Below are 49,935 nucleotides of genomic sequence, written 5' to 3' on the forward strand. Positions count from 1 at the left end.
TGTGAAGACGCCTGGTTTGAAGAACCTGCCAGACTGACCCAGGAAGCCGGTGCCGAGCTGCTAGCGGTCATTAACGCATCGCCATTTCACGTTGGCAAGGGTCTGGAGCGCGAGCAAATGATGCGCGAACGGGTGAAAACCTGTGGTTTGCCGCTGGTTTATGCCCATTTGGTGGGCGGTCAGGATGAAGTGGTTTTTGAAGGACATTCGTTTGCTTTGAATGCAGATGGCTCCGTGGCTGGCCGTGCGCCCAGCTTTGTAGAAAATTGCCTTCTAGTCCAGGTACAGCGTGCACCAGCAGCTATTTATTTAATAGCAGATGTATCGCCTGAGCGATCTCCCGAAGCCGACTTGTGGGACGCACTGGTGCTGGGGGTTCGCGACTACATCGGAAAAAACGGGTTTCCCAGCGTGATTTTGGGCCTGTCGGGCGGCATAGATTCAGCGCTGGTGCTGGCAGTGGCAGTCGATGCGCTCGGAAAAGACCGGGTGCGTACCGTCATGATGCCCTCGCCTTACACGGCAGACATCAGCTGGATCGACGCGCGTGACATGGCCCAGCGTTTAGGCGTGCGTTACGACGAGATTTCAATCGTGCCGCAGTTTGAGGCTTTCAAAACTTCTTTGGCGGAGGAGTTTGCAGGGCTGGCCGAGGATGCGACGGAAGAAAATTTGCAAGCCCGCATTCGGGGCACGCTACTGATGGCGCTTTCCAATAAATTCGGTAGCATTGTGCTTACAACTGGCAATAAGTCTGAAATGGCCACCGGATACTGCACGCTTTACGGTGACATGGCAGGTGGTTTTGCCGTGATCAAGGACCTGGCCAAAACGACTGTATTCAAGCTGAGTCATTGGCGTAACGCCAATGACCCCTATGGCACAGGGCAGGCGCCGATTCCGGATCGCATCATCACTCGCCCCCCCAGCGCCGAGCTTCGCCCAGATCAGAAAGACCAGGACAGCTTGCCAGCTTACGAAGTACTGGACGCCATCTTGGAGCGCTATATGGAAAACGACCAGAGCATTGAAGACATTATTGCGGCTGGGTTCGATCATGCCGATGTTGAAAAGGTTACCCGCCTCATCAAAATCAATGAATACAAGCGCCGACAAGCGCCTATTGGTATTCGTGTCACGCACCGTAGCTTTGGCAAAGATTGGCGTTATCCTATAACCAATCGCTTTCGCGCTTAAATTGAAACTTTGCAGGGCAGTCTGAGCTCAATTCAGTCACGGCACCTTTACTAATTAGGAAAAAAGCATGAAACAGATCACCGCAATTGTTAAACCGTTCAAACTGGAAGAGGTTCGTGAGGCACTGGCTGAATGCGGGGTCACAGGACTCACCGTGACTGAAGTCAAGGGTTTTGGACGCCAGAAAGGCCATACCGAGCTCTACCGTGGTGCCGAGTACGTGGTCGATTTTTTACCCAAGGTCAAGGTCGAAGTGGTGGTAAAGACTGATGACGTCGATCGTTGTGTCGATGCGATCGTGAAGGCCGCTCATACGGGGAAAATTGGTGATGGCAAGATTTTTGTCACCAGTGTGGAGCGTGTGGTGCGCATTCGGACAGGAGAACTGGATGAATCAGCCGTCTAAAAGGCCGCCAATTTGAACAGTTTATTGACCAAGCCGGGGCTTGGTCACCAACTGAGTTCCGGCTAAAGCATCATGCCAAAACTGCTGTTGTGGGTGGAATCGACTCAGAATAGCCCAAACTGCGATCCAGCCAATGACGATAACAACAGACTCTGCCCCGGATAAATTGAAGGGAGCAACAGCAGCAAGAGCGGGCAGAAACCAAAGCCAACTCAAAACGTAGCGAAGCAGTGCACGGGATTGCGAAATGCTTTTGCCCGAACGATCCACAACGGTTATATCCCAGGTTTTCATGGCCAATGTCTGCCCTTTTGACCATAACCAAACAAAATAAATTCCAAAGACAACAAAGAGAAATGCTTGCAAGGCATGGCGGTTGTCCATGGCGTTTCGTGTTTGACTCAGGGTTCCAAATAAATAACCTGAAATAAACACCACACCGAACATCAGCATGCCTTCGTAAAGCCAACAGGCCATACGACGGGCAAGACTAGGTGTTTGCAGCAGGTTTCCCATTGACTGAACTTGTTGCTTTAATTATTCGGTTTACTGGCTGACTCAGTCGCAGGCTTTGCTTGTGGCAACAATGTATTTTGGTGCACAGCATGACTTGAACTGGCTGACTTGAGAGGCTGCATTACGGTTTGGCGAGTCACGGGAACAGTCGTTAGCTTTTGAGCCGTAACAGGTTTGGCGGCAATGGCCGCTCCACCTAATTTTGGAGGTGCCAAAGTAGCTAACTTTTTCTTCTCTTCTGGGCTAAGCGCTTGATAAGCCTGCCAAGTAGCCGTTTTTTCTGTAGGTGTCAATTGCTTGGCTTGAGCAAAATTCAACCTGGCCTGGGCCCGCTGTTGATAACTGAGTGACACCCATTCGGTCATGCGGGTATGCAGTTTGACTTGTTCTGCCGGCGGCAGCGTAGGATAGTTGGCAGCAATCGCGATCCATTTGCGCTTTTGAGCTTCTTCTAAGGAATTCCAGTTGGCCGCCAAGGGTTGCAGTGAAAGTTGCTGTGTGGGCGTCAAATCTTGCCACTCCGGTTTGGAGGAAACCTTCAAACCAGATGAACTTTTGGTGGTGGCGATCAAATTTGGTGGCTTAAGGGGTGAAGACGCACTGGGAGCTATTGAAGGTAAACCTTGAGAGAGAACTGGCAACGTCAATGCGAATAAAAAGGCCGCGACGCAACCATTAATAACGCCACATGACCTGCCTAAACTGAAGACGTGCCCTTTTTGAACATCAGCCAAAATAACCATCTTCCTTTACTGCTGCAAGTGCTGCACAGTGCTGAGCTTTAAAAACTGAACAAAACCAGCGTCGGTATAAGCAGAAGGCGGCAAGTCATCCGTGAGTAAAGCGGCATCAATTTCCGCAATTTCATTGGCCCGATTGTCATTTTGAATAACATTAATCGCTATCAAACCGACTACAAGAGCCAGAAGAGGAATGGCAGCAGCAATTCGATCCCAAGCACTAAAGTTCTCACTTCCAAAAGTCAGAGTTGCTGCGCCGCCAGATGCTGAAATGCTTTTTGCAGTTTGAGTCATCACGATCTTTCGCTTGGCCAGAGACTGAACCCTTGCAGCACGCAACCGCTCGGAAATGTCATAAGGCAGATCATCAGTCGCATCGGACAAGCGAGAGGCAATACGCAACCCGAAGCGGTCTTGCGCGACCTGATTTTGGTGCTGGTTCAAATTAATCATAGTGTTATTCCCTTCGCTCTCAATGCTTTTCCAAGTGCCTGAACCGCCCTTGAACAGTGCGTTTTAACACTGCCTTCTGAACAACCCATTGCAGACGCAGTCTCTGCAACATCAAGCTCTTCCCAGTAACGCATCAGGAATGCTTCTCGTTGACGAGCTGGTAATTCCTGAATTTCTGCCTCAATACCAAGCAAGGTTTGTGCCCGTTGAGTTGCACTTTCTGCGCTTTCTGTTTGCTCTGAGTGACTCAGGACGTTTAAAGTTTCAAGAAGATCAAATTCTCCATCTTCGCCAGACGACTCAAAATCACTCATGTTCGAGAAAAGAGCATTTCGCGTTTTTTGTCTTCGAAACCAGTCTAAAGTGCAATTGGAGAGAATACGTTGAAACAGCATGGGTAATTCAGCTGTTGGCTTGTGACCATAGTGTTCAGCAAGCTTCATCATGCTATCTTGCACAATATCCAAAGCTGATTCTTCGTTCCTCACGTGATAGACCGAGCGCTTGAAAGCGCGTCTTTCTACACTTTTCAAAAAATCAGATAATTCTTGTTCGGTAGCCAAGAGAATTAAGCCATAGTGACTTTGTGGTTTTATTGATGCCTCTCAACTCTCTCAAGAGGCACGAATTGAGGTTTTTGAATGCTAATTATGGCATTTGATGGCGCTTTTTTTGATTTCCATTCCAGCTTCAATTAGTGCAGTGCGATAATCTTGCTTGCAAATCAAAACGCAAACGGGTTATGGTCCGGCGCAACAATCAATGCGCCCATGGCTTAAGCCTTAAGTTCCGACGCGACATCACAAGTGTTTTCGAAGGAGCACCCAAGGTTTTTCGTTAGAGAAATTCACAAAGGTTCATCATGGATATTTCAAAAGCTGAAATCGCTTCAGCCAATGCGGTAACGTCCGCAATAAAAAGTCAACCAATCATGCAAGCAGATAAAGTTCTCTCTTCTGTAACTGATGTTCAAGAACTCAGGGGTGCCGAGATTCTCATCAAGGCGTTACAAGCTGAAAATGTAAAGTACGTGTGGGGATACCCTGGCGGCGCTGTTCTTCATATTTATGACGCCATCTTCAAGCAAGACACAATTCAACATATTCTTGTACGACACGAGCAGGCGGCAGTGCACGCAGCTGATGGCTACGCTCGTGCAACGGGAGACGTCGGTGTCGCATTAGTCACATCCGGTCCTGGTGTGACGAATGCAGTAACCGGTATTGCAACTGCCTACATGGACAGTATCCCCATGGTGATCGTGACAGGACAGGTTCCCACGCACGCCATTGGGCTTGATGCATTCCAAGAGTGCGATGCTGTCGGTATCACTCGCCCCATTGTGAAACACAATTTTCTCGTTAAAGACGCACGTGATCTGGCTGCAACGATGAAAAAAGCATTCCACATTGCGCGAACAGGACGGCCTGGTCCCGTTGTAGTTGATATTCCCAAAGACGTTTCGTTTAAAAAAGTCCCGTATTCTGGCTATCCTGAGACTGTCGAAATGCGCTCGTACAATCCGGTGCGTAAGGGTCATGGGGGGCAAATCAGGAAAGCCTTGCAACTGTTATTGACCGCTAAACGTCCCTATATTTATACAGGCGGCGGCGTTATTTTGAGTAACGCATCCACTGAGCTGAGAACGCTGGTCGATATGTTGGGTTATCCCTGCACCAACACCCTGATGGGCCTTGGTGCTTACCCAGCGAGCGACCGTAAGTTTCTAGGCATGCTGGGCATGCATGGAACTGTAGAGGCCAACAATGCCATGCAAAATTGTGATGTGCTTTTGGCCGTTGGTGCTCGATTTGATGACCGAGTTATCGGAAACCCCAAACATTTCGCTCAAAACGAACGGAAGATTATTCACATTGACATTGACCCATCGAGCATTTCAAAGCGCGTCAAGGTTGACATCCCCATTGTGGGTGACGTCAAAGAGGTGCTTACTGAAATGATCGCAATGATCAAAGAAGGCGTGATCAAGCCTGATAGCAACGCTCTTGGCGCTTGGTGGGACACCATCGAGACTTGGCGCAAGCGCGACTGTCTTAAATATGACCACGGTAAAAATGACGTCATCAAACCTCAATACGTTGTTGAGACGCTTTGGAACATGACCAAAGATGCTGACACATACATCACATCAGATGTTGGCCAGCATCAAATGTGGGCTGCGCAATACTATCGGTTTGATGAACCTCGTCGTTGGATCAATTCAGGCGGATTGGGAACAATGGGCGTAGGAATTCCATACGCTATGGGCATCAAACTGGCAAAACCCGACAGTGAGGTTTATTGCGTGACAGGCGAGGGGTCTGTGCAAATGTGTATTCAAGAGCTTTCAACTTGCTTGCAGTACAACACCCCGATCAAGATCGTTGCACTTAACAATCGGTACCTTGGTATGGTTCGCCAGTGGCAGGAAGTCGAGTATGAGGGTCGTTACAGCCATAGTTATATGGATGCGCTGCCCAATTTCGTCAAGCTCGCAGAAGCGTATGGCCATGTCGGCATGTTGATTGAGCGAGCACAGGACGTTGAACCCGCATTGCGCGAAGCTCGTAAGCTTAAAGATCGCACGGTTTTCATGGATTTCCGCACTGACCCAACTGAAAATGTATTTCCGATGGTGCGTGCAGGAAGCGGCATTACTGAAATGCTGCTTGGCTCTGAAGATCTTTAATCAACTTTTGACGAATCTATTGTTTGCCAAGCTGGGTGGTTACCGCCATCAGGGGAGGGCAGCGAAATGAGGAATCCCATGAAACATATCATTGCAGTTTTACTTGAAAACGAACCGGGCGCTTTGTCACGGGTTGTTGGCCTTTTTTCAGCGCGAGGCTATAACATCGAGTCGCTTACCGTGGCGCCAACCGAGGATCCCAGCTTGTCTCGTATGACAATACAGACCTCTGGTCCTGAAGATGTCATTGAGCAGATCACCAAACACTTGAATCGTTTGATTGAAGTCGTGAAAGTGGTCGATCTCACCGAAGGTGCTTATACCGAACGTGAACTCATGATGGTCAAGGTACGCGCCGTGGGTAAAGAGCGCGAAGAAATGAAACGCATGGCTGATATTTTTCGAGGTCGCATTATTGATGTGACCGAGAAGAGTTACACCATTGAGCTGACCGGCGATCAGTCCAAAAATGATGCGTTTCTGGAAGCTATTGAGCGCGGTGCCATTCTGGAAACAGTTCGAACTGGATCTAGTGGGATTGGCCGCGGCGAACGAATTTTAAGAGTTTAATTTTTTACAACGGAGATATAAATGAAGGTTTTTTACGACAAAGACTGCGACCTCAGTCTCATCAAGGGCAAGACGGTTGCGATTATTGGTTACGGTAGTCAAGGACATGCCCACGCCCAGAATCTGAATGACAGCGGCGTAAAAGTTGTCGTTGGATTGCGCAAGGGTGGTGCTTCGTGGCCGAAGGTTGAAAAAGCCGGCCTCCAGGTTGCTGAAGTTGCTGACGCAGTCAAGGCCGCCGATGTGGTCATGATCTTGTTGCCGGATGAGCAAATTGCCGCGGTTTATACCAACGACATTGAACCCAATATCAAGCAAGGTGCTTCCCTGGTTTTTGCACATGGATTCAATGTGCATTACGGCTTGGTGACTCCCCGTGCCGACCTGGATGTTTGGATGGTGGCGCCAAAAGCACCTGGCCATACCGTGCGCGGCACCTATGCCCAAGGTGGTGGTGTTCCTCATTTGATCGCTATTCATCAAGACAAGTCGGGTCGTACTCGCGACATGGCATTGAGCTATGCGATGGCCAACGGTGGTGGCAAGGCCGGCATTATTGAAACCAATTTCCGCGAAGAAACTGAAACCGACTTGTTCGGTGAACAAGCTGTTTTGTGCGGCGGTACAGTTGAGTTGATCAAAGCTGGTTTCGAAACTTTGGTTGAAGCTGGCTACGCCCCAGAAATGGCCTATTTCGAGTGCTTACATGAACTCAAACTGATTGTGGACATGATTTATGAAGGCGGTATTGCCAACATGAATTACTCGATTTCCAACAACGCTGAATATGGCGAATATGTCACTGGCCCACGGATTGTGACAAGCGCCACCAAAGACGCGATGCGCCAGTGTCTGAAAGACATTCAGACGGGTGAGTATGCAAAGAGCTTTATCCTGGAAAACAAAGCAGGCGCGCCCACATTGTTGAGCCGTCGCCGCTTGACGTCCGAGCATCAGATCGAGCAAGTGGGTGAGAAACTTCGTGCGATGATGCCTTGGATTGCCAAGAACAAACTGGTTGACCAAACCCGCAACTGAGTTTCAAAACTCTCTTGAAAAAGGCCACTTCGGTGGCCTTTGTTATTATTAAAGTCTGGAGGCAAATTCTATGCAAGACGGGAACGAAGCAGACTTTATCGAGAGTAATACCTTGGAAGTCAGAAAGCGTCGAAAGGGCATCTACATATTGCCGAACCTTTTTACTTTGGCAGCGCTTTTTGGCGGATTTTATGCAATTGTTATGGCCATTAATGGTCGTTTTGATCTGGCTGCAGTCGGGATTTTTTGCGCAATGATTCTTGACAGTCTCGATGGTCGAGTTGCACGGATGACCAACACTCAGAGTGCATTTGGCGAACAAATGGATTCACTTTCAGACATGGTGTCCTTTGGTGCTGCACCAGCCCTTATCGCTTATGTTTGGGCACTGCAGGGCTTAGGACGTTGGGGTTGGATCGCTTCATTTGTCTATTGCGCATGTGCAGCCTTGCGACTGGCTAGGTTTAACGTCAATACGGCGGTCGTAGATAAACGCTATTTTCAGGGACTTCCGTCACCAGCAGCTGCCGCCTTGCTCGCAGGCTTTATTTGGTTAATGACCGACCTTGGCGTAAAAGGTCCCAGCGTCGCATGGCCGATGTTTGCGCTTGCCTTGTATTCAGGACTCACGATGGTGACCAACGTTCCTTTTTACAGTTTTAAGGATGTCCACATGAAAAAGAGTGTTCCTTTTGCTGTGATTGTTTCGATTGCATTAGCGATAGCCGTTATCAACATCGATCCTCCCATCGTTATGTTTGCTGTATTTGTGGTCTACGGTTTTAGTGGATATGCCATCTACATCTGGCGCAAAGCCAAGGGGGTTCAAACCAGTGTCATCAGCACTTCTACCGAAGAGCCGGATGAAAGAGGACTTCATTAAAAATACTTAATCACCCTCAATAATCCAAATAAGAGTTCTTAAACTTGTGGTACATTGAACTTATGAAATCTTTGGCGCTATCACTACAGTTCTTGCCTTACGGGCGGCGAATGTAGCGTACGCGCATACAAAACCTAAAGCCCGTTGCAAATGCATACGGGCTTTTTGCTTTTTGAGTCTTCATTTTGATGTTGAATTTTCAAGAATACAGGAGAAACAAGATGGCTGATAAGTTGATTATTTTTGATACCACGTTGCGTGATGGTGAGCAGTCACCGGGAGCGTCAATGAACAAGGATGAAAAACTTCGAATTGCTCGCCAGTTGGAACGTTTGAAGGTTGATGTCATTGAAGCCGGTTTTGCAGCGAGTTCCAATGGCGATTTTGAAGCTGTTCAATGCATCGCCAACGCGATCAAGGATTCAACTATTTGCTCTTTGTCTCGTGCAAATGATAAAGATATTGCACGTGCTGCTGAAGCCCTAAAAGGGGCCAATAGTGCACGTATTCATACGTTTATTGCTACTTCTGCATTGCATATGGATAAGAAATTACGGATGACTCCGGAACAAGTACATGAGCAAGCCAAGCTTGCAGTTCGCTTTGCTCGCAATCTGGTTTCTGATGTTGAATTTAGCCCCGAAGATGGCTACAGGAGCGATGTTGATTTTCTGTGCCGAGTCTTAGAGTCCGTTATTAAAGAGGGCGCAACAACCATTAACGTTCCTGATACTGTTGGCTATGCCATTCCGGAGTTATACGGTAATTTTATTAAAACACTGCGTGAACGAATCCCCAACTCTGACAAGGCCATCTGGTCAGTTCATTGCCATAACGACCTTGGCATGGCCGTTGCAAATTCGCTGGCTGGCGTAAAAATTGGAGGTGCCCGTCAAGTTGAATGCACCATCAATGGTTTGGGAGAACGTGCGGGAAACTGCAGCTTAGAAGAAATTGTCATGGCGGTTAAAACCAGGCACGATTATTTTGGCTTAGATTTAAATATTGATACCAAACACATTCTGGCAGCCAGTCGGATGGTCAGCCAGACGACTGGGTTTGTGGTTCAGCCAAATAAAGCGGTTGTAGGTGCCAATGCATTTGCTCACGCTTCAGGTATTCACCAAGATGGTGTGCTTAAAGCAAGAGACACTTATGAAATCATGCGTGCAGAAGACGTTGGCTGGACGGCAAATAAAATAATTTTGGGTAAGCTCAGTGGACGAAATGCATTTAAACAGCGTTTGTTGGAGCTGGGCGTACAGATGGAAAGTGAAGCGGACATAAACACTGCATTTGCCAAATTCAAAGAATTGGCCGATCGAAAGAGTGAGATTTTTGACGAAGATATTCTGGCACTTGTAAGTGATGAGAGTGTGACTCACGAAAAAGAGCAATACGGATTTGTTTCTTTATCTCAGCACAGTGAAACGGGTGAGCGTCCGCAAGCGAGTATCGTTTTCACAATGGATGGGAAGGAAGTCAAAGGCTCTTCCGATGGAAATGGACCTGTGGACGCTTCACTTAAAGCGATTGAGTCGCACGTGAAGAGTGGCGCAGAGATGGTGCTTTATTCAGTGAACGCAATTAGTGGGTCGACTGAGAGTCAAGGTGAAGTAACGGTACGTTTACAAAACAGCGGTCGTGTTGTTAACGGTGTTGGGGCAGACCCAGATATTGTTGTGGCATCAGCTAAGGCCTACCTTAGTGCGCTCAATAAATTGCACAGCAAGGCAGACCGCGTTGCGGCTCAAGGATAGATTTCACGGATTTCAACTGTTCTTGTTTAAGAAAGTCACGCAACTAGTTGATATTGCGTGACTTTTTTGTTTAAACTACGGGTACTGTGAATTTAATCCGGAGATGGATGTATGTCCTGTTTTAAAAATTTATTGACTTGTGTAAATTTTCGGAAAATCAGTTGGTTTTTTGGCTTAATCACTTTCTTTTTTGCACTAGGTCTGCCACAGGCTGAGGCGACTCAATATAAGCGTAAACACGCTAAATCGTCAAAAAGCACCGTTGTTGCAAAACGAAATATCTCCAGAACTTTTGTTGCAGTCAAACGAAAGACTGCTGTTAGAGCAGAAATAATCCCTCTGCGCCCTTCATTTGGGCACATTGCAGGTTTGCAAGGTTCACGTGATTCCCTGGATTTGAAGTCAAGTGTGGCGCTTGTCATTGACCAAGATACGAGTGAAGTTCTTTTTAGTAAAAATGACAAAGCCGTACTTCCAATAGCTTCACTCACCAAGCTCATGACGGGCTTAGTTGTCAGTGAAGCTCACTTACCAATGAACGAAGTGATTACTATTTCACAGGAAGATGTTGATACCGAAAAAGGAAGTTCATCTCGTCTTAGGGTTGGAACTGAATTAAGCCGAGGTGAGTTGCTGCATTTGGCTCTGATGTCTAGCGAAAATCGAGCTGCTCATGCGCTTGGTCGCAGTTACCCAGGTGGATTAAGTGTTTTTGTTAGTTTAATGAATGCAAAAGCAAAATTAATAGGCATGAATGACACTAATTATGCTGAGCCAACAGGACTTTCAAGCAAAAATCAGTCAAGTGCTCGCGATTTAGCCAAACTTGTCAATGTGGCCTATGGTGACCCACTGTTGCGTGAACTATCAACTTCACCCGGACATCAAGTAGCTGTTGGAAAACGAACGCTCCAATATAACAATACCAACCGTCTTGTAAAAAATCCATCGTGGCAAATCGGTATACAGAAGACTGGCTATATTACTGAAGCTGGACAATGCCTTGTGATGCAAGCCAAGGTTGCCGGGCGAAAAATAATTATGATTTTCCTTGATTCTGCCGGGAAATTAAGTCGGATTGGTGATGCAGAGCGCGTTAGACGTTGGGTTGAATCAACGCCAATTTCACCGATTGTTTCAGCGCCATTTATGGGACCATTGCTGAATGAACGAGTTGCATTGGTTCAGTAATCAGAAATTAGACTTATTCGTCACTTAGGCTTTGAAACCTAGGGTCGTAGAAATTTCACGAGCTGTTTCTTGCAGTTTCGGGAGCCATCCTTCCTCAAGTCTTCCCGCTGGTGCTGAAATTGATAATCCGGCAACTAGTGTGCCTTGATCATCATAAATGCCTGCTGCCATGCATCGCACACCAAGTTCAAGCTCTTCGTTGTCATGTGAGACACCATACTGTCGAACTTTCAATAACTCTCTTTCTAACGCTGGTAACTGGGTCAGGCTATTCTTGGTTTGACCACTTAATCCAGTCCGGGTGGCATAGGCGCGTACGCGTTGTGGATCGTCTGCTGCCAAAAATAACTTGCCAACTGAAGTTAAGTGTAAAGGCGCTCGGCCACCGATAGACCGAACCACCTGCATACCTGATCTTTCGCTATAGGTTCGTTCGATGTAAACAATCTCATCACCTTGGCGCATGCTCAAATTGACAGGTTGTTGAATGAGTTTATGCAGTTCTCTCATTGGCACAAGCGCCGCATCGCGAACGTTTAGTCGATTTTTCACAAGGTTTCCGAGTTCGAGCAAACGCATGCCGAGTCTGTAGCAACCTGGCTGAGAACGATCTACAAATCTACCTGTTGCTAAATCATTTAACAACCGGTGCGATGTTGATGGGTGCAACCCAGTTTTTTCACTGATCTCCTTCAAAGAAATTGCATCTTCCCTTGAAGCCAAGACATCCATAAGTTGAAACATTCGTTCAATGACTTGAACTGTTGGTGTTGCTGAAATACTTGAATTTGACTTTTGCATGGAGTTGCCCGATCTGTGGGCGTCATTTTACCTTGTGAAATAAATTTAAAAATTTCCCTTAATATCTGAGTCTTACTTGAGAATTTCGTGTTTCTATTGGTCTGAAATCCAGAGGCCAGATACGAGTAACTGCCATGGTGAAAATCTGGTTTTGTAGTTCATTTTTGGGCTGTTACTTATCCAATAGCCCAAATATACGTGTGGTAGTCCCATCGTTCGGGCTTGCTCAATCTGCCAGAGTACGTTGAACGTCCCATAACTTGTGTGCGGTTCAGGTTCGTAAAACGTATAGACGGCTGAAATACCGTCATCAAGTACATCAATAAGTGACACCATTTTTAATTCACTTGGCAAATCCTTCGTGCTTGGAGTGCGAAACTCAACCAATCGAGAATTAACACGGCTTTGCAATAAAAATTGTGTGTATTGATCTACGCTATCTTGGTCCATTCCTCCCCCGGTGTGTCGACCATGTTGATATCGTAAATAAAGATCGTAGTGTTCTTGCTGGAAAGAGAGTTCAACGACTCTTGCTTGCAGATTTGAATGACTTGCCCAAGCACGACGTTGGCTTCGATCAGGTTTGAATTGGAATGCAAGAACCCTTAACGAAGTACAAGCGCAGCATGAATCACAGTACGGGCGATAGGTGAATATGCCACTTCTACGAAATCCTTGCCTGATCAACTCTGAGTAAATTGTATTGTTGATGGCGTGACTAGGGGTGGCAACTTGCGACCGTGCTTGCTTTTCCGGAAGGTAACTGCAGTGGTAGTTTGCCGTCGTATAAAACTGGACGGCTTGAATTGGCAAGTCATTTAGATGAGTCACTTTTTTAGCATCTCCAATGGAATGATGTCGTGTCAATACGAGGGTTGAAATATCAAAATGCGCACAACTTCACTGTCTTGCATCTACTGTTGCTTGAAAATTGCCGAACTACATTACGATGCGAATAGATAGCATTCATGTTTAATTGTCGAGAATTGAGTCCACATAGAAGATATCGTTGCTTAAACCACTATAATACTAATCAGTCGGGGCGTAGCGCAGCCTGGTAGCGCATCTGGTTTGGGACCAGAGGGTCGAAGGTTCGAATCCTTTCGCCCCGACCATTTATTGATTTTTAATAGCACTCGTAGTTGGTGTCTTAGAATTATCTAACTTCCTCATATCTGCCCGTCGTTCAACGGATAGGACATCGCTCTTCTAAAGCGATCATGGGGGTTCGATTCCCTCCGGGCGGACCAAAAACTCATTTGAGATCACCACGCAATACTTGATGACCAGCGTAGCGTTTCGCTATAGCATGTTTTTGTCTTAAGCCGTGTCGCTAGCTAACATGCCAATTTCAAGAAGCATTTTTAGCGTTCAACCGATTCACGCGTCAGCCGCATCCCAGCGCAGCTCTGATAATTGCGGCCAATGTCTGTACCTTTGAATATCGAATTCCCTGAATCTTTGCCTGTCTCAGGCAAGCGCGAAGAAATCATGGCGGCCATGGCCGCCCACCAGGTCATCATCGTCTGCGGTGAAACCGGCTCGGGTAAAACAACTCAGCTTCCTAAAATTGCGCTTTCTATGGGGCGCGGCAAGCTCAATTACCCGCCCGGCCAAGGAAAACTGATCGGTCATACGCAGCCACGGCGTATCGCCGCCAGCAGCGTCGCCAAGCGGATTGCCGAAGAACTGAAAACCACCTTGGGCGATGTGGTCGGCTTCAAGGTGCGGTTTCAAGATCGGCTGAGCCGTGATTCCTCCGTCAAATTGATGACTGACGGAATTTTGCTTGCGGAGACGCAAACTGATCCGCTCCTCAAAGCCTACGACACCATCATCATTGACGAGGCGCACGAGCGCTCGCTCAACATCGACTTTTTGCTGGGCTACTTGCGCCAGATTCTGCCGCGACGTCCGGACCTGAAGGTGGTGGTGACATCTGCCACCATCGACGCTCAGCGATTTGCTGATCACTTTGCTTTACGCCAAGGACCGGCGCCGATCATCATGGTGTCGGGGCGCATGTTCCCGGTGGAACAGCGTTACCGGCCATTTGAAGAATCGCGCGAATACGACCTGAATTCTGCGATTGCCGATGGCGTGGACGAGTTATGGCGCGATGTGCACAACGGTGGCGATATTTTGGTTTTCCTGCCCGGGGAGCGCGAAATCCGCGAGGCCGCTGACCATTTGCGCAAGCACCTGAGCCACCAGCCGGTCTTTCGCAACGCCGAGGTGCTGCCGCTTTTCGCTCGCCTGAGCCAAGCCGAGCAAGACCGAATCTTTGATGGCCACACCGGGCGTCGCATTATTTTGGCGACCAACGTGGCCGAAACATCGCTCACGGTACCTGGTATTCGATACGTCATCGACGCAGGCACGGCGCGCATGAAGCGCTACAGTTTCAGGAGCAAGGTGGAGCAATTGCTGGTCGAGCCGATCAGTCAGAGTTCGGCCAACCAGCGTGCCGGTCGCTGTGGCCGTGTGGCCAACGGCATCTGCATTCGCCTCTATGACGAGAAAGATTTCAACGGTCGTCCGCGTTTTACCGACCCCGAAATCTTGCGCTCTTCGCTGGCTGGCGTGATTTTGCGCATGAAGGCGCTGCGCATGGGTTTGGTGGAGGACTTCCCCTTCATCGAGCGCCCCTCCAACCGCGCGATTGCCGACGGTTACCAGTTACTGAACGAACTCGGCGCTGTAGACGATGCCAATGAATTGACGCCGATGGGCCAGGAACTGGCCAAGTTGCCACTTGACCCGCGCGTGGGGCGCATGATTTTGGAGGCACGGGAGCGCGGTGCGCTGGACGAGGTATTAGTGATTGCGTCCGCCCTCAGCGTGCAGGACGTGCGCGACCGCCCAATGGAGGCGCAGCAGCAGGCAGATGCCGCACATGTCAAGTTTGACGATGAAAAAAGTGAGTTCAGCGGCTACCTGAAGCTGTGGAAATGGCTTGACACTGCCCGTGGCGGCCACGGTGCCGAGCACAAGTTATCCAACCGCCAGTACGAACAATTGCTAAGGCAAAACTTCGTCAACATTCGCCGTGTGCGCGAGTGGCGCGACATTCATTCGCAGTTGCATACCGTGGTGGCTGAGCATAAGTGGCGGCTTAACACGCTGCCGGCCAACTACGACCAATTGCACTTGTCGATGCTGGCCGGCCTGCTGGGCAACCTGGGTTGCAAGTTGGAAACAGAAGGTGCCGGCGGTGAGTATCTGGGCGCACGCGGCATCAAGTTTTATCCGCATCCCGGTGCGCATCTGGTCAAAAAACCGGGGCGCTGGATTGTGGCCGCCGAGTTGGTAGAAACCACACGCCTGTTTGGCCGCGGCATTGCCGCCATCGATCCCCAATGGCTTGAACAGGTGGCAGGGCATTTGCTCAAGAAACAACTACTGGACCCGCACTGGGAAAAGAAAGTCGCTGAGGTTACTGCGCTGGAGCGAGCCACACTTTATGGCATCGTCATTTACAGCGGTCGCAAGGTCAACTTCAGCCGGGTGGATATGGTCGCGGCGCGTGAGATTTTCATCCGCGAAGCGCTGGTCGGTGGGCAGTGGGAAACCAAATTGCCGTTCCTTGAAGCCAATCTGAAACTCATCAAACAGGTGGAAGACCTGGAGCACAAGGCGCGGCGGCAAGACGTGCTGGTGGACGATGAACTGATCTACGCCTATTACGACCAGCAGCTGCCGGCCGATGTGTGCAGTGGTTTCAGCTTTGAGAACTGGTACCGCGATGAGATCAAGAAGCAACCGAAACTGTTGCTACTGACCCGTGAAGAGTTGATGCGCCACGAGGCGGCCGGTATCACGACTTTGTCGTTTCCGAAAAATATACGCCTTGGAGGTGTGGACTGCGCTGCCATTTATCTGCACGAACCGGGTGATGCCAAAGATGGTTTGACCGTGACGGTGCCGCTGTTTGTGCTGAACCAGGTCAACGAAGAACGCTGCGAGTGGCTGGTGCCCGGCATGTTGAAAGACAAAATTCAGGCCTTGATCAAAACCCTGCACCAGCGCCCGCGCTCGCGGTTGGTGCCGCTACCTGACACTGCCAGCAAAATGGCCGAGACGCTGAACGCACCTGAAATCTTCGGCCATGGCTCGCTGCTGGATGCCGTGCTCAAACTGGTGCGCCTGGCCACCTCGCTCGATGTGGTTCGCGCTGACATCAAGGCCGATATGCTGAGCCCGCACTTCTTCATGAATTTTCGGGTGGTGGACGAGCATGGCCGCCAACTTGGCACCGGGCGTAATCTGGGGGCCTTGAAAGCTGAACTCGGTGCCCAGGCCCGTGGCGCGTTTCAGGCGCTGGCCGGTTTGAAGTTGGCCAGCGTTGCCGCCGCCCAACCAAACCTTAAGCCAAATCAGCCTCTAGCCCCCGTCAATAATGCGCAAGTAGCTATTAATAAAGTAGCAACTCCGGCAACCCCTGCCGGGCAGCGCTACACCGCTTGGACCTTTGGAGAGTTGCCTGAGTTGCTCGAAATCCAGAAAGGTGGCCAGACCCTGATTGGCTACCCCGGTCTGATCGATGTGGGCGATGCCGTCATGATTGAGGTCTTTGATGAACCCGATGTGGCCAGCGCCAAGCACCGCGCCGGGTTACGCAGACTGTTTTCCATTCAAATCAAGGACGCGCTCAAGTACCTGGAAAAGAACATTCCTGACCTGCAAAAAATGGCAGTTACGTTCATGCAAGTCGGCAAATCGGCCGATGGCAGCGGTGGAGGCACGATCGAAGAATTGCGTGAGCAGATCATTGCGGTGGCGCTGGACCGCGCATTTTTGCTCGACCCGCTGCCCACCGATGAGTTCGCATTCAAGCGCCGAATCGACGAAGGTCGGGGCCGTTTGACCCTGATCGCCAATGAAGTGGCGCGCCTGGCTGCCGTCATATTGGGCGAATATGCCATCGCCGCCCGCAAGATCAAGGACACGAAAAATGCGCCTGATGCCACCACCGACGCGGCCCAGCAGCTGGCGCGCCTGATGCCCAAACGCTTTCTGGCGACCTCTCCTTGGGGCCCGCTGCAGCACTTTGCCCGCTACCAGAAAGCGATCACAGCGCGCTTGGACAAGTACCGTGCCGACCCGGCCCGAGATGCCGCACGTCTGAGTGAATTGCGCCCGTTGGAGCAGCGTTACTGGCGTCTGGTGGCCGAACGCAAAGGCGTCACCGATGAACGCATGCAGGAGTTCCGTTGGTTGCTAGAGGAACTGCGCGTGAGCTTCTTTGCTCAAGAGTTACGCACGCCGCAGCCGGTGAGCGTCAAGCGCTTGGACAAGGCGTGGGCGCAGTTGAACTAAAGTGGCAAAAATTCCTTGCTGGCGCCAGCAGTAATGCGTCAGAAAATTTATACAGAATAGACCTATAGCCCCCGTGCTGTAAGCGTAGATAGCTATTTATTTTATAGCGTAGCCAAGCGTTGTAATGCGGCGTTCAGAGTTTCATCTTTCTTGGCAAAGCAGAAACGAACCACACGCTGGTCGAAGCCGTTGCCATAAAACGCCGATAGAGGGATGGCCGCAACGCCGATTTCAGTGGTGAGCCATTTGCAGAACTCGGTCTCGCTCAGGGTACTGACCTCGGAGATGTCGACACATTGGAAATAGGTGCCTTCACTAGGTAGTAGTTTGAACTTGGTACGTGCCAAACCGGCCTGAAAGAGGTCGCGTTTACGCTGGTAAAAGGCCGGCAATTCAAGGTAGGGCTTGGGGTTGGCCATGTAGGCGGCCAATCCGTATTGAACCGGGGTGTTGACCGTGAAAACATTGAACTGGTGCACCTTGCGAAACTCTGTGGTCATCGAGGCAGGGGCCGCCACATAGCCGACTTTCCAGCCGGTCACATGGTAGGTTTTACCAAAACTCGAGACGATAAAGGCGCGTGCCGCCAAGCCGGGAAAACGCGCCGCGCTCTGGTGATGCTGGCCGTCAAACACCATGTGTTCGTAGACTTCGTCGCTGATCAGCAAGACGTTGGTAGGCGACAGAATTTCTTGCAAGCGCAGCATGTCGGCCTCCGTCCAGACCGCGCCACTTGGGTTGTGCGGTGAGTTGACGATGATGGCGCGGGTTTTGGGGGTGAGGGCGGCGGCGATCTTGTCGAAATCGGGTCGAAAGGTGCCGGGCGTTAAGGGCACCCTTACCGTTACGCCGCCAGCCAACTCGATATTTGGCACGTAGCTGTCGTAGCAAGGCTCTAGCACGATCACTTCGTCACCCGCATGAACAACGGCCAGAATGATGGTGATGATGGCTTGCGTAGCGCCCGCCGTGATGGTGATCTCGCTGGCCGGGTGGTAGTCGCGCCCATACAAAGCTTTTATTTTCAAGGCGATGGCGTCCCGCAGCACCGGCACGCCGGTCATGGGCGGGTATTGGTTCAAGCCCTGTTTCATGGCGTCAGTCACTACGTCGACCAAATGGGGATCGCAATTGAAATCCGGAAAACCCTGACCCAGGTTGACGGCATTTTTCTCCGCTGCCAGTGTCGACATGACGGTGAAGATCGTGGTGCCAACGGCGGGCAGCTTGGTTTGGAGTGTGGGTGTTTTAGAGTTCATAGTCATCCACGTGGCCCGACATGGCGCGCGCGACCAGGTCGCGGCTCAGGCGGTCACTTAAGAGTTCCGCAAATTTATAAACAAAATTTCTAAGATAGGCGCCGCGTTTGAAGGCGACGCGGGTCACGTTCTGGCCAAACAACTGGCCCACCTGTCGCACCACCAGATCACTCTTTGCGCCCTCGGCCACTACATCCAGCACCGACATTTCGGCGGCGATACCGATACCCAGGCCGAGTCGCACATAAGTCTTGATCACGTCCGAGTCAATGGCTTCCAGCGCAATGCGGGGCTCCAGTTTGCGGGTGGCAAAAGCTTGGTCAATCTTGGTGCGCCCGGTGTAGTCCGGATGGTAGGTAATCAGGGGTTCGCGGGCGATGTCTTCGAGGGTGATGTGCTCTTTCAGGCACAAAGCGTGTCCCACAGGGAGCACCAGCACATGCTGCCATTCGTAGCAGGGCAGGGTGACCAACTCAGAATATCCAGAAAGGGACTCGGTGGCAACGCCAATTTCTGCCACTTCGTCAATCAGCATTCTGGCGACTTGATCTGGTGAGCCCTGGTGCAGGCTGACGTTGACCTTGGGGTAAGCCAGGCGCAACTTGGCCACGGGTTGCGGCAAGATGTAGCGGGCCTGCGTGTGCGTGGTGGCAATCGACAGGGTGCCACTGTCTTCGGCGTGGTATTGCTCACCAATGCGTTTGAGATTGCCTACTTCGCGCATGATGACTTCGATACTTTTGAGCACATGCTGGCCGGGCTCGGTCACGCGCTTGAGGCGCTTGCCATGGCGCGCAAAAATTTCGATACCCAACTCTTCTTCCAGTTCGATGATGGCTTTAGAGACACCCGGCTGTGAAGTATGAAGGGCTTTAGCGGCCTCCGTCAGGTTAAGGTTGCGCCGGACGGCTTCTTGAACAAAACGAAATTGGTGAAGGTTCATATCAAATTTCAACTAAGAATGAAATTTATTATGCCTCACACCTCTATTGAAACCTCAGGCAAGGGCAATGCGCGCCATCAATTCAATCATTTGTGCATCTTCGCCAATGGCCGGTTTCAGGTCAAACATGACTTGCGGATGGGCGGCGATGAGTTCAGTCACCAGCAAAGGCAAATCTTCCCTGGCGTGCCGGCCAACGCCCAAAAACATGGGAATTACCGTGATGGACGTGACTCCCAAAGCAGCCAACTCAGCGACGCTGGTGGGCAGGTCAGGCACGGTAATTTCAAGATAAGCACAGCGTACGTGGGCCTGCGGAGCAATACTCTGAATGTGGGTCGCCACGGCCTCAATGGGTTTGCGCCATAAGGGGTCACGCGAACCGTGACCAAAAAGAATGGTGCCCCGGGTGCTGGAAGTCGTCATCAAGGTTTGATTTTTCATTTAAATTAATTACGTCAACGTTTCCACACCAACCACCCGAACGCAGTCAGGGACAGCAGGGAGTAAATCATGCCCGGCAACGCGGCTGTTAGCCAAGGTTGCCAGTTCTGGAGGTTGCCTATGTAGCCAAAAACGTTATTAAGCAGGAAAAAGCTGATGCCTGCCATAACCCCACCAAAGACATAGGTAGCCATTCCCGCAGACCGAAAGTGCAAATAGGCAAATGGCAGCGCCAGCACCACCATCACCAAGCAACTCAATGGGTAGAAAACCTTTTTCCAGAACTCTATTTCGTAACGTTGGGCACTCTGGCCGTTGGCATTGAGGTGTCGGATGTATTGAAACAAATCAATCGTGCTCATGCGTTCGGGTTTAAGGAGCGCGGCAGACACCATCTCTGCACTGATCTGGTTCGGCCAGCGAAAGTTATCAAGCTGCTGACGGTCAATGCGGGCAGCCTGTGTACCTCGTGCGGGGAATTCGGTGCGGTCCACGCGTGTAAGTGCCCATGAATCGTCGCTGTTATAACTGGCCGATTCGGCTTGCACCAGTGACATCAAAAACCCTTGGTTATCAAATTCAAAGATGCGCACGCCTCGCATGCTGCCGTCAGGCGCCATGGCATTGACATTGACCGCGTACTGGGAGTAAGACTGTTTCTCTTTCAACCAGGCTCCCGTTTGTCCCACCGTGATGCGACCCTGGTAACGCGCCTTGATGAGTTGGCCAGTATGGTCGGCAGCGGGCGCAATGTAGTCGCCAATCGCAAATGTCAAAATGACAAATGCCAAGCCCAAAACCAGCAACGTTTTCAAGGCCCGCCATGGGCCCAAGCCACTGGTGCGCAAAATTGTGTATTCCGAGCTTTGCGCAAAACGGGCCATGACGAAGATGGTGCCAATCAGCACCGCAATGGGCAGCAGTTCATACAAGTGGCTCGGCACCATCAGCGCCACATAACTGAGGGCGTGTACCAATTTGTATTCGGCGGCGGCATGGCGTCCAATGGACTGAATTTCTTCAACAAAATCAAAAAAGAAAAACAGGGAGAGAAACCCCAGCGTGACAAAAGCCACCGCTGTAAGCACCTCGCCATAAATCAGGCGTCGGATGGTTTTCAAGTCGATGACTTTCGTGAGGATGATTGGATTTGGCTTAAAAAGGTGCGCCAGTCCCAGTTGTTATGGCCTTTGGTAAGCCAAACAAGGCCAAACACCAATGCGCCGCCGTGCAGTGTCGCCAGGAAACCCACGAATGAGAACTTACCCGACGCAATCCAGCTTTGACCGAGGTTGAGCAAGTTGTAATAAAGGACAAAAGCAAACAGAGAAAAAACCAGATTGGTGCTGCGACCCACACGCGGATTGACGCTGGAGACAGCAAGGCCAATGACGATGAAATTGATGGCTGCCAATATCAAGCCAAAGCGCCATGAGAGTTCGGCCAGATTGGGCAGGCTCAGGTTTCTCAATAATTCCAGGGTTGGTTTGGTGTTGGTCGGAACGTAGTCAGGGCCAGCCAGTAAATCCACGCCCACTTTGACCCCGTATTCCTCAAACTCGCTGATTTTTAAGTCCGACTTGTTGATCATGCTTTCAAGTCGTTGTCCGTTGTTGAGCATTAAAAATCGGTCTTGGCCGATATTCAGAATTCGCCCACTGCGGGCTGAGGTGATGGTTTCTTTGCCATTTTCAGTTGTCGCAATAAAAACGTTGGCGCCAGCCTTGTTGTTACTAGCGTCTTTTTCGACAAAGAAAACTCTTTTGCCTGCGGCAGATTCCTGAAATTGACCGGGTTCAATGCGTTCAATATCGCCTCTTTTTTCGTACTGGTCTTTCATGTTTTCAATGCGCTGGTTGGACCACGGCAACACCACGAGCGCCAAGGCCATCACCACCAACAACACGGGCCATGAAAACCGGAACAAGGGCCCGATCAGGGTCGCCAAGCCTTTGCCGCTGGTAAACCAGATCACCATTTCGCTGTCTCTGTACATGCGCGACAAGACACCAATGATGGCAATAAACAGGCTCATCGTCAAAATGGTGGGCATATAAGCCAGTACCGTGTAACCCATCACGAGCATTACGTCCGATGGGTTGAAACTGCCACGAGACGCCTGTCCCAACGTTCGAATCAGCGTCATGGTCATGACGACAGTGGCAAGGACGATCAAGGTGGCGCCAAAACTGCGCGCTAACTCCTTGCGAATAGAGGAATGGAATAACATGAGATGAGAAATTTCGGGACAGGCCGCAGCGGCGTGAAAGCGGCGTCAGTCAAGTCTTTAACTATTTGGAAACCCTGAATTATGAACTTTGAACTCAAGACATTGAACCTCGTTGGTGCGGCCAATGAAAAATGTGATGCGCTGATCGTATTGGTTAGTGATTCGTTCAAGCCTGGTAAAGATGTTTTATCTGCCTTGGTGGCGCAAACCCTCAAAGCCGGTGATCTTGAGACCAAGCCCGGCAAACCTCTCGTGATTTATCGCCCCACAGGCTTGGGCTGCGTGCGAGCTGTTTTGGTAAATATCGGTACTGGGTCGGCCAAAGACGTGCGCCAGGCGGTCTCAGCGTCTGTGGCGGCTGTTAAATCAGTCAACACCAAAAAGCTTGTCATCTGTTTTTCCAACTTGCCGACTGAAGCGGGCGTTCGTGCTGCAGTGACATCGGTGGCGGAAGCTACTTATGTCTACACGACGACAAAATCAAAACCCGAGGGCAGGGCGCTTCAACGCGTACTGGTCGGCTTGCCGAATGCCCCCAAGTTCCAATCTGTTTTTGAACTCGCTGTAGCGACCAACACAGGTATTGAGTTTGCCAAGGAATGGGCCAACCGTCCCGCTAACTTTGCCACGCCCACTTTGCTGGCGGGTGCTGCGCGGTCGTTGGCCAAGTTGCCCAACATCAAGTGTCAGGTGCTCGGTTCGAAAGACGTTGAAAAGCTGTCGATGGGTGCTTTTATGGCGGTATCCCAAGGGTCCGATGAGCCCTTGCGTTTTATTGTTTTACGCTACGACGGAGCGGCCAAGACTGAGGCCCCTACTGTTCTGGTGGGTAAGGGCATTACTTTTGACAGCGGCGGTATTTCCATCAAACCTGCCGCTGAAATGGACGAGATGAAGTTCGACATGTGTGGTGCGGCCAGTGTGCTGGGCGTATTTCGTGCCTTAACGGAGTTAAAGCCTGCGATCAACGTGGTGGGATTGATTCCGTCCTGTGAAAATTTACTCAATGGTCGTGCGGTCAAGCCGGGTGATGTTGTGACCAGCATGAATGGTCAAACCATCGAGATTCTCAACACCGATGCAGAAGGGCGCTTGGTGTTGTGCGATGCATTAACCTATGCTGAACGATTCAAGCCCCGTGCTGTTGTCGACATCGCCACCTTGACTGGTGCCTGTGTGGTGGCCCTTGGCGCTGTCCGTAGCGGGCTTTTTTCGGCTAATGATGAATTAGCAGCAGCCTTGTTATCGGCAGGGGAAACGACTTCTGATTTGTGTTGGCGCATGCCATTGGACGATGACTACGCAGAAGGTCTTAAAACAAATTTTGCGGATGTCGCCAATGTCGCTGGTCGTGCCGGTGGCGCCATCACGGCCGCCAAATTTTTACAACGCTTCACGACCAAGTTCCCCTGGGCACACCTTGATATCGCGGGAACTGCCTGGAAAAGTGGCACCGCAAAAGGCGCAACAGGTCGACCCGTGGCCTTGTTGCTGGCCTATCTGTTGGCTGAAGAAAAATCAAAATGACCGAGGTCGCGTTTCACTTCAACGCACCCGACCCTGTGGCTTACACATGCCGATTGCTCCGAAAAGCCGTGAGCAGTGGTGCAAAGTTGGTCGTGGTCGGGTCGCCTGATACCTTGCAACAACTGGATGTCGGCCTTTGGACATTTTCGGCAACTGATTTTGTGCCTCACTGCTACATAGACAGTGATCCCAACATCCTCGCTACTTCACCAGTGGTTTTGGCGACGACAACTGCGTCAGTGCCACACCAACAGGTACTCATCAATCTGGGCCATTCTGTGCCCGATGGTTTTGAGCTGTTTGAACGGGTAATTGAAGTGGTGGGTCTGGGCGATGATGACCGTCAACTTGCACGAAGTCGGTGGAAAAGCTACACAGATTGCGGCTACACAATCACCCGGCATGATCTCAATTTAAAGAGCACTTGATGACGACATCACCCCGAAATTTGCCACGATTTCTACCTACGTTGACCGAAGTTGTTCAACCAGGTGCTGCCAAGAAAGAGGAGGTCGCAGCGACCCCTGATCTCGAAAACACAGTCTGGTTTGTGATGCAAAGGGTTGACATGGTGATAGAGCGTCGTTTACGTGAAGAAACCGAGACCATGCTGCGCACGGTTGTCAACGACCAAGTTCAAACGCTGACTACACGCCTGCGTCAGGAATTGGAGGTTGTTGTTCGCCAGGCAGTCTCAGAAGCATTAGCGTCTAAAGCCGATCAGCTTAAGTTGAAATAATTTGGTAATAGACGGTCAGCTTGGTATCTTCCCTATGCTTGTGGCTTGAAAATTGCGTTATCGTGTTGGATGTGGAGCTTTTTAATTCACATTTTTTTAAATATGGAGTTGTCTATGCAAATGAAATTGAAAATTACCGTACTTGCTGCCATTGCTGCAGCTGCTGGCGTTGCCATGGCTCAAGATATGGTTGTCAAGATTGGGCACGTTGCCCCAGTTTCAGGCGCTCAGGCGTCTTACGGAAAAGACAATGAAAATGGCGCCCGCATGGCTATTGAAGATCTGAATGCCGCTGGCACGACGATTGGTGGCAAAAAGGTTAAGTTTGAATTGGTGGCTGAAGATGATGCAGCTGATCCAAAGCAGGGCGCTGCAGTTGCACAAAAATTGTGCGATGCCAAAGTGGCTGGCGTGGCTGGTCACTTGAATTCAGGTACCACTATTCCTGCATCCAAGATTTATCACGATTGTGGAATTCCGATGATCACCCCATCGGCGACTAACCCTAATCTGACCAAGCCTGGCTACAAAACCACATTCCGTCTCCTCGCCAATGACAATGCGCTGGGTGCCGGGCTTGCATATTACGCTGCTGACGCTTTGAAGCTCAAGCGCATCGCGATTATTGACGACCGTACTGCATACGGCCAAGGCGTGGCTGATGTCTTCAAGAAAACTGCAGCAGCCAAGGGAATCACAATAATTGACGAACAGTTCACTACTGACAAGTCTGTTGATTTCATGTCAATTCTGACTGCAATTAAATCCAAGAATCCGGACGGCGTGTTCTTCGGTGGCATGGATCCACAAGCCGGCCCTATGCTGCGTCAGATGGAACAACTTGGCCTGAATAACGTCAAATACTTTGGTGGTGATGGCATCTGCACCATGGATCTGATCAAGCAGTCCGCTGGAGCCAAGACACTTGATAACGTTATTTGCGCTGAAGGCGGTGCATCGCTGGACAAGATGCCTGGTGGCAAAGCCTGGAAGGCCCGTTATGACGCCAAGTTCCCTGGTCAGTTCCAGGTTTACAGCCCATACGTTTATGACGCAGTCCATGTGTTAGTTGACTCAATGAAGCGCGCTGGCAGTTCAGATCCTAAGGTTTACACGTCATTTATTGGTGCGACAAACTATCAAGGCATCACCACCAAGGTGCAATTTGAGTCCACTGGCGAGTTGAAGAACCCCGCTATGACTCTTTACACCTACAAGGGTGACAAGAAAATCGCCTTGAACTAATTTAATTAGCCCTACTAGTAAAAAAGCCACCTTCGGGTGGCTTTTTATTTTCCGGTTTAAGGCACGCAAGTCAAAACAGCCTTTGGCTAAGTTAGAATTAGAAACGCTGGATCGGTGGATGAGTGGTTTAAGTCACACGCCTGGAAAGCGTGCGAGGGGTCAAACCCTCCGCGGGTTCGAATCCCGCCTGATCCGCCAGTATTAGGTTTTCAACGGTCTCCAACCGTATAAGTAGAGCCCCTAGAAGCCCTTGTTCCCCTGTGGAGCCGGGGCTTTTTTGCTTTCTTGCGTCTTTACTGGTAGTCTTGAAGCCACGTTCTGGCGTTGGTATATCTGTTGGTAGTTGGTATATCGGCTGTTGGTATATTGAAAACTGGCGTATCCAAGGTGGCAAGATGGCACTAACTGACACTGCAATCAAAAAAGCACAGGCCACTGACAAGCTGCAAAAGCTGTCAGATAGTGCAGGTCTGCAACTGCATATTCCTTCAACTGGTTCAAAACTGTGGCGCTGGGCCTACCGGTTTGATGGTAAACAGAAAACAATGGCACTGGGCGCATACCCCGCTGTGTCGCTGGCACAGGCCCGAGAACTTCGTGAGGCGGCACGCAAGCTGCTTGCGACCAACGTCGATCCGATGGCCCAAAAGAAGCTCGACAAGCAGGTCAAGGACAGTTCAAACGCCAACACGTTTGAATCTGTTGCCCGTGAGTGGTGGGAGCATTGGAGGGCAGGGCGCTCCAGCACCAGCCACGTTGATCAAACCATGCGTAGGCTGATTGCAGACGTATTTCCCATGATTGGCACTCGGCCGATGATGAATATTGAAGCCCCAGAGATGGTGATGATGGCTAAGGCCATTGAATCTCGTGGTGCGACAGACGTTGCAAAACGGTCACTTCAAACTTGCAGCCAGATATTCCGGTATGCCATCGCACATGGCAAAGCACGCAGGAACCCTGTCACTGACGTAAAACCAAGCGAGATACTCAAAGCACGTAAGGCTGTAAATTACGCACGGGTGGATGTCGCCGAGTTGCCCATGCTTTTGCGCAAGATTGAAGCCTACCAAGGTACACCCACGACCCGACTTGCTGTCAAGCTGATAGCCCTGACCTTTGTCCGAACCGGTGAACTGATCGGTGCACGTTGGTCGGAGTTCGATATGGAGGCTGGGCGCTGGGACATTCCCGCAGAGCGCATGAAGATGAAATCCCCTCATGTTGTGCCACTGTCGCCGCAAGCGCTGGACGTGTTGCGCACACTGCACACGGTCACTGGCGGTCGTGAACTTCTTTTTCCGGGTGAGCGTGACCACTCCAAGCCAATGAGTAATAACACGATTCTGGGTGCGCTGGCGCGTATGGGCTACAAGCACCAGATGACCGGGCATGGTTTCCGGGGTATAGCGTCAACCGTCATGCATGAACACGGGTTCGACCATGCTCATATTGAACTCCAACTGGCCCACATCGACCGCAACGTGGTGAGCGCGGCTTATAACCATGCCCTATACCTTCCCCAACGGGCTTTGATGATGGCATGGTGGGGCAATTACCTTGAGTCGGTAGGTAAAGGCAATGTACTACCTCTCAAAAAATTGTCCGCATGAGTAATTGAAGTTATAAAAATACCGATAAAGTCAAAACGTCTCATGCGTCCAGCCTAGTCGGCTCCAACTCGAGTTGCAGTTGGAAGACCGTAAGCCATTACGACGTAATAAAGAGCCGAACTATCACCGCGTCAATTGCCGTTTGCAACTGCGGCACTGCATGTCAGAAGACTTGACGGTCTGGATTTTTCGTTAACACATTGCATTAAGTTGCAAGGAGTTGACATGACTAATTCAGTCCAAGCAATCGCTGCTACATCAGCCAATCAACTGTATCGAGAACGTGACATTACCAGCCGTGGAAAATTTTCCAAGGCTCATTTGTACAAAATGGTGTCAAAAAATGAGTTTCCACGTCAGGTAATCACTGCTCCACGCTTTGCCAGATGGGGATCTGAAGTTGATGTGTGGTTTGCTGACCCAGTGGCATGGATCGAAGCACACAAAAAGAGCGACTTGAAGGGCGGTGCAGCATGAGCGCCATTCTTACAAAAGTCGCAATTCGGCTTTGGTGTTCAATGCCGACCCAGTGGTTTAAAGAACTCTGGAGCCGCAAACATCACAGCCCCAGCAATAGCGATCCAAAGTCAAACTCCAACCTCCATGGGGGTGGTCATGCTTAACGGCCACGACCGCGCCATTGATGCGTTGAATTATATTGATGCTGGTTGTGACCGTGAGTCTTGGCACAAGGCTGGACGCGCTGCTATTGCTGCTGGTTTGACGATTGAGGACATCGACCGCTGGAGCGCCACGGGTGCCAACTACAAAGGACCCCGCGATGTTTTGGCCGCTTTTCGTACTATCAAACCGGAGGGAGGAACCGGGGCCGGTGCTCTGTTTGGGATGGCCCGTGATGCTGGCTGGACCGATGGTAAAACAGGCCCACAACGTCAACCGCCTACACATTCACGCCCAATAGAGCAACCTCGCAAGCCTGCAGCCGGAATGAGTGCTGATGAGGTTTGGAGCCGCTGCGATGCTGCTACCAACTCGCACGGGTACGTTGCAGCCAAGGGTGCAGATGATGTGCCATTGAAAACCCTGCGCGTGGTTCCTGCTGGTGATAGTCTGAGAATTGCCGAACAGAGCATGGCCGGGTTCCTGATGGTGCCAGCGTATACGCCAGACGGTGAGATGCAGAGCGTTCAGTTCATACCGCCCAACGGTGGCAAAAAACTAAACCTTCCCGGAGCGAGCATGGCTGGTGCAAGCTTCATTGTTGGCTGGACGGTGCCGGGGTGCCGTATATACCTGTGCGAGGGCATTGGGCAAGCATGGGCCTGCTGGATGGCTACGGGTGGCGCTTCTGTTTGTTGTTTTGGCTGGGGTAATGTTCGCCGGGTTGCCGAGGCCATGCGTGAGCGTGACCCAAGCGCCCAACTGGTGCTGGTGCCTGATGTAGGCAAGGAACTTGAGGCTGCAAAGATTGCCGCTGACGTTGGAGCCGCCGTTGCAGCCATGCCAGAAGGTGAGGCTAATAACTTCGATGCTAACGACCTGATGAAGCGTGAGGGGGGCGATGGGCTAGCGATTCTGCTGGAAGCTGCGACAGAGTTGCCCAAGCCAAAGCCACCCATGCCAGAGGCAGAGGCACTACTCAAGCCGGTGTCAGTGTTCGATGTACTGAGCAGCCCAAGCGAGCCGCCTGCATTCGTGTGGGATGGTTATTTGCCACGGGGGCAGGTTTCTTTGCTTGCCGCACATGGCGGGACGGGAAAATCAACCATTGCGCTGATGCTGGCTGTTTGCACCGTGTTGGGTAGGCCACTATTCGGGGTTGCAACCGAGCAAAGCAATGTTCTTTTTGTGAGCCTTGAAGATGGGGTGAACATCGTTCGACACCGCCTCGCCAGTATCTGCAAGGCATGGCTCATTGATCCTGAGTTGCTGCGGGGTGGGCTGCACATTGTTGATGGAACCGAGCACCCTGAGTTGTTTTCGGCTGAAACACGTGGGTCTGGCGATACTACTGCCAGCTACCTCGAACTACGCAAGATAGTTCAATTCGAGCATATCGGTCTGGTGCTGATTGACAACGCAAGCGATGCCTTTGGTGGCGATGAAATCCAGCGCCTACAGGTGCGCGCCTTTATGCGTTCGCTTGCAGTCGTGGCACGTCTGACCGATTGCGCTGTCCTGCTGCTGGCGCACGTTGACAAGATGACCAGTCGCAATAAAAAGGCTGAAGGGGGAGAGGGTTACTCTGGTTCGACCGCATGGCACAACAGCGCACGGAGCCGCATGTTCCTGACCCGTGGCGATAATGGCCTGCTGACGCTGGAGCACCAGAAAAGCAACTTAGGCAGGATGCGTGAGCCGTTGACTCTGGAGTGGCTGGATGGCAGTTTCCCGCAAGTGGTGGCGGACGGTGGCTTTGGTGCTTCGCCCCAGCAAGGTCGTGCTGATGATGATCGCGCCGCTGCCTTGTTGCGCCTGATAGCTGAGTTTGCTGGCCGTGGTCAGTATTGCAGTCCGGCGCTGACCTCACGTAACAACGTCCATGCGCTACTCAAGAGTGAACCTGCCTTCCAGAAACTCAAATTGCGACTAGACGATACCAAGCGGGTCGTGACACAGTGCCAGCGTGCAAAGTGGATTGAGCCGATTGACTACCGTGGTCCAGACCGCAAACCGCACCAGAGATGGAATCTAACAAATGAGGGCTATGCGTTCGCTGGTTTGCCTGTGCCAACTGCGCCAACATGCGCCAACTATGAAGATGGCACAAATGGAACAAAGGGGAGTGCGCCAACTGCGCCAACTACCCTAGGGGGTGTGGGGGATAGAGCGCACACAGAACAAGGCGCAACAGAGACTGAAATAAGTGAAAAATTCTTCTCTGGTGCAAAGGAGTTATGTATCCCACAAAACCTACTTCCAAGACTCCCCAAATGAAACCCCTTGTTCCACATGATGTCCGTCAGCAAGTGCTGAAGCTACGACGCTATCAATCGATTAGTGAAGTGGCTGCACAAACTGGGCTTCCCATTGGCACGGTGAAGACCATTTGCTCCCGCTCTGGTGCATTCCGCGACAACATTGCCTTGCGGGAACTGTTTACTTTGCCACCGATTCAGGCAAGCGAGTCAAGGTCGCTGGCAGTTCCGCAGTTGCCACCTCAGAATACTGTCACTGGTGATCACGAGCTTGATGCCTTGCTGTGGCTGCGGGAAGTCATTAAGACGGGGCATGTGTCGTTGGTTGAAAAAGCCATGCTGGGTGCAAAGCAGATCAAGACTCCGTTGCTTGAGTTGGAGAAACGCTACACGAATCACCTTGTTTCACAGGACCCCGGAAATTGGGTGGCTGCACTGCGATCTATAAACTTTGCTGATTTGGATGGGTTGGCTAGAAGTTCAATCAAAAAGCTGACACGGCAAACTGAAGCAACAGCACGGTTTGGTAATGATCTGTTTGCCAACACACCCGCTGAAAAATTTTGCATTGATGCGCTGTCAACGATTGGAGGCGTCAATAGACCTTGGAAACTCAGTGAAGCCGAGGTTGATGAATGCTTTAGGAGTCAGTCTGAGTTAACGCCACACACGCTAAGTGACTGCCTCTTTGAACTTGCGTATTGGCGAGAGCTTTCAAGTCTGAGATATGCTGCCTGCGACTGTGATGACTCAGGACCTGAATCAAGCGCCCGTCAGGATTATGTGTTTCGTTGCCTTGCTAGTATCCGCCCACGAACCATAGAGGAGGCCATTGCAGTATTTCATTATCTCGCCGCCAGTGATAGCATGAATCGCATAGAGGTGACGGATATTTTGATTAACTTGATCGGTCATAAAGCTGTGACTCGTGTGTAATCCCGCGCTGATGAATTCAAAGTCACTCGGCTAACTTGTTTCCATTAAATTTATGCCATCACTCAGTAAAATCCACCTATGAAAATAGGCATCAAAACTGGTGGTCGCATAGCTGGCACGCCAAACAAACGCACACAAGACCTTCAGGATCGGCTGGAGGCTCTTGGCGTTGATCCACTTGAGGGTCTTGTCCAGATTGCAAAAGATGACACAGCACCGTTGGAACTGAGGGCCAAGGTGCAAATGGACCTGATGAGCTATTTGTATCCACGCCGCAAAGCTCTTGAAGTAGGGTCATCCAACCAGCAGCCTATATCCATCAGGATTGGGCTGAGTGCTGTTCAAGATCGAGCGGTGGAGCCAGAAGCTGAATCAGCCAAGTGACCTACTGCGTCTGATGTTCTTTTGTTTGGCGAAGCTTGACTAAAGAATGCCGGGTACGCGATTCAAAGCAATTCTTCGCTGATCTGCATGATTACCCTAGCCACTACTTTCATACCGTTGAGTTGCTCTGGCTTCTCGCTGCGGTAGATCGGATTCGCTGCCTCAATGGAGTGTGTACCGTCCATGTTCCTCCTCACGCTCCTGATGAACGCTGCGTCTCCCTTACTCAGCACATAGATGCCATCAGCACCCACTCCTTTGACTCCGAGGTCAACAACAACTGTTGCACCATTGGTAATGATTGGCTCCATCTCAGCGGTGACCACAGTAGCCACCGAGAGGTTCTCCATTGCTGTCACCTTACTGGAAACTCGTGTCTCCCAGCGTGATGTGACCTCAATCATGGAGTAGTCCCGGCAGCTGATCAATGCTCTAGATGCCACCAGATCAACAGGTACAGCCTTGATAACGAAGAAGTTCGCAGCTGCGCCGTGTGGAGCATCCATCCATCCCAATGGGAGTCCCATCGCTGTCTCAATACGTCGAGCCAGAGCTTCTCCCATGTTGCGCTGCGTGTTGGGATTGACAGTCACCAGCAGGTTCACATGGTTGGGATGTATCTCCACTGCTCTGGAGAACGCTGAGTTATTGCCTTGGAACTTATCAAGAATGATCTTGAGCAGGTTGTCTTTGCGGATTTTAATAGTTGGTTTCATGGTAAATCACTCTTTAAATAGATTTCTCTTGCCCATAGCAAGTCTGTGAGTAGACAAGATAGTTAAATCCAGTCTACGCAGCAAACGCCTCGTTGATCGCAGCCTTACCTCCCAAGCCGCCGCCGGGTAGCTGCTGCATCTGACTCTCTAATGGCTCCCAGTGCTGGATCTTCCGGTAGGTTCTGTAGGTCGCGTAACTGAAGAGTCGCTTGAAAGCTTGTGGTCGCTTGCTCGCCCTCAGGTTCATCAGCGTCGTCTTCGTCATCCAAAAATCCATCTAGGTAGCTGTCAATCTCAAGAGCGTAGTACCTACCCAGTTCAGGATAAAAGCTGCTTTTAACGTCAACAAAGCCACGCATGCACTCTGCGTCACCACTGGCGTCGATGTTCATCCCAAGGATGGAGAACACCAGTCCTCCCTCACCATCACACTCCTCTTGGTAAGTTTCATCAATGAACTTGATCAACTGCTTCAGGGTCAAGGGCTGGGCTGACCACTTCTTTGTGGTCACAAATACACCGTCATATTCATCAACCACGCGGTAGCTGATGTTCTTCTTGGTTCTCTTGGCCCTGATACTGATCACATCCTGCGTAACGGACGCCAGAACAATACGAGCAATCTCAATCTCCTCATTGGCAATGCTGGGCAGATATTCACCACCCATGTAAGCCGGGTGCAGAGACCCAACAATCTGCCGCGTAGAGTCCTCCAGCTTGCTCTCAGTCAGCCAGTCTTCTCCAGCGAAGCTGTCACCTGCTGCAAGGCGCTGCTGAACGTCTTTGCGCCGCTCCTCACCGAGGATGGACGACACGATCAGCGTGGTGGGGTTGAGGTCTTGAAAGTACGAGGTGGGCCGGAATGCGTAATTGAGGCCCGATGGGTAACGCGCAATGCGTGTGGTCATGTCATGCTCCTGTTTAGCTGCTTTGCCGAAATGGCGGGGTCAGCAATCTGGTCAACAAATCACCCCAGCCTGTTCAGGTAGGCCACACCTTGCACCAACAAAAAAACCCGCTCAACTTGTATCACCAATGACACAGCTAAAGCGGGTTCGTTGCTTTAGCAGTAACTTATAAAGCGCCCTGCAAGTAAACACTTAAATCGGCGCTAAAGTGATTGTAGCCATTCCCATGAGGTGTGACCATCACTACTGAACATTGTGTTGCTAAACGTCCCACTTTACTGGGCCTGTTGCAGCTTGCATCATCATCTTGTACCGCATTGCAGAGTGCAACTACATTCCTTGGCGCAAACCTATCGAGGCAATTCAACAGCTGTGAAACAACAGTTGAAGGTCGCTTTTTTGGCAATTCTTTCTGGGAAACACTCAAAACCCAACAGCTGTGACTGTCAGCTGTGAAGTGTCGCCACCGGAATTAAATTTCCAGCGTACTCGACCAGATGCTGATCACGAGGCTAGCACTTGCATGAAGAGAGAAGCTGGTTGCCGAATGTGCGTGGGTTGGTTCAACGTCACACACCCGCTTCATCCTTGTCAAAACGATCTAAAAGCGCTTCAAATGTAGCCGAGGCACCTCCAGTGGCGTCATGCAAGATCGTGGCTTGTGAGGCTGCTAAATCGCTAGTTCCACATTAAGCAGGGAAGTAGAAGTTGACCGGCTTCGTTGTGCAAGGGTCAACACCAGAATCACCTAGACGCTGCTGCTTTAAGCTCTTGATCCTTAGCCATTTCAATTACTGCCGTACACGTTCACGCTTGGTGAATTACAGCCAATCTTTGAGTTAATGCTAGGGCGCAAACTGGATAAGTCGAGTTTCAGTAGAAGGCATGATGACAAGCAAATCGTCAGTCCGGTAGATGGTGAGTTTCGCCGGGGGGCCAATAGGCCAGCGCAACTTTTTATACTGCGCTTCGGGTAACGCTAACAATCAGCTACAGCGTCGACTGTTAGGCTGGGAGTCAAATGCCGCAATTCGTGGAGTTGCCGTGATACCTTCTATGCCAGATGATCGGTGTGCCGTTTAATTCCAGTCAAACCAAGCTATACAGGGGTCTGAGTATTGATCCCAAGCTTTGCCTCAATGCTAGCCAACCTTTCACGCATCTCTCGCATCCCAGCAAGCAACTCATTCATGTAGATGTCTGGGTGAACACGCTCTGAATTTGCATCAAAAGTTTCCACACAGTCCTCCTCCCTTGCCATTCGTTTCAGTGGCTTGTAAACCATGTCGAGCAGTTCAGCTTTCAATGGAAGCCCGGCACGTATGGCTTCTTCCTTAACATCAAACAGCCACCCAGTAATCATGGCTTTTGTATCGCGCTGGAACTTTGGAAAGTTTGGTGCAAATTCAAGGTCTACTTTGTCGAGCTTCGCGGCTGCAAGCTCCATAAGATGGGCGTCGATCTCTTCCCCAGCATCCCACAGGTCAGGATAATTGTCATTGTCCAGTACCAAATCTTGCACATAATCTGTATAGAAAATACTCACAACAACAGTTGCTTTGTAAATGTCTCTAATGAGGAGCGTGAGCTTGTGTTGATTTAACACCCCGAATTGTGAAAGCCTCACGTCGTTACGCGCTAACGCTACTTCATAATCAAAGTCTATTTCTTGTGGAAATGGTTTTGGAAGGGCTACCCCCATCTCTTCCAGAACACTGAAGGTGTGCCAATCAAGACCACCACAAGCATCATAAAGTGGACACACGTCCGTGATGCGTTCACCAACTTCAAGGCAGTCAAAGTCGCCCAGCATATTATTTGCTATGAAGGTGAACAAACGGTGCCACTTGTCGGCATCGTCAGTCGATCCAACATTTAGCACTATTGCTGGATCGTGTTCACCAATGCCAGCAAATCCACGAAGCTTTTTCTCCTGTTCGTTGGACATGCCCTCACCGCTTTTCCACTTGCTGATTTGGGCAGATGAGACACCCATGCTCTTCGCCAATGCTGTTTGAGTGCATTTCAGGTTGTCGAGTGCCAGTTGCACCAGTGCGGATGAATTTCTCATTGCTTGCCCTAAAAAGTTGTTGATGTTTGCATGATACAACTGCATTAAGTAAAAACACACATTAGTTTTACTTAACAATACCTACTAGGATGCCCATAAAACTGTGGAATCCCCAGTCAAAACGAGGCCTACGGCAGCTTTGCCAAGTACTTAAACAGAACCCTCCGGTGAGCCCCATCAGACCGCTCCCCAATGGCTTGGAGCTACTCATCACGCGCATCCTTGTCGAGCTTCTGTTTCTTCAGCGATGACCTTCGCAGATACAGGCAAAGTGCTATTCCGATCAGCACGGCATAACCAACCATGATGTTGACAAGTTCATGAGTGAGTCCAATCGCAAGGGTAGCCAGTGATCATTATCGAGAGCTCAATGGAGTAAAGGTTTGGTGAGTTGTTCACCACGTTGCTCAGGCCTTAAAATTAAAGCCATCAACCCTGCTGGATTCTGCTGGTCTGTAAGCAGTACCCCAAATTCGGTTAGTACACTCTGACACAAGAAAACGGTCAGGGGATGGCATGGTTAAGTCGATTTTTATAGCATTGATGGTGTCGTGCTTTGCATTGGTGAGCGCCCCATCGATGGCACGACCCCAAGTCATTCATTCAGCGACCGGACATGCTGCCTCATACAGCAACAAGGGTCATGCTCCAAGGCACGCACCCAAAATAAAGCAGACTACGCCCACCAAAGCAGTGACTGGCGTGAAGCGTGATGCCAACGGCAAGATATTGCGTTCACAGACCGCAAAGAACAAGTTCAAGAAATCACACCCATGTCCCTCGACAGGTAAATCATCTGATGCTTGCCCGGGATATGTGATTGACCACGTACAGGCCCTGAAGCACGGTGGCGCAGACAACCTCAGCAACATGCAGTGGCAAACCAAAGAGGCGGCGAAGGCGAAGGACAAGGTTGAATGACGACATTAAAACCCTGTGCTTTTTGCACCTTACCCAGCAGCCGCATCATTGATGACGGTGAACACGGCGTTGTCATTCGTGATGGCTTCCCCATCTCTCCCGGACATACTCTTGTTATTCCCAAGCGGCATGTCGGATCGTTCTTCTCATTGCTGACCAGTGAACGCATTGATCTGCTCAACTTGCTGGACAAGGCCAAGCAGCAGCTTGATGCCGAGTTTGCTCCTCAGGGTTACAACATTGGCATCAACGATGGGGCAGCAGCAGGTCAGACCGTACCTCACCTGCACATTCACCTGATCCCTCGCTATGACGGTGACCGTGAAGACCCACGTGGCGGGGTTCGTTGGATCATCCCTGAGAAGGCTGACTATTGGAGCCAACCATGAGTGCTGCGCCATCAGCGGATGAACAGCTTGCTTTTCTGACCAAACTGCAACGCGTGTTTGCTGAAGGTGAGTTTTCGTCCACGTACAAGTTTGCGCTGCTAATAGCACTGGCGGAACTGGCTGTTGAACTGGGCCAAGACAACATTGATCCACTCGAGCTGTCAAATCAAGTCATCGCCAGCAAGTTCATCGACCTGTATTGGCAGCAAGCTGCGCCTTACAGTGTCCAACAAGCCGGAGCCGTGCCGGGTGTGCTGATACAGAACAATGGTGTGCAGGCGGCTGTGATCAAAGCCATCACCAGCTTCAGAGTCTCACATCCCAGCGCCACGCCACTTTCAGCAACTGCACTTAAGGAATACCGCTTACTTTGCCAGCAGGTTGCACAAACGGTGTCGGCCCAACCCATTGCATACCTTCAAAACCTCGGCGGCCAGACACAGCAGTTTCTTTATGAACGGGTGCGTGGTGGCATCATCCTCAAGCCCGGTGTTACCTATTGCCTGCGCCGCTTCCAGCCTCTGGTGCAGCAGCTGGCCCGTCGCCACTGGATTGATCATCTCAAGCGCAACCGTGCCAACACAGCTGTGCTGGGTCAGACTGATGATCTGGAGAGTTTCCTGTTTGAGACCTCTCGCCAGTCACTGATGATCATTGGCGAGGGTTTGAAGCGCATTGGTGGAAGCCATTGTTTCTACTGCCGCTCCAAGGTACAGGATGGTGATGTTGATCACTTCATCCCGTTTTCACTGTACCCAAGAGACTTGGCCCACAACTTTGTCATCTCTCACCCAGCCTGCAACCGCAGTAAGTCTGACACGCTTGCAGCAAAACCTCACCTTGAGAGTTGGATGGAACACATTACTAAGAACGATGATGCCCTCAGGGAGATCGGCGAGGCTGCTGGACGCACCGCAGACCTGTCAGCATCCCATGCTGTGGCACGGTGGGGGTACAGCAATGCAGTCAGCAGTGGCGCAAGAGCATGGATCAAGCCTGAAGCGTATGAGGCAATTGACAGTAGCTACTTGGGATGTTTGGCATGAACGATACCCATGCCCTCAACGTTTGGCGCAAATTTTGCAGCCGCTTTGCCATTGAGGAGCGGTGTGTTCCCCTGTTTGGCATCGACCGTGAAGGTGCTGTACGACAACGTGTCATTGGCAAGGATCGCACCTCCAGACCAGTTCTTGAACGCTCACTGGAGACGGAAAAGCTGATATTGAATGAGACAGAGAAGCTTTTGGAGGACTGGCGATCAGGCGCTCACCGCTATGACGGACTGATTTACTGCATTGGCTGGAAGCAATCCAAGCATTTCATCCCGCTGTACATTGGTAAAACTGAGACCATTGGCAAAGGTGACGGTAACCTTTCAGCCAACTTGAAGAACCTGAAGTCAGACAAATCAAAGTTCGCTCGGTGGGGCGACAACTACGCTTATCACATTGGTGACCTGAGCGCATGTACCTTGCCGGGCCATGCAGAGGCCAAGCGCACCGAGAAGTACTCAGCTTGGGCTGCCACGCTATTTGAGGACGCTCCATCAATTGCACCTCGACTGAGGCAGCCTGTTTACTTTTGGGCTACCGCGTGGAATCACAGCCATGTGGGCATCTGGGAGGAGCTTGGGCCAACGTCTTTGGCGTTCTTGGAGTACCTGCTGATCGGTGTTGCTGGCAGGGTATCACCAGACCTCTTGAACCGCGAGGGGGTTGGGCGGCGGGTGAGATTGCCACTGAGTTGTCCCGGTTAGTAACCGCAGGTGGCGTTTGATCCTGAGTGCTTTTAAAATTTTTTAGGTAAAAAGGTACACCCCCACCTCTGCTTTTCAAACACATGAGTGATTTACGGGTCGGGCGTGAACTGGAGTCTATAGGGAGCCTCATGCCCCGGGGGTCGCTCTCGGTGGTCAGCATGGGGGTAGAGGGGTGGCTCCTGTCCTGCATTGCCTCGGCTATGAGTGATGTGTATCAAACCGGCCATGAATCCGCACAGACTGATTTGAGGGTTGTGGCGCTGTGAGACTGGGCCAGAAGGTTCATCGCCTTGTGGGACTGCGTTGAGGGGGCGCAAATGGTGTTGTGGCGGTAGCGTTGAACCGTGCTGAAGCGATTCCCGCCACCACTAAAACCACCCATACGGAAAACACCCCCTAAATTCATGGCTTTTCATCACTCTTAAGTTGATGCTTGTTTTTAAATATACGGTTAACTGTTGATTAACGTATGGTTTTGGCGCATGATGCTGCATCACTCAAGAAAGACCAACATGACCAAGAAGCCACTGAAAGCCGCACTGTACGCACGTGTGTCAACTGGCTCACAATCAACTGAGAACCAGCTACGTGAGCTTAGAGAGGCCGCTGAGCGCCTCGGTTGGGTGGTGTCAGCTGAGTTTGTGGATCACGGCATCAGTGGCGCAAAAGGCCGCAAAGACCGTCCGCAACTGGACGCCATGCTGAAGGGTGTATCTCGCAAAGAGTTTGACGTGGTGGCCTCATGGTCAGTGGACAGGCTGGGGCGTTCACTGGTTGATCTTGTGACCATGCTGCAGGAGCTTCACGCAACCAATGTTGACCTATATCTTCATAAGCAGGGCATCAACACAACCACGCCAGCTGGTAAAGCCATGTTTCAGATGATGGGTGTCTTTGCTGAATTTGAACGCGAGATGATCCGTGACCGAGTCAATGCCGGGCTTGCGGTGGTCAAGGCAACCGGCAAGAACAAGCATGGTGAGCAGGTGACGCTGGGTCGCCCCAAAGTCAGCACCAAGGTTGAGAAGCAAATCATGGAGCTTCGTGCTGAAGGGTTTGGCATCCTCAAAATAGCCAAGGCTGTGGGCTGTGGCGTGTCTGTGGTGCAGCGGATGGTGGCGTAAGTACTGGGTTCAACCTACTTTGGTCTACGTTAGCTGTAGTGTCGTTGCAACGATTCCAAATCAGTGGAGTGTGCGAGTCTCCCAGAGTCACTCCAACTTATGTTGGTATATTTGTTGGTATTTATTGATAATTTAATATGACATTCAAGCATCCATGCGGGTTTGCAGGCTAGATGTGAAAGACGCCTGACCGCCAGTAATTGACAAGCGGGTTCTTTCTCCTCTCAAAGGGGCTAGAACCCGCTCCAGTCATAGCTTCTTCCCACTTGTCTTCCCTGAAACCTTCCCACAAACCTTCCCACACGGACGGTAATTGATGGGAAAATCTGAGGATGGCAATAAGCATCATGGCGAAGAAAGTTCCCAACTTGGTCCACAAGGGCCACTGCTACTATTTCAGGCTCAGAGTTCCAAAACCCTTATTTGGTGCATTTGATAAAACTGAGATTTCAGAAGCTCTTGGACATCTCAGTCAGCCACAAGCAGCCATAAAGGCCCGTGAGCTGTCAGCTGATCTTGCCCCTGTTTACCGTACTCCTTAAGCCAGCATTTATGCGGACTTCCTGTCTTGCTGCTGGGCCGCTGTCCAGCGTTGCTCAAACGTCATCGGGCTGACATAGCCCAACGTCGAGTGCAATCTCTTGTAATTGTAAAAGTTCAACCAATCAATCACCTCGTCCATGGCTTGGCGTCGTGTCGCAAATTTTCTGCCGTACAGTCTGCCAACCTTCAGTCGACCCCACAGGCTCTCAGTGGGGGCGTTGTCCCAGCAATTACCTTTTCTGCTCATCGATGATTTCATCTCAAACTTTTTGAGTTCACTTTGAAATTCATGGCTGCAATACTGGCTGCCCCGGTCTGAGTGAAAGATCAAACCCGGTGACGGATGACGTCTGAACCACGCCATGCGCAATGCATCGGTTACGGCGCTGGTCTGCATGTGTTCCGTCATGCTCCAGCCCACCACCTGACGGCTGAACAGGTCGATCACGCCGGTCAGATACAGCCAGCCCTCATCCGTTGCGATGTAGGTGATGTCACTGGTCCACACCTGGTTCGGCGCCTCTGGCGTGAAGTTGCGATTCGGTAAATTCTCTGCAATCGGCAGTTTGTGTTTGCTGTCGGTGGTGACAATGAATTTCCTCTTGCCCCGCGCTCTGATGCCGTGGCGTTGCATGTTTTTTCTGACTCGCTCTTTGCCGACCCTGAATGAGTACGGTAAACAGGGGCAAGATCACTAAAGTGAACCGGTCGCGGAAGCCCACCATCCTTGACGTGAATTGCAATCGCAATACAATGCAGCAATGAAAACTGCAACCATACCGCCCATTCGAGTAGCACCTGAGTTCAGGATCGAAGTTGAAGCTGTCCTTGAGCAAGGCGAATCGCTTTCACAATTCGTCGAAAACGCCGTACGTCAAACGGTTTTAAAGCGCAAAAATCAAGCTGAATTCCTGCATCGGGGCATCACAGCCATCGAGGAAACAAAGCGAGCAGGTGGCGGCATTGCTGCGGAGGTTGTGGTTGCCAAGCTTGAAGCCAAACTGGCGGCAGCGCGTCGAGCCCAGTCTTAGCACCATTGATGATCTATACCGTTCAATTCAGTGCCGCTGCCGACGAAGACTTGGAGATGCTTTTTGATTTCATTCTTCAACGTGAACTGGACAGCGAGGCTGGTGATCTTGACATTCCCGAGAGGGCGCTAAAAGCCATCAAAGAGGGCATAGGCTTTTTGAGGTCATCTCCATTTGTCTGTCGCAAGGTTGGGGAGAGTCCTTTCATCCGAGAGCTCGTGATCACTTTTGGACGCTCAGGCTATGTGGCACTTTATGAAATAGTCGATCACAGCACAGTCATCATCGGTGCGATTCGTCACCAACGGGAAGATGATTACCACTGAATCAACCAATCGTTACTGATGTGGCTGCCATCGAAATCAACACCTGCTGACCTTCAGAGGCAGAAAGGAACGGCCGGTTTGGATGGGTCATTTCGGCAAGTTGGCTGGCCGCTTCGGGTCTTTTTGTAGAGCTATACATAAAGGTCTGCAAGAGTCCGCCGCTTTTCTCCGAACCTGACCTTCAAACTGAACGGCTGCAATGGAGAAAGAAGCCGACATCCAAGAACTTCCGCTCGTTTATGGTGCCTCTTGCTTTCGCCTTACGGCGGGTGCATCGACCAAGTGAAGTAACGAACTCGCCATTCTTGTACTGAGGTCGCATCAAGTGCTCGACCGGAAGAGTGTCACACAGGTCATATGAAGACCCACGTTGGAAAAGACCTATCAAAGTAGCCATCTGGCCTCCACGTTTTAAGTAAAAACGCAATACCAAGGTGTTACAGCAAGGTGTTACAAAAAGCTGTTTATTTGTGCCTCGTAGACCTAAGTCCTTGATTACAAACAGTTTTAAAGATGAGGTTGACGAGCCTTGACCCCGGCACTGGCTTCACAGTTAGGGCTGCTTGGTTCCCCACCTGACCCGGTTGGCCGCTTCACCATGCGGGAAGGCCCGTCAATCTTTATTGTAAGGGCAGGGGAGCGTACTTCAAGACGCACACCACAATTTGCATCGAAAATTGATTTGGGATGCCCCCTTAGAATCCATGTATGTCATATCTCGTGCTCGCCCGCAAGTACCGCCCCCGCAACTTCACTGAAATGGTGGGGCAGGACCACGTCGTGCAAGCTCTCTCTAACGCGCTAACCACCCAGCGCTTGCACCACGCCTATTTATTTACTGGCACGCGCGGGGTTGGGAAGACCACCGTGTCACGCATTCTGGCCAAGTCACTCAATTGCCAGGGGGTTGATGGTCTGGGCGGAATTACCGCAACGCCGTGTGGCGTTTGCCAAGCCTGTACCGATATTGATTCCGGTCGATTTGTAGACTACACCGAGCTTGACGCAGCCTCCAACCGCGGAGTGGACGAGGTACAAGCGTTGCTGGAGCAGGCGGTTTACAAGCCAGTGCAGGGCCGTTTCAAAGTATTCATGATTGATGAGGTCCACATGCTCACCAACACGGCTTTCAATGCCATGTTGAAGACGCTTGAAGAGCCCCCCGAGTATTTAAAATTTGTGTTGGCGACTACCGACCCGCAAAAAGTTCCGGTCACGGTACTGTCGCGCTGCCTGCAGTTCAATTTGCGCCCGATGGCACCTGAAACCATTCGCGAACACCTGCAAAAAGTTTTACTGACTGAAAACGTGCCCGCCGATGTGCAGTCTTTGCGGTTGGTGGCTCGTGCCGCTCGCGGTTCGATGCGCGATGCCTTGAGCCTCACCGATCAAGCCATTGCGTTTGGTTCCGGCCAATTGCAAGAAGCCACGGTGCGTCTGATGTTAGGCAGTGTGGACCGGTCTTATGTATTTCGCTTGCTGGAGGCTTTGGCCAATAGCGATGGTAAAACGGTGGTCGAAACCTCTGAAGTTTTACGGCTGAATGGCCTCAGCGCCGCCTCAACACTAGAAGAAATGAGCTCAGTGTTGCAGCGCATGGCCGTGTTGCAGGCAGTACCTGGCGTTGCATCAGATACGGATGAGACCGATCCGGAGGCTGCTGATATGGTGCGTCTGGCGGCCTTGATGCCAGCAGATGAAACCCAGCTTCTTTACAGCATTTGTTTACACGGACGAGGTGAGTTAGGTCTTGCACCCGATGAGTATGCCGCCCTAACCATGGTGTTGCTGCGACTGCTTGCCTTTAAACCCGTAACGGGCAAGCTGCCATCGGCTGAAAAAAAAACTCTGAATAATACTGTGGCCTTGGTGGCAAGGCCTGTCGTCGCATTGCCTGAAGTTTTCCAGGCAGCGATCCTTGCGGTAGCGCAGTCACCCATTCCTGCCAAGGTTCAGCCTTGGGAAGATGAGCAAAATCAGCCTCTAGCCCCCGTTGAGCCTACGCAAGTAGCTATTAATAACATAGCAATTCAGGCGCATGAGCAAACACGACCACCCGGTCAGCAACTGCATGTTGTTTCAATGCATACGGCTTCAATTGAACCACCCGCCAATGAGTCAATAAAGCCGCTAGCCAGAGTAAATACGACGCCTGCAGCTTCAAAGATTGAAGCAATTCCCGTACGAATTCAAGCTGACTCTCGTGCTGAAGCTGTGGCCGGACAGACTGTGCCGGCGGTGCTGATTCCTACGGAGGAAGGCGAGTTTTGGCATGCTACGGTGCAGCAACTCATTTCGGCGGAAGCCATCACCGCTATGGTGCGCGAACTGGCGTTACAGTCACAACTGGTGGCACGCGATACCGATCAATGGCTTTTGCGGGTTGAACGTGAGTCGCTCAATCAGCCTGGTAGCCGTGACCGTCTTACTGCCGCGTTGCAAGCGGTGGGCCATGGTGTGCGCCTCACCGTCGAAATTGGACGTGTCACGGATTGCCCTGCAAGGCGAAATTCAGCCGCAGCCGCCGAGCGGCAATTGGTGGCCGAAAAGATCATTTTTGATACCCCGTTCGTGCAAACTATCATGCACGATTTCTCAGCGAAAATCGTGCCCGGCAGTATCAAACCGGCTTAAGACAAAATTCTCAAGCCCCGTTTCGTCATTGTTTTAATTTCAAAATCAACTCAAGGAAAAATCATGTTTAACAAAGGACAACTCGCAGGCCTCATGAAACAAGCACAGGCGATGCAGGACAACATGAAGAAAGCGCAGGATGAACTGGGCAACGTTGAAGTTACCGGTGAATCGGGTGCCGGCCTCGTCAAAGTCCTCATGACTTGCAAGCACGATGTACGTCGCATCACCATTGACCCCAGCCTGCTGGCTGAAGACAAAGACATGCTGGAAGACTTGGTCGCAGCTGCTTTTAATGCTGCTGTGCGCAAAGCCGAAGAAACCTCATCCGAGAAAATGGGCAAACTTACCGCGGGTATGCCTGGTCTTCCCGGTGGCATGAAATTTCCGTTCTGATGCACGACTGCTCAAATCAATATATCTTGCTTGGGCTTGAGTGATTTCCAGCACCAACTCGCTTGACGTCCTGATTCAGGCTCTTCGTCTGTTGCCGGGTGTTGGGGTGAAGTCGGCGTCTCGCATGGCTTTTCACCTGCTTCAACACGACCGTCCGGGTGCGCTGACTTTGTCACGAGCGTTAAGCGATGCGGCCAATCATGTGCTTCATTGTGAGCGCTGTCATACTTTTACGCAGGCTGAGGTTTGCGCAACCTGCCTAGATCCTCGGCGTGACGCGTCCAAGTTGTGTGTGGTGGAAACACCCGCAGATCAGTCAGCGGTGGAACGCACGGGGGCTTATAAGGGCTTGTACTTTGTGCTGATGGGAAAACTCAGCCCACTTGACGGGATTGGACCTAAAGACATAGGCCTCAAAAAACTGTTTGACCGCGCCTGCGATGGAATCGTCCAGGAAGTGATACTAGCGACCAACTTCACCGCTGAGGGCGAGGCCACAGCCCACGTTATAAGCGAAGGCCTGAAAGAGCGAGGTCTGCGCCTGACTCGTCTGGCGCGCGGCGTGCCTGTGGGCAGTGAGTTGGAGTACGTTGATTTGGGCACCATCGCGCACGCGCTGGTGGACAGGCGCTAATCTGAAATTTATCTATAAGTCATTTTTTGACTGAGCATACGTTCCCCTTACGTAGCGATAGATTAGTTATTTCCGTTTTTGACCATTCATGGCCGCTCGCAATTGGGGCATCATGGCCTGCATCGCCAACCTTCCAGCTTCGATCGAGCGACGTCGCGCACCAAAATCTGAACTACCCACCCCCAGCAACGCGGGCCTCACCACCACATCGGCTTCTCGAAGTTCGAAATTATTGATGCTCTTGCTCATGATGGAAAAAGTTTGCATCAAGATTTGCAGCGTGTCACTCGCTGAATTACTTTCCGGCGCACTTGAGATATCGACCGCAATGATCAACTCCGCTCCCATTTGGCGCGCGTATCGCACAGGCACTGGCGATACCAATCCACCATCAACATAATCACGACCTGAAATTCTGACAGGCTGGAAAAGCGCCGGAACAGCGCTTGAAGCCCGAACAGCGGTTGCGATGTCTCCACGCTGAAACAACACCCCTTGACCATTGTTTAAATCAGTGGCGACGATGCCCAAAGGCATTGGCATGCTTTCAATCAAACGGCCATGGACTTGCGTACTCACATACCGCGACAAAGCCTCACCACGCAACATGCCGCGACTAAAGATGGGCAGAGTCCAATCGGCAAACGTTGCCTCTTCCATCGTTTCAGCCACTTGCTGCAATTGAGTACCGGTCTTACCACTTGCGTAAAAGGCAGCAACCAAACTTCCGGCTGAAGTACCCACTACAAGACTGGGACGAATTCCGGCTTCCTCTAAAACCTGAATCACCCCAATATGAGCAAAACCACGGGCAGCGCCACCGCCAAGTACCAGTCCAATTTTCAGAACTTTTTTAGGTGCCTCCACGACATTGAGCGGTATGTCTGTTGGAATAGTTACAACCGGAGCTGAGGAGCAGCCGATAAGAACAAGCGCTAATAAAAATGATGAAATATGTTTTAAATTCAATTGAGGAACCATTACTTGTTGAGAGTAATTCGCGCTTGAGCCGGGATCTGTGTACATTAAGTTTGGAACTGATTTTTTTGGCCATTGCCATTCAAATAAAAGAAACCGTTACCACTAAGTTGGCGTTCTTGTTAGTGAGGTTGGCTGCCGGGTTGATTGCGATTGAGCAACTGGGGTTTCTCGCGGTGACAGCGCCCAAAGATTTAGGCGTAACTATGAGAAGGTTAATGCCGTCTTCCCGAGCCCCAAACAGTGTTAACAGTCGAGCACATCTATACGCTAATCATCGTCAACGAAACTAAGCTAACGATGCTGCTTTGCAATTTTCGGTTGACATTGAGGTAGCCATGTAAAAACTTTTGGAAATGCTACAAAAAAAGAGCGGGGAGCAAAGATTGTGCATGGGTCTGAGCACATTTATACTGAATTCTCAAACTCAATAATAGAATTCCAGAATGACGTTGAGTTTTGGCTGAATGGGCCAAACAGCGTCATTCAAGTACTGTTAGCCAGCAGACTTGACCAGAAAGACTTTGGAATAAACCGAGCGCGGGTGGCGTCCATCCGTGCCCGGTTTTCAAATTAACCTGCTGCTACCTCTTGCGCTTCGGGCTTGGACTTACCCTCTTTCTTGGGCAAGGGTTGAATATCTAACAAGACCTCTGTCTTATTTTCATCCTTGTCATCCAGGTCAACAGTCAAACGGCCACCGTCAGTCAAACGACCAAAAAGCAACTCGTCAGCCAGAGCACGTCGAATCGTATCCTGAATCAAACGCTGCATAGGACGAGCGCCCATGAGTGGATCGAATCCCTTTTTGGCCAAGTGCTTACGAAGTTTGTCGGTAAATGTGACATCTACTTTTTTGTCTGTCAGTTGGGCTTCCAACTGCAGCAAAAACTTATCAACAACACGCATGATGACCACCTCATCCAGCGCTTTGAAGCTAACAATGGCATCAAGTCGATTGCGGAATTCAGGTGTGAACAGACGTTTGATGTCCGCCATTTCGTCGCCAGCTTCGCGAATATTGGTGAAGCCCATGACCGTTTTGTTCATGGACTCAGCCCCCGCATTGGTTGTCATGATGATGATGACATTGCGGAAGTCAGCTTTGCGGCCATTGTTGTCAGTCAAGGTACCGTGATCCATCACCTGAAGCAGCACATTGAAAATGGCCGGATGCGCTTTTTCAATCTCATCAAGCAACAACACACAATGTGGCTTCTTGGTGATGGCTTCAGTCAGAAGACCCCCTTGATCAAAACCAACGTAACCGGGCGGCGCTCCAATCAAACGGCTCACGGCGTGCTGTTCCATGTACTCACTCATGTCAAAGCGAATAAGGTCAATACCCATGATGTAAGCCAATTGCTTGGCCGCCTCAGTCTTCCCGACCCCAGTGGGTCCGCTGAACAAAAATGAGCCAATCGGCTTATCGCCCTTGCCCAAACCAGATCGCGCCATTTTCACGGCCGATGCAAGCATGTCGATAGCCTTGTCCTGACCGAAAACCACGTTTTTGAGATCTCGCTCCAGTGTCCTGAGCTTGCCACGATCATCGTTGGAAACATTTGCTGGAGGAATCCGGGCAATCTTGGCCACGATCTCTTCCACCTCAGTTTTACTGATGATTTTTTTACGTTTAGACGCTGGCAATATCCGTTGCGCAGCGCCAGCCTCATCAATCACGTCAATCGCTTTATCAGGCAAATGGCGGTCGTTAATGTACTTGGCGCTTAACTCGGCCGCAGCCTGTAAGGCAGCTACCGCGTACTTCACGTTGTGATGTTCCTCAAAACGGGACTTAAGTCCCTTAAGGATCTCCACCGTTTGTTCGATGGTGGGCTCTACGACATCCACCTTCTGGAAGCGACGTGACAATGCAGCGTCCTTCTCGAAGATGCCACGGTACTCTGTAAAAGTGGTTGCACCGATGCATTTGAGGGCGCCTGAACTCAATCCGGGTTTGAGCAGATTTGACGCGTCCAAGGTACCGCCTGAAGCGGCACCAGCACCTATGAGCGTGTGGATTTCGTCGATAAACAAAACTGCGTTGGGCTTGTCCTTCAAAGACTTCAAGACACCTTTAAGGCGCTGCTCAAAATCACCACGGTATTTGGTCCCTGCCAGTAAAGCACCCATGTCAAGCGAGTAAACCACTGCTTCGGCCAGAATTTCAGGGACATCCTTTTGGGTAATGCGCCAAGCCAAACCCTCTGCAATCGCTGTCTTGCCCACACCGGCTTCGCCTACCAACAACGGGTTGTTTTTTCGACGACGGCACAGAATCTGGATCACACGCTCAACTTCATACTCCCGCCCGATCAGTGGATCAATCTTGCCGTCTTTGGCGAGTTGATTCAGGTTGACTGTGTATTGCTCCAAAGGTGACTGTTTTTCATTTTTTTCAGTGCCAGATTCGTCACTTTCAGGTGGACTGTCATTGGTCTTGCCTGTTTCTGGTGGATCGGTTTTCTTAATGCCATGGGCAATAAAATTCACCACATCAAGACGAGTTACGCCCTGTTGGTGAAGGTAATACACCGCGTGCGAATCTTTTTCGCCAAATATGGCCACTAATACGTTTGCGCCAGTAACTTCTTTTTTTCCGCTGCCGGTAGATTGAACATGCATGATTGCACGTTGAATCACTCGTTGAAAGCCAAGGGTCGGTTGAGTATCTACATCGTCTGAACCGGCAACCTGCGGTGTGTTGTCTTTGATAAAGTTTGACAATGATTTTCGTAAATCGTCAATGTTGGCAGAACAGGCTCGCAACACTTCAGCAGCGCTAGGATTATCCAAAAGAGCGAGCAACAAGTGCTCTACCGTGATGAACTCATGACGCTGCTGTCGAGCCTCAACAAATGCCATATGAAGGCTGACTTCCAATTCTTGGGCAATCATGTGATTTCCTTTTTAGCCTTGCTTTGATGATTAACTGTAATACGAATTCAATATCATTTCTGAGGAGATGCCATCATCTGCCTAGAAATCAACTGGCTCACTAATGCACTTTAATGGATGACCTGCTTTTGCTGCGGCATCCAGAACCTGATCAACTTTTGTTGCGGCAACGTCCTTTGAATAAACCCCGCAAACACCTTTGCCGTCAAGGTGAATTTTTAGCATGATCTGCGTGGCGGCCTCCATGTCTTTTCCGAAAAACTCCTGTATGACGACAACAACAAACTCCATTGGTGTGTAGTCATCGTTGAGCATGACTACCTGATACATCTGCGGCGGCTTAACTTTTAGCGTTCGCCTTTCCAGTAAAACTGCTCCCCCATCATCGCGGTCAGGTTGAATAATCGGCTTTACCGGAGGAGTTACAGGTGATTTTGTTGCCATATTTTTGATTTTAACGAGCACACCAAGACATTGCCGCATGAGACCCAATTGGTGACAGTTTTGCTAGATTCAAGCAAAAAAACAGGTTGAATCTAAATATCCTATTCAAATTTAATGCTGAAGTGAAAGAGTATTTCAGCAGCTTGCATCGCTTTGTTCGAGTGTGCGGGGCTGCGGCTATCTAGCCGAGTTCGACAGAGTACGTCAGACCTTCAGACTCAGCAGCGCCCCCGCCATCTTGTCACCGGTCTTGAACACCGCCAGACTGGCCAGAAACGCATTCTTGGCTTGAAGTTGAGCCACGACATCCGTCCCCAATGATGGCCCTACCTCTGTGGCAGTCGTCAACTTCGTGGAAACACCGCCACCGGGATGGGCGCTTTGCACCACTTCCTGGC

At 50.8% G+C, this 49,935-nt stretch carries 47 protein-coding genes, 3 tRNA genes, 1 other RNA gene and 1 pseudogene; 32 read left to right on the top strand and 20 right to left on the bottom strand.

The features are described from left to right. Together WCG50_RS03940 and WCG50_RS03945 are read left to right on the top strand one after the other, a co-directional pair. The coding region (locus tag WCG50_RS03940) for an NAD+ synthase (protein ID WP_336898271.1) at positions 1–1,197 on the top strand (1,197 nt) is incomplete at its 5' end. 67 nt (positions 1,198–1,264) lie between these two features. Next, positions 1,265–1,603 (top strand): P-II family nitrogen regulator, encoded by a 339-nt coding sequence (locus tag WCG50_RS03945; protein WP_336898272.1) that lies wholly within the window; start codon positions 1,265–1,267, stop codon positions 1,601–1,603. A gap of 21 nt (positions 1,604–1,624) precedes the next feature. On the opposite strand, the gene WCG50_RS03950 is transcribed toward WCG50_RS03945, so the two are convergent. Genes WCG50_RS03950 through WCG50_RS03965 form a run of 4 tightly spaced genes read right to left on the bottom strand, consistent with a single transcriptional unit; the run spans position 1,625 to position 3,875 of the window. Beyond that, on the bottom strand, positions 1,625–2,119 hold the full coding sequence (locus WCG50_RS03950) for an RDD family protein (RefSeq protein ID WP_336898273.1): 495 nt from the start codon (positions 2,117–2,119) through the stop codon (positions 1,625–1,627). Positions 2,120–2,136: 17 nt separating this feature from the next. After that, entirely contained in the window at positions 2,137–2,862 is a 726-nt protein-coding gene (locus tag WCG50_RS03955; protein ID WP_336898274.1) for a DUF3106 domain-containing protein, read from the bottom strand. A gap of 6 nt (positions 2,863–2,868) precedes the next feature. After that, positions 2,869–3,312, bottom strand: coding sequence for a DUF3619 family protein (locus WCG50_RS03960; RefSeq protein ID WP_336898275.1), 444 nt, complete (start codon positions 3,310–3,312; stop codon positions 2,869–2,871). Then, positions 3,309–3,875, bottom strand: coding sequence for an RNA polymerase sigma factor (locus tag WCG50_RS03965; RefSeq protein ID WP_336898276.1), 567 nt, complete (start codon positions 3,873–3,875; stop codon positions 3,309–3,311). Before WCG50_RS03965 ends, WCG50_RS03960 begins: the two co-directional genes overlap by 4 nt. Before the next feature lie 299 nt (positions 3,876–4,174). Here WCG50_RS03965 and WCG50_RS03970 point away from each other — a divergent pair, with 299 nt between their 5' ends. The 6 genes from WCG50_RS03970 (at position 4,175) to WCG50_RS03995 (ending at position 11,443) form a co-directional block, all read left to right on the top strand. Beyond that, positions 4,175–6,001, top strand: a complete 1,827-nt coding sequence (locus WCG50_RS03970; protein ID WP_336898277.1) for an acetolactate synthase 3 catalytic subunit — start codon at positions 4,175–4,177, stop codon at positions 5,999–6,001. Between the two features lie 78 nt (positions 6,002–6,079). Next, positions 6,080–6,571: an acetolactate synthase small subunit gene (gene ilvN / locus WCG50_RS03975; protein WP_336898278.1), complete on the top strand. Its 492-nt coding sequence runs from the start codon at positions 6,080–6,082 to the stop codon at positions 6,569–6,571. 21 nt (positions 6,572–6,592) lie between these two features. Next, on the top strand, positions 6,593–7,609 hold the full coding sequence (gene ilvC, locus WCG50_RS03980) for a ketol-acid reductoisomerase (protein ID WP_336898279.1): 1,017 nt from the start codon (positions 6,593–6,595) through the stop codon (positions 7,607–7,609). Positions 7,610–7,679: 70 nt separating this feature from the next. Beyond that, positions 7,680–8,492, top strand: coding sequence for a CDP-diacylglycerol--serine O-phosphatidyltransferase (pssA, locus tag WCG50_RS03985; protein WP_336898280.1), 813 nt, complete (start codon positions 7,680–7,682; stop codon positions 8,490–8,492). A gap of 221 nt (positions 8,493–8,713) precedes the next feature. Further along, complete coding sequence (locus WCG50_RS03990) at positions 8,714–10,252, top strand: 2-isopropylmalate synthase (RefSeq protein WP_336898281.1); 1,539 nt, start codon at positions 8,714–8,716, stop codon at positions 10,250–10,252. Positions 10,253–10,363: 111 nt separating this feature from the next. Then, positions 10,364–11,443, top strand: coding sequence for a serine hydrolase (locus WCG50_RS03995; protein WP_336898282.1), 1,080 nt, complete (start codon positions 10,364–10,366; stop codon positions 11,441–11,443). A 24-nt stretch (positions 11,444–11,467) separates the two neighbouring features. On the opposite strand, the gene WCG50_RS04000 is transcribed toward WCG50_RS03995, so the two are convergent. Further along, positions 11,468–12,244, bottom strand: coding sequence for an IclR family transcriptional regulator (locus WCG50_RS04000; RefSeq protein ID WP_336898283.1), 777 nt, complete (start codon positions 12,242–12,244; stop codon positions 11,468–11,470). Between the two features lie 93 nt (positions 12,245–12,337). Beyond that, on the bottom strand, positions 12,338–13,075 hold the full coding sequence (locus WCG50_RS04005; RefSeq protein WP_336898284.1) for an arginyltransferase: 738 nt from the start codon (positions 13,073–13,075) through the stop codon (positions 12,338–12,340). Between the two features lie 207 nt (positions 13,076–13,282). Here WCG50_RS04005 and WCG50_RS04010 point away from each other — a divergent pair. From WCG50_RS04010 to hrpA, 3 genes are all read left to right on the top strand, one after another. Next, positions 13,283–13,359: transfer RNA gene (locus tag WCG50_RS04010), tRNA-Pro, on the top strand. A gap of 60 nt (positions 13,360–13,419) precedes the next feature. Continuing rightward, positions 13,420–13,494, top strand: a tRNA-Arg gene (locus WCG50_RS04015). Between the two features lie 175 nt (positions 13,495–13,669). Then, entirely contained in the window at positions 13,670–17,563 is a 3,894-nt protein-coding gene (gene hrpA / locus WCG50_RS04020) for an ATP-dependent RNA helicase HrpA (RefSeq protein WP_336898285.1), read from the top strand. A 101-nt stretch (positions 17,564–17,664) separates the two neighbouring features. On the opposite strand, the gene WCG50_RS04025 is transcribed toward hrpA, so the two are convergent. From WCG50_RS04025 to lptF, 5 genes are read right to left on the bottom strand one after another with little or no spacing between them, the layout of a single operon-like run. After that, positions 17,665–18,828, bottom strand: coding sequence for a pyridoxal phosphate-dependent aminotransferase (locus WCG50_RS04025; RefSeq protein ID WP_336898286.1), 1,164 nt, complete (start codon positions 18,826–18,828; stop codon positions 17,665–17,667). Continuing rightward, positions 18,812–19,765: a CysB family HTH-type transcriptional regulator gene (locus tag WCG50_RS04030; protein WP_336898287.1), complete on the bottom strand. Its 954-nt coding sequence runs from the start codon at positions 19,763–19,765 to the stop codon at positions 18,812–18,814. Before WCG50_RS04030 ends, WCG50_RS04025 begins: the two co-directional genes overlap by 17 nt. Positions 19,766–19,819: 54 nt before the next feature. Further along, entirely contained in the window at positions 19,820–20,209 is a 390-nt protein-coding gene (locus WCG50_RS04035) for a CbiX/SirB N-terminal domain-containing protein (protein ID WP_336898288.1), read from the bottom strand. A 14-nt stretch (positions 20,210–20,223) separates the two neighbouring features. Next, on the bottom strand, positions 20,224–21,330 hold the full coding sequence (gene lptG, locus WCG50_RS04040; protein ID WP_336898289.1) for an LPS export ABC transporter permease LptG: 1,107 nt from the start codon (positions 21,328–21,330) through the stop codon (positions 20,224–20,226). Then, on the bottom strand, positions 21,327–22,439 hold the full coding sequence (gene lptF, locus WCG50_RS04045) for an LPS export ABC transporter permease LptF (RefSeq protein ID WP_336898290.1): 1,113 nt from the start codon (positions 22,437–22,439) through the stop codon (positions 21,327–21,329). The genes lptG and lptF overlap by 4 nt, the downstream gene beginning before the upstream one ends. 81 nt (positions 22,440–22,520) lie before the next feature. Between lptF and WCG50_RS04050 the strand changes: the two genes are divergently transcribed. From WCG50_RS04050 to WCG50_RS04095, 10 genes are all read left to right on the top strand, one after another. Further along, on the top strand, positions 22,521–23,966 hold the full coding sequence (locus tag WCG50_RS04050) for a leucyl aminopeptidase (protein ID WP_336898291.1): 1,446 nt from the start codon (positions 22,521–22,523) through the stop codon (positions 23,964–23,966). After that, a complete protein-coding gene (locus WCG50_RS04055) occupies positions 23,963–24,394 on the top strand; it encodes a DNA polymerase III subunit chi (RefSeq protein WP_336898292.1) in 432 nt (143 codons plus the stop codon). The genes WCG50_RS04050 and WCG50_RS04055 overlap by 4 nt, the downstream gene beginning before the upstream one ends. Next, on the top strand, positions 24,394–24,705 hold the full coding sequence (locus WCG50_RS04060) for a hypothetical protein (protein WP_336898293.1): 312 nt from the start codon (positions 24,394–24,396) through the stop codon (positions 24,703–24,705). Before WCG50_RS04055 ends, WCG50_RS04060 begins: the two co-directional genes overlap by 1 nt. 114 nt (positions 24,706–24,819) lie before the next feature. Beyond that, positions 24,820–25,950 (top strand): branched-chain amino acid ABC transporter substrate-binding protein, encoded by a 1,131-nt coding sequence (locus tag WCG50_RS04065; RefSeq protein WP_336898294.1) that lies wholly within the window; start codon positions 24,820–24,822, stop codon positions 25,948–25,950. A 108-nt stretch (positions 25,951–26,058) separates the two neighbouring features. Then, positions 26,059–26,148: transfer RNA gene (locus WCG50_RS04070), tRNA-Ser, on the top strand. 107 nt (positions 26,149–26,255) lie between these two features. After that, a complete protein-coding gene (locus tag WCG50_RS04075) occupies positions 26,256–27,563 on the top strand; it encodes an integrase arm-type DNA-binding domain-containing protein (RefSeq protein WP_336898295.1) in 1,308 nt (435 codons plus the stop codon). A gap of 225 nt (positions 27,564–27,788) precedes the next feature. Continuing rightward, the gene (locus tag WCG50_RS04080; protein WP_336898296.1) at positions 27,789–28,040 is read left to right on the top strand and encodes an AlpA family phage regulatory protein; all 252 of its coding nucleotides are present in this window, start codon (positions 27,789–27,791) and stop codon (positions 28,038–28,040) included. 126 nt (positions 28,041–28,166) lie between these two features. Next, on the top strand, positions 28,167–30,461 hold the full coding sequence (locus WCG50_RS04085; RefSeq protein WP_336898297.1) for an AAA family ATPase: 2,295 nt from the start codon (positions 28,167–28,169) through the stop codon (positions 30,459–30,461). After that, the gene (locus WCG50_RS04090; protein ID WP_336898298.1) at positions 30,458–31,378 is read left to right on the top strand and encodes a hypothetical protein; all 921 of its coding nucleotides are present in this window, start codon (positions 30,458–30,460) and stop codon (positions 31,376–31,378) included. The genes WCG50_RS04085 and WCG50_RS04090 overlap by 4 nt, the downstream gene beginning before the upstream one ends. Before the next feature lie 78 nt (positions 31,379–31,456). After that, complete coding sequence (locus WCG50_RS04095) at positions 31,457–31,762, top strand: hypothetical protein (protein ID WP_336898299.1); 306 nt, start codon at positions 31,457–31,459, stop codon at positions 31,760–31,762. Between the two features lie 62 nt (positions 31,763–31,824). On the opposite strand, the gene WCG50_RS04100 is transcribed toward WCG50_RS04095, so the two are convergent. The 3 genes from WCG50_RS04100 to WCG50_RS04110 form a co-directional block, all read right to left on the bottom strand. Beyond that, positions 31,825–32,478, bottom strand: coding sequence for a S24 family peptidase (locus WCG50_RS04100; protein ID WP_336898300.1), 654 nt, complete (start codon positions 32,476–32,478; stop codon positions 31,825–31,827). A gap of 104 nt (positions 32,479–32,582) precedes the next feature. Beyond that, complete coding sequence (locus WCG50_RS04105) at positions 32,583–33,386, bottom strand: hypothetical protein (RefSeq protein WP_336898301.1); 804 nt, start codon at positions 33,384–33,386, stop codon at positions 32,583–32,585. 1,099 nt (positions 33,387–34,485) lie between these two features. Continuing rightward, positions 34,486–35,457 (bottom strand): hypothetical protein, encoded by a 972-nt coding sequence (locus tag WCG50_RS04110; RefSeq protein ID WP_336898302.1) that lies wholly within the window; start codon positions 35,455–35,457, stop codon positions 34,486–34,488. A gap of 516 nt (positions 35,458–35,973) precedes the next feature. Between WCG50_RS04110 and WCG50_RS04115 the strand changes: the two genes are divergently transcribed. From WCG50_RS04115 to WCG50_RS04140, 6 genes are all read left to right on the top strand, one after another. Beyond that, positions 35,974–36,378 carry an HNH endonuclease signature motif containing protein gene (locus WCG50_RS04115; protein ID WP_336898303.1) on the top strand — a complete coding sequence of 135 codons (405 nt, stop codon included), beginning with the start codon at positions 35,974–35,976 and terminating at the stop codon, positions 36,376–36,378. Continuing rightward, positions 36,375–36,767: an HIT family protein gene (locus tag WCG50_RS04120; RefSeq protein ID WP_336898304.1), complete on the top strand. Its 393-nt coding sequence runs from the start codon at positions 36,375–36,377 to the stop codon at positions 36,765–36,767. The genes WCG50_RS04115 and WCG50_RS04120 overlap by 4 nt, the downstream gene beginning before the upstream one ends. Next, positions 36,764–37,813, top strand: coding sequence for an HNH endonuclease (locus tag WCG50_RS04125; RefSeq protein ID WP_336898305.1), 1,050 nt, complete (start codon positions 36,764–36,766; stop codon positions 37,811–37,813). Before WCG50_RS04120 ends, WCG50_RS04125 begins: the two co-directional genes overlap by 4 nt. Next, positions 37,810–38,523, top strand: coding sequence for a hypothetical protein (locus tag WCG50_RS04130; RefSeq protein WP_336898306.1), 714 nt, complete (start codon positions 37,810–37,812; stop codon positions 38,521–38,523). The genes WCG50_RS04125 and WCG50_RS04130 overlap by 4 nt, the downstream gene beginning before the upstream one ends. A gap of 83 nt (positions 38,524–38,606) precedes the next feature. Then, entirely contained in the window at positions 38,607–38,792 is a 186-nt protein-coding gene (locus tag WCG50_RS04135) for a hypothetical protein (protein WP_336898307.1), read from the top strand. Between the two features lie 246 nt (positions 38,793–39,038). Next, positions 39,039–39,650, top strand: coding sequence for a recombinase family protein (locus WCG50_RS04140; RefSeq protein WP_336898308.1), 612 nt, complete (start codon positions 39,039–39,041; stop codon positions 39,648–39,650). Positions 39,651–40,200: 550 nt separating this feature from the next. Here WCG50_RS04140 and WCG50_RS04145 read toward each other — a convergent pair. Beyond that, positions 40,201–40,857 (bottom strand): annotated as a pseudogene (locus WCG50_RS04145) (IS3 family transposase); the annotation flags it as partial. Between the two features lie 97 nt (positions 40,858–40,954). Here WCG50_RS04145 and WCG50_RS04150 point away from each other — a divergent pair. Together WCG50_RS04150 and WCG50_RS04155 are read left to right on the top strand one after the other, a co-directional pair. Next, complete coding sequence (locus WCG50_RS04150) at positions 40,955–41,224, top strand: YlcI/YnfO family protein (protein ID WP_336898309.1); 270 nt, start codon at positions 40,955–40,957, stop codon at positions 41,222–41,224. An 8-nt stretch (positions 41,225–41,232) separates the two neighbouring features. Then, a complete protein-coding gene (locus WCG50_RS04155; RefSeq protein ID WP_336898310.1) occupies positions 41,233–41,550 on the top strand; it encodes a type II toxin-antitoxin system RelE/ParE family toxin in 318 nt (105 codons plus the stop codon). 518 nt (positions 41,551–42,068) lie between these two features. Here the strand turns inward: WCG50_RS04155 and ffs are convergent. Further along, positions 42,069–42,165, bottom strand: an RNA gene (ffs, locus tag WCG50_RS04160) — signal recognition particle sRNA small type. 93 nt (positions 42,166–42,258) lie between these two features. Here ffs and dnaX point away from each other — a divergent pair. The 3 genes from dnaX (at position 42,259) to recR (ending at position 45,214) form a co-directional block, all read left to right on the top strand. Beyond that, entirely contained in the window at positions 42,259–44,184 is a 1,926-nt protein-coding gene (gene dnaX / locus WCG50_RS04165; RefSeq protein ID WP_336898311.1) for a DNA polymerase III subunit gamma/tau, read from the top strand. A gap of 63 nt (positions 44,185–44,247) precedes the next feature. Then, the gene (locus tag WCG50_RS04170; protein ID WP_336898312.1) at positions 44,248–44,580 is read left to right on the top strand and encodes a YbaB/EbfC family nucleoid-associated protein; all 333 of its coding nucleotides are present in this window, start codon (positions 44,248–44,250) and stop codon (positions 44,578–44,580) included. 43 nt (positions 44,581–44,623) lie between these two features. Then, a complete protein-coding gene (gene recR / locus WCG50_RS04175; RefSeq protein ID WP_336898317.1) occupies positions 44,624–45,214 on the top strand; it encodes a recombination mediator RecR in 591 nt (196 codons plus the stop codon). A 66-nt stretch (positions 45,215–45,280) separates the two neighbouring features. Here the strand turns inward: recR and WCG50_RS04180 are convergent, their stop codons facing one another. The 4 genes from WCG50_RS04180 to WCG50_RS04195 all read right to left on the bottom strand — a co-directional run. Continuing rightward, the gene (locus tag WCG50_RS04180; protein ID WP_336898313.1) at positions 45,281–46,240 is read right to left on the bottom strand and encodes a patatin-like phospholipase family protein; all 960 of its coding nucleotides are present in this window, start codon (positions 46,238–46,240) and stop codon (positions 45,281–45,283) included. A gap of 525 nt (positions 46,241–46,765) precedes the next feature. Then, positions 46,766–49,093 carry an ATP-dependent Clp protease ATP-binding subunit ClpA gene (gene clpA / locus WCG50_RS04185; protein WP_336898314.1) on the bottom strand — a complete coding sequence of 776 codons (2,328 nt, stop codon included), beginning with the start codon at positions 49,091–49,093 and terminating at the stop codon, positions 46,766–46,768. 81 nt (positions 49,094–49,174) lie between these two features. Beyond that, positions 49,175–49,537: an ATP-dependent Clp protease adapter ClpS gene (clpS, locus tag WCG50_RS04190; RefSeq protein WP_336898315.1), complete on the bottom strand. Its 363-nt coding sequence runs from the start codon at positions 49,535–49,537 to the stop codon at positions 49,175–49,177. Between the two features lie 204 nt (positions 49,538–49,741). Continuing rightward, positions 49,742–49,935 (bottom strand): hypothetical protein (locus WCG50_RS04195; RefSeq protein ID WP_336898316.1); only part of this gene is annotated, 194 nt, incomplete at its 5' end.

The organism is Rhodoferax sp. (genome assembly GCF_037143375.1).
Lineage (GTDB): Bacteria > Pseudomonadota > Gammaproteobacteria > Burkholderiales > Burkholderiaceae_C > Rhodoferax.

Coding starts and splice junctions, on each gene's coding strand:
- WCG50_RS03945 (WP_336898272.1), top strand. CDS start 1,265: ATGAAACAGATCACCGCAATTGTTAAACCGTTCAAACTGGAAGAGGTT.
- WCG50_RS03950 (WP_336898273.1), bottom strand. CDS start 2,119: ATGGGAAACCTGCTGCAAACACCTAGTCTTGCCCGTCGTATGGCCTGT.
- WCG50_RS03955 (WP_336898274.1), bottom strand. CDS start 2,862: ATGGTTATTTTGGCTGATGTTCAAAAAGGGCACGTCTTCAGTTTAGGC.
- WCG50_RS03960 (WP_336898275.1), bottom strand. CDS start 3,312: ATGATTAATTTGAACCAGCACCAAAATCAGGTCGCGCAAGACCGCTTC.
- WCG50_RS03970 (WP_336898277.1), top strand. CDS start 4,175: ATGGATATTTCAAAAGCTGAAATCGCTTCAGCCAATGCGGTAACGTCC.
- ilvN (WP_336898278.1), top strand. CDS start 6,080: ATGAAACATATCATTGCAGTTTTACTTGAAAACGAACCGGGCGCTTTG.
- ilvC (WP_336898279.1), top strand. CDS start 6,593: ATGAAGGTTTTTTACGACAAAGACTGCGACCTCAGTCTCATCAAGGGC.
- pssA (WP_336898280.1), top strand. CDS start 7,680: ATGCAAGACGGGAACGAAGCAGACTTTATCGAGAGTAATACCTTGGAA.
- WCG50_RS03990 (WP_336898281.1), top strand. CDS start 8,714: ATGGCTGATAAGTTGATTATTTTTGATACCACGTTGCGTGATGGTGAG.
- WCG50_RS03995 (WP_336898282.1), top strand. CDS start 10,364: ATGTCCTGTTTTAAAAATTTATTGACTTGTGTAAATTTTCGGAAAATC.
- WCG50_RS04000 (WP_336898283.1), bottom strand. CDS start 12,244: ATGCAAAAGTCAAATTCAAGTATTTCAGCAACACCAACAGTTCAAGTC.
- hrpA (WP_336898285.1), top strand. CDS start 13,670: ATGTCTGTACCTTTGAATATCGAATTCCCTGAATCTTTGCCTGTCTCA.
- WCG50_RS04025 (WP_336898286.1), bottom strand. CDS start 18,828: ATGACTATGAACTCTAAAACACCCACACTCCAAACCAAGCTGCCCGCC.
- WCG50_RS04030 (WP_336898287.1), bottom strand. CDS start 19,765: ATGAACCTTCACCAATTTCGTTTTGTTCAAGAAGCCGTCCGGCGCAAC.
- WCG50_RS04035 (WP_336898288.1), bottom strand. CDS start 20,209: ATGAAAAATCAAACCTTGATGACGACTTCCAGCACCCGGGGCACCATT.
- lptF (WP_336898290.1), bottom strand. CDS start 22,439: ATGTTATTCCATTCCTCTATTCGCAAGGAGTTAGCGCGCAGTTTTGGC.
- WCG50_RS04050 (WP_336898291.1), top strand. CDS start 22,521: ATGAACTTTGAACTCAAGACATTGAACCTCGTTGGTGCGGCCAATGAA.
- WCG50_RS04055 (WP_336898292.1), top strand. CDS start 23,963: ATGACCGAGGTCGCGTTTCACTTCAACGCACCCGACCCTGTGGCTTAC.
- WCG50_RS04060 (WP_336898293.1), top strand. CDS start 24,394: ATGACGACATCACCCCGAAATTTGCCACGATTTCTACCTACGTTGACC.
- WCG50_RS04065 (WP_336898294.1), top strand. CDS start 24,820: ATGCAAATGAAATTGAAAATTACCGTACTTGCTGCCATTGCTGCAGCT.
- WCG50_RS04080 (WP_336898296.1), top strand. CDS start 27,789: ATGACTAATTCAGTCCAAGCAATCGCTGCTACATCAGCCAATCAACTG.
- WCG50_RS04085 (WP_336898297.1), top strand. CDS start 28,167: ATGGGGGTGGTCATGCTTAACGGCCACGACCGCGCCATTGATGCGTTG.
- WCG50_RS04090 (WP_336898298.1), top strand. CDS start 30,458: ATGAAACCCCTTGTTCCACATGATGTCCGTCAGCAAGTGCTGAAGCTA.
- WCG50_RS04095 (WP_336898299.1), top strand. CDS start 31,457: ATGAAAATAGGCATCAAAACTGGTGGTCGCATAGCTGGCACGCCAAAC.
- WCG50_RS04100 (WP_336898300.1), bottom strand. CDS start 32,478: ATGAAACCAACTATTAAAATCCGCAAAGACAACCTGCTCAAGATCATT.
- WCG50_RS04105 (WP_336898301.1), bottom strand. CDS start 33,386: ATGACCACACGCATTGCGCGTTACCCATCGGGCCTCAATTACGCATTC.
- WCG50_RS04110 (WP_336898302.1), bottom strand. CDS start 35,457: ATGAGAAATTCATCCGCACTGGTGCAACTGGCACTCGACAACCTGAAA.
- WCG50_RS04115 (WP_336898303.1), top strand. CDS start 35,974: ATGGTTAAGTCGATTTTTATAGCATTGATGGTGTCGTGCTTTGCATTG.
- WCG50_RS04120 (WP_336898304.1), top strand. CDS start 36,375: ATGACGACATTAAAACCCTGTGCTTTTTGCACCTTACCCAGCAGCCGC.
- WCG50_RS04125 (WP_336898305.1), top strand. CDS start 36,764: ATGAGTGCTGCGCCATCAGCGGATGAACAGCTTGCTTTTCTGACCAAA.
- WCG50_RS04130 (WP_336898306.1), top strand. CDS start 37,810: ATGAACGATACCCATGCCCTCAACGTTTGGCGCAAATTTTGCAGCCGC.
- WCG50_RS04135 (WP_336898307.1), top strand. CDS start 38,607: ATGAGTGATTTACGGGTCGGGCGTGAACTGGAGTCTATAGGGAGCCTC.
- WCG50_RS04140 (WP_336898308.1), top strand. CDS start 39,039: ATGACCAAGAAGCCACTGAAAGCCGCACTGTACGCACGTGTGTCAACT.
- WCG50_RS04150 (WP_336898309.1), top strand. CDS start 40,955: ATGAAAACTGCAACCATACCGCCCATTCGAGTAGCACCTGAGTTCAGG.
- WCG50_RS04155 (WP_336898310.1), top strand. CDS start 41,233: ATGATCTATACCGTTCAATTCAGTGCCGCTGCCGACGAAGACTTGGAG.
- dnaX (WP_336898311.1), top strand. CDS start 42,259: ATGTCATATCTCGTGCTCGCCCGCAAGTACCGCCCCCGCAACTTCACT.
- WCG50_RS04170 (WP_336898312.1), top strand. CDS start 44,248: ATGTTTAACAAAGGACAACTCGCAGGCCTCATGAAACAAGCACAGGCG.
- WCG50_RS04180 (WP_336898313.1), bottom strand. CDS start 46,240: ATGTACACAGATCCCGGCTCAAGCGCGAATTACTCTCAACAAGTAATG.
- clpA (WP_336898314.1), bottom strand. CDS start 49,093: ATGATTGCCCAAGAATTGGAAGTCAGCCTTCATATGGCATTTGTTGAG.
- clpS (WP_336898315.1), bottom strand. CDS start 49,537: ATGGCAACAAAATCACCTGTAACTCCTCCGGTAAAGCCGATTATTCAA.